The organism is Limnohabitans sp. T6-5 (assembly GCF_003063315.1).
Taxonomy (GTDB): domain Bacteria; phylum Pseudomonadota; class Gammaproteobacteria; order Burkholderiales; family Burkholderiaceae_C; genus Limnohabitans_A.
In genome coordinates this window covers 683,023-737,177 of sequence record NZ_NERV01000002.1, presented here as the reverse complement: position 1 = coordinate 737,177, position 54,155 = coordinate 683,023, and the positions used below count along the sequence as shown (strand labels likewise).

The window sequence follows — 54,155 nt, the reverse complement described above, 5'->3', positions numbered from 1 at the left end:
ACTTTGCCCACCAGTTCGCGCAATGCGGCATTGAGCTCCATGCCTTCGATGTCCACGGCAAGCCGGGGAGGCGAGTCAATGAAGGTTTGTCGGGTTTTGAGGTCCGTGTCGGATTCGAGGGTGACGCGGCTGTAGTCAGGCGCGGGCCAGATGCGCACGGCCAGCATGCTGGCACCCCGTGCCAAGTGGCTCAGGCCCAGGCTCAGTACCACGAACCCGGCCTTGATGAATTGGCGGCGATCAGCAGGCATGAGGTGCACCTGTCGTTGTGCTCGTCCAGGACTGCAGCCAGTCCTGGCCTTGAGGGGTCTGGGCTTGGATGTCCACGCGGCGCTGGTTCTCATCTATCGCCTCTAGGGCGATCACCCAGTCGGGAGGGGGCAGCTGGCCTGTGACTTTGTCTGGCCATTCCATGAGTTTGAGCCCGGGCCCGGCAAAGATGTCCCGAAACCCGGCGTCTTCCCATTCCTGCGGGTCATTAAAGCGGTAAAAGTCGAAGTGCCAGATGGGCCAGGCGGCGTCCCCTGTGCCCGTTTGGTGCGGTTCGACCACGGCGTAAGTGGGGCTTTTGATGCGACCTTGAACCCCTGCGGCACGCAGCAGGTGGCGCACCAGTGTGGTTTTGCCTGCCCCCAAATTGCCACGCAATTCGATGCGTGCATCACGCCCACCGGGCCAGCTTTGCAAAGCTGCAGCGAGCGCGGTGGCAAAGGCCTGCGTGGCGGCTTCGTTGGGCCACAGCGTTGTCCAGCGGGGGGCAGCTGCGGGGCTTCCTACAATCGGCGGGTGACTGCTCAACGTATTCAAATCGACCTTCTTGAACTGTGGCCCCAGATCCAGATCTGGGCGCGTGAGTTGGGATTGTCCCAAATTGGCGTGACAGGCATTGATTTGACCTCGGCCGAGCCAGGCTTACAAGCTTGGCTGGCCGCCGGATTTCACGGCAGCATGGGCTATATGGCCAACCACGGCCTCAAGCGCGCCCGCCCGGCTGAGCTGGTGCCGGGCACGGTGAGCGTGATCACGGCCCGCATGGATTACCTGCCGCCAGGCACACCGCCCGACTGGGTGGCCCGCGAAACCGCCCGCAGTGTGCAGCCGGGCGAGGCGGTGGTGTCGATTTATGCCCGAGGGCGCGATTACCACAAGGTCCTGCGCAGCCGTTTGCAAAAACTGCAGGAGCGCGTTGCGCAAGCCATTGGGCCGTTTGGGCACCGCGTGTTCACCGACTCGGCCCCGGTTCTGGAGGCCGAACTGGCCACCCGCAGCGGCCTGGGCTGGCGCGGCAAGCACACCTTGGTCCTCTCGCGTGAGGCGGGATCGATGTTTTTTCTGGGCGAGTTGTTCGTGGACTTTGCGCTGCCCGAGACAGCTGCCGTGTCTGCCCATTGCGGCCAGTGCACAGCCTGCATGGACCTGTGCCCAACCCAGGCCATCGTCGGCCCCTACAAATTGGATGCGCGGCGTTGCATTTCTTATTTGACGATCGAGCATGCGGGGCCGATCGATGAAGCCCTGCGCCCCTTGATTGGCAACCGCATTTACGGTTGTGACGATTGCCAGCTGGCTTGTCCCTGGAACAAGTTTGCGCAAATCAGCCCCTTGCCGGACTGGCAGCCACGCGAAGGTTTGAGCGCTGGCCGCATCGCTCAGCTCATGGCATGGAGCGAGGAGGAGTTTTTGCGCCGCACCGAAGGCAGCGCCATCCGCCGAATCGGCCACGCCCGTTGGCTGCGCAACCTGGCGCTGGCAGCGGGCAACGCGCTGGCGTCGGCTGCGCTGGATGCCGCAGAGCGGGCCAGCTTGCAACAGGCCTTGTCCGCCCAGGCGACACACCCCGATCCGGTGGTGCAAGAACAGGTGCGGTGGTCGCAGTCAAAGTCGGGGCTGACGCAGCAACCCGTGAATGCCGCCCTGTAGGTCGGTAGCTTCAGCTCCGACATTGCTGGTGTTGGTGCAGATCCAAGTCGGGGCTGAAGCCGCCGACCTACAAATACCGCCCATGTCGGGGCTGAACCTTGCGTTTTGCATGGTCACTTGCACAACCCTCAACCCTCAACCCTCAACCATCAACGCCCAACGCCCAACGCCCAACGCCCAACGCCCAACGCTCAACGCAACACACCCAGCGCAAATGGCAGGCTCAGCATGCCCGACAGGGTGGACAGCGTGACCAAGCCTGCGACATAAGGTCCGTTGTAGCCCATGCGGGCCGCCAGCACGTAGCAAGTCGATGCCGTGGGCAAAGCCGAAAAGGCCAGCAAGACGGTGGTTTGGGTGGCGCCGAGGTGAAAAACATGCGACATGCCCAGCGCGATCAAGGGCAGCAGCAGGTGTTTGATGCTCAACAGGCTCAGGCCCAGCAACTTGCCCTGGCGCAGGGTGCCCAATTGCATGCCTGCACCCGCGGCCATCAGGCCCAGGGCTAGCGAGGCGGCGCCGATGCGACCAAAACTGGGGTCCAACCACTGCGGAATCCGAAAACCCAGCAAATTGCCGATCAGGCCGGAGCAGGTGGCGATGATCAGCGGGTTGCGCAGCAGTTCGCGCAGGAAGCTTGAATTGGCATGCCGGGCCATGGGCCAGACCGCAGCCACATTGAACAGCGGCACGCAAACGCCAATTAGCATCGAGATCATCAACAAGCCTTCTGGGCCCGCCAGCCGGTCGGCCAGTGCCAAGGCGATGAAGGAGTTGAAGCGAAATGCAACCTGCGCGCTGGCGGCATGGTCGCGCTGGTCCAGGCGTTTGCCCAACAGCGGCCAATAAGGCAGGCTGTACGACAGGGCAATGGCACACAGCCCCAAGCTCACCCCTGCGCCAATCAGGCTGGAGGCGGCGTTCAAGTCGATGGGGCTTTTCAAAATCGAATGAAACAGCAGCACCGGGAACAGGAAGAAATACACCAGGGTTTCGACCTGCTGCCACAGTGGACGGTTCAGTGCCGTGAAGCGGCAAATCAAATAGCCGCACAAGATCAGGGAGAAGTCGGGGAAAAGAAGTTGTGCAAAGTTCACGGCTTGAGGATAACCGCCCGCATGGACCGGGTGGCCTGCAGACTGTCACCTCGGCGCCCAACTCAGCTGGGTCTTGTTGAGTTCGTGGGTTTTCCCCTTGTCGATGGGCGAATTTATTGCCTATGATCGAATGATATTTTCGAGGAGTATTTGCATGAAGCGTCGTGATTGGATTTCTGTGGCCGCTTTGGCTGCATCGGCTGTGGCCAGTGGTTCTGTTTGGGCGCAGGCTTATCCCAATCGTGTGATCAAGTTGCAGGTGCCTTTTGCCCCGGGTGGCACGACCGACATCGTGGCCCGGGTCATTTCTGAGCCGCTGGGCAAAGCCCTGGGCCAATCGGTGGTGGTCGAGAACAAGGCGGGTGGTGGTGGTGTGGTCGGGGCCAACGAAACAGCCAAGTCCAGCCCTGATGGCTATTCGCTGGGGGTGGCCACCGTGTCCACCACGGCTGCCAACCCGGCCATCAACCCCAAGATTCCCTACAACCCGATCACTGATTTCACCCCCATTGTCAACATTGCGGCTACGCCCAATGTGATCGCGGTGCATCCGAGCTTTCCGGCCCATGACTACAAGGGCTTTGTGGCGGAACTGAAGAAAAATCCCGGTAAATATTCGTATTCCTCCTCCGGTACGGGTGGCATTGGCCACTTGCAGACCGAGCTGTGGAAGGGTTTGGCGGGGGTGTTCATCACCCACATTCCCTACCGTGGTGCAGGCCCTGCGCTCAACGACACCGTGGCCGGTCAGGTGCCGATTATTTTTGACAACATGCCTTCGGCCATGCCCTTCATCAGTACCGGCAAACTGATCCCCATTGTGGTGGCTGCCCCCCAGCGTTTGCCGCAATTGCCCAATGTGCCGACCTTCAAGGAAGTGGGGCTGGAGCCCGTGAACCGCATGGCCTACTACGGCATTTATGGTCCGAAGAATCTGCCCAAAGAGGTGGTTGACAAGGTCAATGCAGGGGTCAAAAAGGCCTTGCAAGACCCCGCCGTGGTCAAGCGCATCCATGACACCGGCTCCTTGGTGGTCGGGAATTCCCCCGAAGAATTCGCCGCCCAGATCAAGGCCGAATTCGAGGTCTATAAAAAGGTCGTGGACCAGCAAAAACTCAAGCTGGATTGATGCACGTCAGCAGCCAGTCGTCGATTGACCGCTTTGCCGATGCCCTGTGGCTGGAGGATGGACTGGCGGCCAACACCCTGGCCGCCTATCGGCGCGATCTGGCGCTCTTGGCCAGCTGGCTTTTTTTGAAGCACCAGCTGGCGCTGGATGACACGCAAGAACACCATCTGCAGGCCTATTTTGCAGACCGGCATGCACTGAGCAAAGCCACTTCGGCAAACCGGCGGCTGACGGTTTTCAAGCGCTATTTCCGCTGGGCACTGCGCGAACGGCTGGTGCAGCAGGATCCGACGCTGCGCATGCTGGCGGCCAAACAAGCTTTGCGTGTGCCTAAAACTTTGGGGGAAGCCCAGGTCGATGCCTTGCTGTGTGCCCCCGATGTGGCCACCGAGCTGGGCATGCGCGACCGCGCCATGCTGGAGCTGATGTACGCCAGTGGCTTGCGCGTGAGCGAGCTGGTGGGCCTGAAGACGCTGCACGTCTCGCTGAATGAGGGGGTGCTGCGCATCATGGGCAAAGGCAGCAAGGAGCGTCTGGTGCCGTTTGGCGAGGAGGCGCGTGAGCGCTTGCAGCGTTACATGGCACAAGCCCGACCGGCCTTGTTGGGGTCGCGGCAGACCGAAGACCTGTTCATCACCTCCAGCGGCCCCAAGCCTGGCACGGCCATGTCGCGCATCATGTTCTGGAACCTGGTCAAGCGTTACGCCATCCAGGCGGGCATCACCTCGCCGTTGTCACCGCACACCTTGCGCCACGCTTTTGCCACGCACTTGCTCAACCATGGGGCCGATTTGCGGGCAGTGCAAATGCTCTTGGGGCATGCTGACATCTCGACCACCACGATTTATACCCATGTGGCGCGTGAACGGCTCAAAAGCCTGCATGCGCAGCACCACCCGCGCGGCTAATGTGCCCCTTGTAGGCCTGCGGCTTCAGCCCCGACGCGTGTGCTTCTTGTAGGTCGGCGGCTTCAGCCCCGACACATGCCTGCGCCAAAGCCTGCATGTCGTGGCTGAAGCCGCCGACCTGTGGGCCGGGTTGTCAGCTCAGCGCCGCCAATTCCGCCTCTTCAAACCCCGCCAAGCGCCGTGCTTCCATGTTGAAGGGCGGGCGCAATTTCGGGGCGTCGTATTGCGCGATCAGCTCGGCATAGGTGCTGATCGGGTCGAGCCCCCGCTTGGCGCACAGGTAACGGTACCAGCGGTTGCCTGCGGCCACATGGCCGATTTCTTCTTCCAAAATGATGTCCAGAATCTTGCCCGCAGCATGGTCACCGGCACTGACCAGCTTGTTTTTGACACCCGGTGAGGCGTCCAGACCTCGGGCTTCCATGGTGCGGGGTACGATGCCGATGCGGGCCAGCAAGTCGCCACGGGTGCGCTCGGCCATGTCCCACAGGGTGTTGTGGGCCGCAAAGTCACCATAGTCGTAGCCCATGCCCACCAGGTGTGTGCGCAGCAGGCTGAAGTGCTTGGCTTCCTCTTGCGCAATGTGCACCCAGTCGGTGTAGAAGGCGTCGGGCATGCCCGCAAAACGCCAGACCACGTCGAGTGCCAGATCAATGGCGTTGAGTTCAATGTGGGCAATCGAGTGCACCAGCATGGCCCGACCTTCGGTGGTGGCCATTGATTTGGCTTTGAGCTGGGTGTGGGGTACCAGCTCAGGCCGGGCGGATCGGCCAGGGCCAGTATGGGGGGCTGGCAGGGCTTCATCTGCACCCACCGGCAGGCTCAAGTCCAGCGCCAAAGTGGCTTGTGCCTTGAGCACAGGATCGGTTTGTGCCCAAGGGGCCAGGGCGGCAGAGCGCAAAGAGTGCATGGTCAATCAAAATCAAGGGCCACAGCCCGGTTTGGGCTTGCCTACAATTGTAGGTTTTACAGACGAACGACTGGAGACACCCATGGCCCTTTACCAACTTGACTCGCACATCCCCGAAGTGGCCGACAGCGCCTGGGTGGCCGACTCGGCTCAGGTCATGGGATCAGTCAAGATTGCCGCAGATGCCAGCGTCTGGTTTGGCACCACGATCCGCGGTGACACGGAAACCATCGAAATTGGCGAGGGCAGCAACATCCAGGATGGCAGCGTGATGCACGCCGACCACGGCAAACCGATCAAGGTGGGCAAAAATGTGACCGTGGGCCACATGGTCATGCTGCACGGCTGCACCATTGGTGACGAGTCCTTGATTGGCATTGGCGCTGTGGTGCTCAATGGCGCCAAAATTGGCAAAAATTGCCTGGTGGGGGCCGGTTCTCTGGTCACCGAGGGCAAAGAGTTTCCTGATGGCTCCATGATCATGGGCAGTCCCGCCAAAGTGGTGCGCGAATTGAGCCCCGAGCAAATTGAAGGCTTGCGCCAAAGCGCCAGGCACTACACCGAAAACGCCCGCCGCTTCAAGGCAGGGTTGAAGAAAATCGGCTGAGATGTTTCTCGCCAGATTGCACCCATTCACCATTGAGGATCAGCCCCTAGTGGCTGTTGATTGAACTTTGTCCGAACTCCATAAATTCATTTTTGACGGTCTGCCCGTGCGCGGCATGCTGGTGCGCCTGACCGATGCCTGGCAAGACATTCTGGCGCGTCGCGCTGCCAACACCCAAACAGGTGCCTATCCCGCCCCGGTTCGCCAGTTGCTGGGAGAGATGGCCGCCGCCGGGGTGCTGATGCAAGGCAACATCAAGTTCAATGGCGCTTTGGTCTTGCAGATCTTTGGTGACGGCCCGGTCAAGCTGGGGGTGGTCGAGGTGCAGCCCGATTTCAGCTTGCGGGCCACATGCACCCAGGTGGGCGAAGTGGCCAGTGACGCCAGCCTGAGCCAGATGGTGAACGTGAACAATGAAGGGCGTTGCGCCATCACGCTCGACCCGCAAGACCGCTTGCCCGGCCAGCAGCCCTACCAGGGGGTGGTGCCGCTGTTTGGTGACCGGGGTGAAAAACTCGAGAACATCAGCGAAGTGCTGGAGCACTACATGCTCCAGTCCGAGCAACTGGACACCGTGCTGGTGTTGGCGGCCGATGACCAGGTTGCAGCGGGCTTGCTGATCCAGCGTTTGCCCATTGAAGGCGAGGGCAACCTGGCCGGACAAGTCGATTCCGTGGAGCGCGAAGCGGCTTTGGGACAGAGCGAGGATTTCAGTCGCATTGCCATTTTGACCAAGAGCCTCAAGCGCGAAGAGCTGTTGACGCTGGATTCAGAAACCATCTTGCACCGCTTGTATTGGGAAGAGCCTCTGGCCCGTTTTGAACCGCTCAAGGGTGAGTCCGGTCCCCGTTTTGCATGTCGCTGCAACCGCGAACGGGTGGGCAACATGATCCGTAGCCTGGGCACAGAAGAGGTTGAGGGCATCCTCGCCGAGCAAGGCCAGGTGGAAGTGGGTTGCGATTTTTGCGGCGCCGAGTACCGCTTCGACCCGGTCGACGCCGCAGGCCTGTTCACCGGCTTGCCAGCCGATGTGTCGGGCGGCTCGTTGCACTGAAAACGTCGGACTCTGCGAGTGCCGACCTGCGGACTGCCAGGCTTTGGTAGGTCGATGGTCAAAGACGCCGACATGGTGCCTGCGAAATGCAAGCCATGTTGGACACTTCGCGTGACCTGAATGTCAATGGGTACGGCGTTCCATCAGTCCAGTGAACAGCTTGTGTTCGCAATCGGGGTCACTGCATTCGTTGCACTGCCACACGGTGCGGCCCTGGTTGATGGCAAATTGAGCGTTTTCGCGGGTCATCCGGGCAGCATCGTCTTCGCCAGTCCAACCCAAGGCCAGCAAGGCGTTGTTCAGGCGCTGGTGGCCTTGCCCGTAAACCACGCGGTAAGCAATGCCCGCACGGTCAAGCGCCTGGCGCAAGAGCGTGTCCACCGGGCCGCCAAGTGGCATCCCATCGACCGCCCCAGGCAAGTCCAAGCCCATGAACAGGGTGTTGTCGTACATGGCTTGATGCGTCAGCGCCATCGGATACAGGCGCTCATCTGCCCACTGCATGTGCTGCTGCACCGCCGTCATGAGGGGCGTGCTGTCAGAAATCAACCAAGCTGTCTGGCTGCGCTTCGCTGCCTGAGTGAGCCTTTTGCTGAGTTGTTCATCGGCTTGCAGCGTTCGGCCTTCAACCTCGAATCCCGGTAGCGGGCATTCCTTCACCATCTGCACCCCATGGCCGCGCGACTGAAGCACTTTGGCCAGGCTGTGGGTCAGCCATGTTTTGCCGGTGCGCGGTGCACCCACGATGGCAATGCGCCTTGCACTCATGCGCAGGCTTGAGGCAGCGGTGTCTGCGACTTGACCCCATTCCCATGCCACTTGCGCAGCTTGTGCACATGGCCCGCACAAGTCCGCGCAAAAACTGCGTTCTCTGTGGGGGGCATCATTTGGCGATCTGGACGAAGATTTCGTTGGGTTTGACCATGCCCAGCTCATGGCGCGCCCGTTCTTCCACCATGTTCAGCCCCTCTTTGAGGTCATTGACCTCTGCGCTGAGCTGCTCGTTGGTGCGGCGGGTTTCTTCATTGGCCGCCTTTTGGCGCTTGACCTGGCGCTCCAGGTCTGCAGCGTTGGGCAAGCTGCCCCGTCCGAACCACAATTGGGCCTGGATGATTGTCAGCAAGACAACCAGCACGATCGGAACAAGGCGATTGCCCATCTGGCTTTAACGCAGGTTGTAGAAGGCCGAGCGGCCAGGGTACACGGCCACGTCGCCCAGGTCTTCTTCGATGCGCAGCAGCTGGTTGTACTTGGCCATGCGGTCCGAGCGGCTCATCGAACCGGTCTTGATTTGACCTGCGTTCAGACCCACGGCGATGTCGGCGATGGTGCTGTCTTCGGTCTCGCCTGAGCGGTGGCTGATGACGGCGGTGTAACCGGCACGCTTGGCCATTTCGATGGCTTCAAACGTTTCGGTCAGGGTGCCGATCTGGTTGATCTTGATCAGGATCGAATTGGCGATGCCCTTGTCGATGCCTTCTTTGAAGATCTTGGTGTTGGTCACGAACAGGTCGTCACCCACGATTTGCACGTTCTTGGCCAAGCGGTCGGTCAGCACTTTCCAGCCGTCCCAGTCGCCTTCGGCCATGCCGTCTTCGATGCTGATGATGGGGTACTTGTCGCACCAGGTGGCCAGCATGTCGGTCCACTGCTCGGACGTCAGGCTGATGCCGCCTTCGCCGGCCAACACGTACTTGCCGTCTTTGTAGAACTCGCTGGCGGCGCAATCCAGGCCGATGGCGATTTGTTCACCGGCGGTGTAGCCGGCAGCGGTGATGGCATCCAGCACCATCTGGATGGCCGCTTCGTGGCTGTCCACGTTGGGAGCAAAGCCGCCTTCGTCGCCCACGGCAATGCTCATGCCCTTGTCGTGGATGATTTTCTTGAGCGCGTGGAACACTTCAGCGCCCCAACGCACCGCTTCGCGGAACGAAGGTGCGCCCACGGGGATGATCATGAACTCTTGCAGGTCCAAGTTGTTGTTGGCGTGCGCGCCGCCGTTGATGACGTTCATCATGGGCACGGGCAACTGGTTGCCGTTCATGCCGCCAAAGTAGCGGTACAGCGGCAGGCCAGACTCTTCGGCCGCAGCGCGGGCCACGGCCATGGACACCGCCAGCATGGCGTTGGCACCCAGGCGGCTCTTGTTGTCGGTGCCGTCCAGGTCGATCAGGGTGCGGTCCAAAAAGGCCTGCTCGGAGGCGTCGAGCCCCAGCACGGCTTCAGAGATTTCGGTGTTGATGTGCTCCACAGCCTTGAGCACGCCTTTGCCCAAGTAACGGCTCTTGTCGCCGTCACGCAGCTCAATGGCTTCGCGGCTGCCGGTGGATGCGCCGGACGGCACAGCGGCGCGGCCCATGACGCCCGATTCCAGCAGCACGTCGCATTCGACGGTGGGGTTGCCACGGCTGTCGAGGATTTCACGGCCGACGATATCAACGATTGCACTCATTTTTGAACTCTCTCAATTTAAAAATAAAAGGGGTTAAAGACCTTCGACCACGACCATGCGCATGATGGCCGCACCGGCTCGGGCTTCGCGGGCTTTGAGGTATTCAGGCGTATCGTAAAACGCCTTGGCGGCTTCGAAGGTGGGGAATTTCAAAATCACAATGCGCTCAGGCGACCAGTCGCCTTCAAGCACTTGGACTTGGCCTCCGCGAACGCAGACCTCGGCGTTGTGCGCCTGCATGGCCGCCGACGACCACTTTTTGTACTCTTCGTACTGGGCCGGGTGGGTCACCTGGACGTTGGCGATGATATAGCCGCTCATGCGAAGTTGTCCTCGAGGAAGGGGTTCTTTTTGGTGACGGAATCGAGCTGCACCAGCGTCTCGAGCAGGGCCTTCATCTGGCCCAGCGGCACGGCGTTGGGGCCGTCGGACCAGGCCTCAGCGGGCTTGGGGTGGGTTTCCATGAAGAGGCCCGCCACGCCCACGGCCACGCCTGCGCGGGCCAGCACGGGCACCATCTCGCGTGCGCCGCCACTGCTGGTGCCTTGGCCGCCCGGCTTTTGCACCGAGTGGGTCACGTCAAACACCACGGGTGCGCCGGTCTTGCGCATTTCGGCCAGGCTCGTCATGTCGGCCACGAGGTTGTTGTAGCCAAAGCTCACACCGCGCTCGCAGGCCAAGAAGTTGTCTTCGGGCAAGCCGACTTCGCGTGCAGCGCTGCGGGCCTTGTCGATGACGTTTTTCATGTCCCAAGGCGCCAAAAATTGGCCCTTCTTGATGTTGACCGGCTTGCCCGACTGGGCCACGGCGCGGATGAAATCGGTCTGGCGGCACAAAAAGGCGGGGGTCTGCAGCACGTCGACCACGCTGGCCACGGTTTTGACCTGAGACTCGTCGTGCACATCGGTGAGGATGGGCACGCCGATCTGGCGGCGCACTTCGTCGAGGATCTTCAGACCAGCATCGATGCCCACGCCGCGTTGGGTGCTGCCAGACGAGCGGTTGGCCTTGTCGAACGAGCCTTTGTAGATGAGCGGAATGCCCAGCGCGGAGCAGGCCTCTTTGAGGCGACCGGCCACCTCGATGGACATCTCCAGGCCTTCGATGGAGCAGGTGCCCGCGATCAAAAAGAAGGGCTGGTGCAGGCCAACGTCAAATCCGCAAAGTTTCATGGAGGCTCCTGTAGGGGAAATCAGGCCTTGGCCTTGTGCTCAACCGCCGCCTTGACGAAGGCATTGAACAGCGGGTGGCCGTCCCAAGGCGTGGACTTGAATTCGGGGTGGAACTGCACGCCCACATACCAAGGGTGCACGGTTTGCGGCAGTTCCACGATTTCGGTCAGCTGCTCGCGCTGGGTCAACGCCGAAATCACCAGACCCGCTTTGCGCAAGTCATCAAGGTAGTTGACATTGGCCTCGTAGCGGTGGCGGTGGCGCTCGGTGACCACATCGCCGTAGATCTGGTGCGCCAGCGTGCCCTTGGCCACGTCGGAGCTTTGCGCACCCAGACGCATGGTGCCGCCGAGGTCAGAGTTTTCATCGCGCTTTTGGATCGAGCCGTCCGCGTCTTTCCACTCGTTGATCAAGGCGATCACGGGGAAGGGCGTTTCGGGCTCGAACTCGGTGCTGTTGGCATCTTTCATGCCGGCCACATGGCGCGCATATTCAATGGTGGCCACTTGCATGCCCAGGCAGATGCCCAGGTAAGGCACTTTGTGGGTACGGGCGTATTGGGCCGTTTCGATCTTGCCCTCGACGCCGCGCTTGCCAAAGCCACCGGGCACCAGCACGCCGTCAAAGTTGGCCAGGCTGGCCACGGTTTCGGGGGTGATGGTTTCGGAGTCGATGTGCTCGATTTTCACGCGCACATGGTTGCGCATGCCCGCGTGGCGCAGCGCTTCGTTGACCGATTTGTAGCTGTCCGACAGCTCGACGTATTTGCCGACCATGGCGATCGTGACTTCGCCCTGCGGGTGCTCGGTTTCGTGCACCAGGTCGTCCCAGCGCTTGAGGTTGGCGGGCGGGGTGTTCAGGCGCAGCTTGTCGCAGATCAGGCCGTCCAGGCCCTGTTCGTGCAGCACGCGGGGCACTTTGTAGATGGTGTCCACGTCGGGCATGGAGATCACGCCCCAGCCTTGCACGTTGGTGAAGAGCGAGATTTTGTCGCGTTCGTCGTCCGGGATGTACCGGTCGGCACGGCACAACAGCGCATCGGGCTGGATGCCGATTTCGCGCAGTTTTTGCACCGTGTGCTGGGTGGGCTTGGTCTTGAGCTCACCTGCGGTGGCAATCCAGGGCAAGTAAGTCAGGTGCACAAAGGCCGCGTTGTTGGGCCCCAGGCGCAGGCTGAGTTGGCGCACGGCTTCCAGAAAGGGCAGCGACTCGATGTCGCCCACGGTGCCGCCGATCTCGACGATGGCCACATCGACCGCCTCGGGCGTGCCATAGCCCGCACCGCGCTTGACGAAGTCCTGGATCTCGTTGGTGACATGGGGGATGACCTGCACGGTCTTGCCCAGGTAGTCGCCGCGGCGCTCTTTTTCGAGCACGCTTTTATAAATCTGGCCTGTGGTGAAGTTGTTGGCCTTCTTCATCCGGGTGTTGATGAAGCGCTCGTAGTGGCCCAAATCCAGGTCGGTTTCTGCGCCGTCGTCGGTCACAAACACCTCGCCGTGCTGGATGGGCGACATGGTGCCGGGGTCGACGTTGAGGTAGGGGTCGAGCTTGATGAGGGTGACAGAAAGGCCGCGCGATTCAAGGATGGCGGCGAGCGATGCGGAGGCGATTCCCTTGCCCAGGGAAGACACCACACCGCCGGTGACGAAGACGAATTTGGTCATGTCCAAGACGGGAACCATGGGCTCCCGGAAGGTGGAAATCGTGATTATAGACAGTCGGGTTTCGGGTTTTCCCTGTTCGGGGCCTGTTTGTGCGCTCAGTTGGGGTCTTCATTGCGCGCTCGCCCAAGCGCCTGAGGGGCCAAGTGAGCTTCTTCGTGCTGAGTGGCTCCTCGTAGGTCGTCCGCGTCAGCTCTGAACTTGTGTGCTTCGGCGCCCATCTTCGGGTTTGTTGCATGCTCTCTGCTACATTCCCCGCCATGAGCACATTGGCTGGAAAACACATCGTTCTGGGCTTGTCGGGCGGCATTGCGGCCTTCAAGTCGGCTGAACTCTGCCGCGCCTTGGTCAAGGCGGGCGTCACCGTGCAGGTCGTGATGACCGAGGCGGCCGAGCAATTCATGACGGCCGTGACCATGCAAGCACTGTCGGGCAGGCCCGTTTACACCTCGCAGTGGGACCCGCGTGAGGCGAACAACATGGCCCACATCAATTTGAGTCGTGACGCCGATGCCATCGTGGTGGCGCCTGCCAGTGCCGACTTCATGTCCAAGTTGTTGCATGGCGGTGCCGATGAATTGCTCAGTCTGATGTGCTTGGCCCGGCCGCTGGACAAAGTGCCGCTGATCGTGGCCCCGGCCATGAACCGCGAAATGTGGGCCAATCCCGCCACCCAGCGTAACGTCGCACAGCTCAAGGCCGATGGCATTCATGTGCTCGATGTGGGGCAGGGCTATCAGGCCTGTGGCGAAACCGGTGATGGTCGCATGCTCGAGGCCGAAGAAATTCTGGAAGACCTGGAGGCGTTTTTTGCGCCCAAAACCTTGGCCGGGCAGCATGTGCTGGTCACTGCGGGGCCAACTTATGAAGCCATTGACCCGGTGCGAGGCATCACCAATTTGTCGAGCGGCAAGATGGGCTTTGCCATTGCCCGCGCTGCCCGCATGGCCGGTGCCAAGGTGCAATTGATTGCCGGACCGGTGCATTTGTCCACGCCCCGAGGTGTTCAGCGTGTCGATGTGCGTTCTGCGCTTCAGATGCTCGATGCTGTGCAGCAGCAGGTGGGGGGGGCGGATGTGTTCATTTCAACCGCTGCCGTGGCCGATTGGCGCCCTGCGAATTCAGCCGATCAAAAAATCAAGAAAGACGGCTCGGGGCAAACGCCTCAGCTGAGTTTTGTTGAAAACCCGGACATCCTGGCCACGGTGGCGCAATCGCCTCGTGCCCAATCGGGTGAATTGTTTTGCGTGGGTTTTGCCGCCGAAAGCCATGATTTGCTGGCGCATGCCACGGCCAAACGCATCCGCAAGGGTGTGCCGCTTTTGGTGGGCAACATCGGCCCCGCCACCTTTGGTCAGGACGACAATGCCTTGCTGTTGGTAGACGAGGCCGGTGCGCGCGAATTGCCGCATGGCCCCAAGCAAGAGCTGGCGGTGCAACTGATTGCCGACGTCGCCAGCCGTTTAACCAAGCATGCGGGTTCGTTGGGCGTTCAGCGTTGAGTGTTGAGCGAGAAACCCCATTGCTGACGCTCAACGCCCAACGCCCAACGCCCAACGCCCAACGCCCAACGCCCAACGCCCAACGCCCAACGCCCAACGCTCAACGCCCAACCTCACATGAACATCGACCTCAAAATCATCGACCCCCGCATGGCCGAGCAACTGCCCGCCTATGCCACGACGGGCAGCGCTGGACTGGATTTGCGCGCCTGTTTGGATGCCCCCCTGACCTTGCAGCCCAATGCCTGGCAATTGGTGCCCACGGGCATTGCGGTGCATCTGAAAGACCCCGGTTACGCCGCCATGCTGCTGCCGCGCTCGGGTCTGGGGCACAAGCACGGCATTGTGCTGGGCAATTTGGTGGGCTTGATTGACAGCGATTATCAAGGCCAGCTCATGGTCAGCGCCTGGAACCGCAGCGATGTGGCTTTCACCATCGAGCCGATGGAGCGCATCGCGCAGATGGTGATCGTGCCCGTGGTGCAAGCCACTTTCAATGTGGTGAATGAGTTTGATGCGCCCAGCGAACGGGGCGAGGGCGGTTACGGCTCAACCGGCAAAAAATAAGCCGACAGTGTTTTTCCGAATACAGGCGTTGGTGGCTTTGGCGCAGGCCCATGTCGGGGCTGAAGCCACCGACCTACAAATACCTCTCCCGCAGGTCACTAGCTTCAGCTCCGACGCTGTGGGTTCAGGGTCGTGCCTATCTCGAGGCTGAAGTCGACAACTGACCGCAGGCAGGGTAACTTGCGAGAATCTCAATGCAAGCTTGGCCCGACGGGCATGCCTTCATCGCCCACTTCAATCTTGAAAAAGCCCGTGCCGCAGCTGCCGCTGCCGACTTCGGCCTCTGTAGGCACGCGCACGGATTCCACCTTCAAGCTCAAGCGCAGCGCAATGCCCGACAGCGGGTGATTGCCATCCAGCACCACATGCTCAGGATAGATTTCGGTCACGGTGTAGAGCACGTTGCGCGGCGCATCGGGGTGACAGCCTTCGGGCAAGGCGGTGCCTTCGATGGTCAGGCCTTCTTCCAGGCCGGCCGGGAACAGGGCGAGTGGTTCGAGAAACAGCAGCTGGTCATCGAAGTCGCCAAAGGCGTCTTCAGGCTCCAGGTGCAGCTCCACTTTGGCGCCTTTTTCATGGCCATGCAGGGCTTCTTCGATTTTGGGCAGCAAATCCTTGCCGCCAATGAAAAATTCAACGGGCTCTTCCAGTGTGTCCAGAATTTCGCCCAGCGTGTCTTTGAGTGTCCAGGTCAGTGCGACCACGGAAGGTGTCTTGATTTCCATAGGACAATTGTCGCAGTTTGGCGGCCGGTTTTGGCCGCTTGCGCTTTGAAGAGGCTGCTTCCTTGTGGTCTCAAAGGAATACACACATGAACACAGAACAACCCTTGGCCCTGTTGGGCGGCCTGACACCCAGCCAATTCATGAAACGCCATTGGCAGAAAAAGCCTTTGCTGGTGCGCAACGCCATTCCCGGTTTTGTGCCCTGTGTAGGGCGATCCGACTTGGTGGCCTTGGCGGCTGAAGAAGGCGTTGAATCCCGCCTGATCATCGACTCGGACAAAGGCTGGAAGATGAAGCACGGCCCATTGACCAAGCGCAGCTTGCCGCCTTTCAGTCAAAAAAAATGGACATTTTTGGTGCAGGGCGTGGACTTGCACCACGACGGCGTGCACGCACTGATGCAGCAGTTTCGTTTTGTGCCCGATGCTCGGCTGGATGATCTGATGATCAGCTACGCCACCGATGGCGGTGGGGTGGGTCCGCACTTTGACAGTTATGACGTGTTCCTGCTTCAGGCCCATGGTCAGCGCCGCTGGCGCATTGGACGCCAAAAAGACTTGAGTCTGCAACCGGGTGTGCCGCTGAAAATTTTGCAAAATTTCGAGGCTGAGGAAGAGTTTGTGCTCAACCCGGGTGACATGCTGTACCTGCCGCCCAAGTATGCGCACGATGGCATTGCCGAAGGCGAATGCATGACCTGGTCGATTGGCTTTCGCGCTCCACAAGAAGGGGAGTTGGCCCGTGAGTTGTTGCTGGGCTTGGCCGATGAAGCGTTTGAAGGGCTTGGCGATGCCCTGTACCGTGACCCAAAGCAGCCTGCTGTGAGCGAGCCTGCCGCCGTGCCAGCCGAGTTGGGTGATTTCGCCAGAAACGCCATTGCCAAGGCCCTGCAGGATGCGCATTTGATGGACAGCTTGCTGGGTGAGTATTTGACTGAGCCGAAGTCGAACGTCTGGTTTGACCCTGTGGACGATGAGCCAGACTTGTCGACAGGCGTTCAACTCGATCGGCGTACCAAGATGATGTATGACGATCGGCATCTGTTCATCAATGGTGAGAGCTTCAGGGTGGGGGGGCGGGACGCCCGATATTTGCGTCAATTGGCCAACGATCGCACGCTTTCAGGCAAGGCGGTGGCTGCATTGAGCGAGGCTGCACAAGAAGCTTTGCGTGATTGGATGTGTGCGGCCTGGATGAAAACCCTTTGAGTAATGACCCTATGAATACCGCTGACTGAAGGCTTGGAGTCAGTTTTCTATTTTTGTTTAGGGAAAACGCTATAATTTGAGGCTGAGTACAAAAGAGCTCGAGTGCTTTTGCCTCAGTCCAGACAATCTGTGAAGATTGTCTGACAATTTCCGGAAATTGTTTTTAACCCCCCCATTAAGGAAAATTATCATGAACAAATCCCTCGTTCTGGCCGTCGTGATCGCTGCTGCTGCTTTGGCCGCTTGTGGTAAAAAAGAAGAAGCCGCTGCTCCTGCTGCACCCGTGGCTGCTCCTGCTGCTGAAGCTTCGGCTCCTGCTGCTGACGCTTCTGCAGCCGCTCCCGCTGCTGACGCTTCTGCTGCTAAGTAATTGGCCAGAGCTGTCCCGGCGCGAGTCGGGCACGCATGAAAAAACCCCGCATTGCGGGGTTTTTTTATGGGACGTCAGGCCTCAAGGGCCTGACCGCATTAACGCAATTCATTGGCGATGAGCTTCAGAATTGTTGTCGCATTGGCGGTGCTTTCTGCTTGTCCATCGGCGTTCAGAACCCGGATTTGGCAATTGCCGTTGCCCTGATCAGTCAGGGCAATGCGATAGCGCGACAGGGCTGATACTTCCTTGGTACTGCTGAACAGACGGGCAAAGAAGCCGGGCTCCTTGTCAGCCGAGCCTGGGGCCACGTAGCGAACAAAATAAATGCCTTTGCTGCGATCGCGGTCTTCAACGGTGAAACCGCTGCGATCCAAAGCCACGCCCGTGCGGCGCCATGCACGGTCCAGGGTGTCGTTCAGTGAAATGGCGGGTTGACCATTGACGTTGGTGACTTCGGTGCCTTTGACTGTCGTAACGGTCAGCGTTTCGGCTTTGGCCTTTTCAGGGGAAGCCCCCAACTTGACCATCAAACGCCGCAGAAATTCAATTTCCAGCTCTGGATCTGTGGCGCGTGGCATCCAGACGGTCTGGGTTTTTTGGCCGTCCGCATAGTTTTCGATCATGCCGCGGTGCGTGATGTAAATCTCGACCTCACCTTTCGAATTGCGTTCAATGCGGGTTCGGAATTTATCGCGCTCACCGGTTGAATACAAGGAGTCCAGCACTTTGCCCAGTGTTTTGCGAATGAAGTCCTGCGGCAGTTTGGCGCGGTTTTCAGCCCATTCGGTTTCCATGATGCCCACATCGGGGGAATCGGTCACCAAGCTGAAACCATTGCTGGTCCAGAATTCGCGCAAAGGCTCCCAGAGTTTGTCAGCAGAGCGTGAAACCACCAGCCAACGCTGGTTGCCCTGGCGTTCCATGCGCACATCGCCCAGGGTATTCGCTGCTGTGCCTGAATCGGTCACTTTGCCTGCAGCACTTTGGAAGCCCGACGCTGTGGCCGATGTGCTTTCCAGCGCATAGCGTGATTCCTTGCGCAGTTGTGTCAGGTCGGGCGGAATCTCCAGGGTCGGGGCTTTGGCAGCGCTTTTGTAATTGATCTTGTCTTCTTCGAGAACAGAGCAGGCACTGAGCAAAATCGCCAGGCCCAACACCGTCAAAGTGCGTGGCGTAGGCAATTGCGAGGCAGTGCGATGGGTTGAAAATTTCACAGGCATCCTTGGGTGGAAATCAAATCAGGCCGCTGGCCTTGAGCGCGGCTTCGACCACGGGGTGTTGAGATTCAGACAATTCGGTCATGGGCAAACGCAAAGTAGGGCCGCACAGCCCCATGCGGTTCATGGCCCATTTCACGGGGATAGGGTTGGCCTCGACGAACAGGTTTTTGTGCATCGGCATCAACTGGAACTGAATGCGCATGGCTTCTTGGATGTCGCCACGGATGGCGGCCATGCACAACTCGTGCATCAGGCGTGGGGCCACGTTGGCGGTCACGCTCACGTTGCCCGCGCCGCCGCACAGCATCAAGGCCACGGCTGTCGGGTCATCTCCCGAATACACCGCAAATTCTTTGGGCAGATCGCGGATCAGCCACTGGGCGCGTTCGATGTTGCCTGTGGCTTCCTTGATGCCGACAATTCCAGGCACCTGGGCCAGACGCAACACGGTGTCGTGCTGCAAATCGGCCACGGAGCGACCGGGGACGTTGTACAAAATCACGGGCAGATCCGGAGTGGCTTCGGCAATGGCGCGAAAGTGCTGGTACTGGCCTTCTTGTGTGGGTTTGTTGTAGTAGGGCACCACCTGCAACTGGCAGTCGGCGCCGACCTTTTTGGCGAACTTGGCCAATTCGATGGCTTCTGCCGTGGAGTTGGCACCGCAGCCGGCCATGATCGGCACGCGGCCTGCAGCTTGTTCGACCGAGACGCGAATGATTTCGCAATGCTCATCCACGGTGACGGTGGGCGACTCGCCCGTGGTGCCGACCACACCAATGCAGTCGGTGCCTTCGGCAACATGCCAGTCGATGAGTTTTCGCAAGGTGGGGTAATCCACTTTGCCGTCTTCCAGCATGGGAGTGATCAGGGCAGGAATACTGCCTTTGATGGGGCGAAATTCGGAGGTCATGTCAGGGTTTTCTGAACGAAAAAAGACATTCTAACGATTGCAGCCTGATTTTTTTGAGGGCAACACACGAGCTTGTCACCGGAAGTGACAAGTTCTCACGCGCCAAAATCAGACAGGACGCAAATCAAAGCGCTTGGGCAAGACTTCAGCGGTCTGGCGAACAGACACGATGCGCTGCACAAAGCGATCCGGGGGTGTTTCAAAACCATCTTCATAAGCCACGGTGCGCAAACCGGCGGTGACGTGCAGCAACTCGCCCGTTTGCAGCAAAAAATCGGGCCGGGAGGGTTTGCCCACGCTCTCGTTGCCTGCGGCAAAAGTTTCGTAAATCAGCACGCCCCCTTCGGCCACGCTGCGGATGATGTCAGGCCATAACGGGCGCCACAGGTAATGGGTCACGATGACTGCATCAAAAGTCTGACCTGCAAAAGGCCAGGGGCCATTTTCAATGTCTGCCAAAACAGTGTCGCCGCAGTCACCAACCAGCGCCAAGGCTTCCGGGTTGCGATCCACGCCCGTGACGTGGTGCCCTTGCTCAGCGAGCCAGCGCATGTGTCGGCCAGCGCCGCAGGCCACATCCAGCACCCGGCTGCCGGGGTGGATGAGGTGAGTCCACCTCTGGACCCAGGCAGAAGGATTTTCGGTACCGTGCATGGAGAACCACTCAAAAACAGGCCCAAAGCTGATCCGACAACTGGATCAACATTTCTGGGCGTTGGTAAAGAAACACCACGCCCGCTGACACCATTGCCAACAGGCTCCAGGCCAAGGCATGTCGCCAGAGCCTGTGGCGCCAATTAAAGCGAGTGAAATGTCCTGGCATGGCGCTCATCAAGTCGCCTGAGGTTTCAGTCGGGCAATGGGGCTTTCGCGCACGGGCAAATTCACCAGTGCGGCAAACACGCCCAAGACGATGGCCAGATACCAGACGATGTCGTAACTGCCCGTCTTGTCGTACAGATAGCCGCCCAGCCACACGCCCATGAATGAGCCGATCTGGTGGCTGAAAAAGATGAATCCACTGAGCATGGACAAATGAGAGACGCCAAAAATTTGGGCCACAGCGGCATTGGTGGGGGGCACCGTGGACAACCACAGCAAGCCCATCACTGCAGAAAACAGGTACACACTTGCAGGTGTGAGTGGCGCCAGCAAGAACAGCACAATGGCCACCGAGCGCATGAAATAGATCGCAGCCAGGATCTTCTTTTTGGCCATTTTTTGACCCAGCGTTCCCGCCGCATAAGTGCCAAACACGTTGAACAAGCCGATCAAGGCCAAGGCGTAACTGGCCACCTGAGGGGGCAGACCGTGGTCTTTGAGATAACTGGGCATGTGCACGCCAATGAACACCACTTGAAAGCCGCACACAAAGTAACCGGCCATCAGCAGCTGAAAACTGGGGTATTTGAAAGCTTCCTTCAGTGCTTGGCCAATGGTTTGTTCACGTTTGGCTTGGCCGGGTGCATGCAAAGCGGGCTCACGCAGACCCCACGCCAGAGGGATGATGAGCGCCGTGGCAGCGGCCAAAATCATCAAAGCGTTTTGCCAGCCTGCGTGGCTGATCAACAGACCTTCGACGGGCACCATCAAAAATTGCCCAAAACTGCCCGCCGCTGCGGCGATGCCCATGGCCCAAGAGCGGCGCTCGGCAGGCACATTGCGCCCGATCACCCCATAAATCACGGCGTAAGTCGTTCCGGCCTGCGCAGTTCCAATGACCACCCCGGAGAACAAGGCAAAAAGCCAAGGCGTGTTGGCTGAAGCCATGCCCACCAGACCCAAGGCATAAAGCAATGCACCTGCAGTGATCACCCGAAAGGCGCCAAACCGATCGGCCAGCATGCCCGCAAAAATGCCCATGAAGCCCCAGGACAAGTTTTGAATGGCCATGGCCATGGCAAATTCCTGCCGTCCCCAGCCCTGAGCCTGTGTGATCGGCTGCAGCCACAGGCCAAAGCCGTGACGGATGCCCATGGAAAGCGTGACGATGGCGGCGCCGCAAGCCAGCACCTGGAATAAGGAAAGGGGTTTGTGTTGCATCCTTGGACTTTAACCAATCTCAGACGCGCTCGTGACCACTTGAAAGAAGACAGCTCGCAGGACCTGGGCGTCCCAAGTTATGAAACAGCTGTCCAGCTGCAAAAGATGTCGGACTCTTCGAGTGCCGACCTACCAGAAGCCCCTGCCTGGATGCAGGGTTTTTACAGTTCGGCACTCGAAGAGTCCGACATGAGGCATTTTTTTCCCAGCTCTGCCAGTTCATTGGCACTGTTTTTGTATCCAGTATTCCGCGCAAAATCCCACTACAATCCGCCACCATGGCTACCCAATCAACTGTCAAAACCTCGAACGAGTACTCCGAAGGCTCGATCCGCGTCCTCAAGGGCCTGGAGCCCGTCAAGCAACGCCCGGGCATGTACACCCGCACCGACAACCCCCTGCACATCATCCAGGAAGTGCTTGACAACGCCGCCGACGAAGCGCTGGCGGGTTACGGCAAAAAGATCAAAGTGGTTCTGCATGCCGACGGCTCGGTGAGCATCGAAGACGATGGCCGGGGCATTCCATTTGGCATGCACCCCGAAGAAAACGCCCCGGTGATCGAGCTGGTGTTCACCCGCCTGCACGCGGGCGGCAAGTTCGACAAGGGCAAGGGCGGGGCCTACAGCTTCTCGGGCGGTTTGCACGGCGTGGGCGTTTCGGTGACCAATGCGCTTTCCAAGCGCCTCGAAGCCACCAGCTACCGTGAAGGCAAAGTGGCCACCTTGGTGTTCTCCGGCGGCGACGTGACCGAGCCGCTGGTGGCCCGCGCCTCAGCTGACGGCGACCGCAAGCAAGGCACCACGGTGCGTGCCTGGCCCGACGCCAAATATTTTGAATCCAGCAACCTGCCCATGAACGAGCTGACGCACCTGCTGCGCAGCAAGGCGGTGCTGATGCCCGGCGTGACGGTGACTTTGGTGAATGAGAAAACCAAAGAAACCCAGCAGTGGCAATACAAAGCCGGTCTGCGCGACTACCTGACGCAAACCCTGAATGGCGACCCGGTCATCCCCTTGTTTGAAGGCGAAGGCTTTGCCGACGGTAACAACGACAGCTTTGCCGAAGGCGAGGGCGCTTCGTGGGCCGTGGCCTTCACCGAAGACGGTGCGCCGGTGCGCGAGAGCTACGTCAACCTGATCCCCACCAGCGCAGGCGGCACACACGACAGCGGCTTGCGCGACGGCCTGTTCACCGCCGTTAAAAGCTTCATTGAACTGCATGGCTTGCTGCCCAAAGGCGTCAAGCTCATGCCCGAAGACGTGTTCGCCCGCGCCAGCTATGTGTTGAGCGCCAAGGTGCTCGACCCGCAGTTTCAGGGCCAGATCAAGGAACGCCTGAACTCACGCGATGCGGTGCGTCTGGTGTCCAGCTTTGTGCGCCCGGCGCTGGAGCTGTGGCTCAACGAGCATGTGGACTACGGCAAAAAGCTGGCCGAGCTGGCCATCAAGGCCGCGCAAACCCGCCAAAAGGCCGGTCAAAAGGTGGAAAAGCGCAAGAGCTCCGGCGTGGCCGTGCTGCCCGGCAAGTTGACCGATTGCGAGAGCAAAGACATCCTGCACAACGAGGTGTTTTTGGTAGAGGGTGACTCGGCCGGCGGCAGCGCCAAAATGGGCCGCAACAAAGAGTGCCAAGCCATCTTGCCCCTGCGCGGCAAGGTGCTCAACACCTGGGAAGTGGACCGCGACCGCTTGTTTGCCAACAACGAAATCCACGACATTTCGGTGGCCATTGGTGTCGACCCACACGGACCGAATGACTCGCCTGACATGAGCAACCTGCGCTACGGCAAGGTGTGCATCTTGAGCGACGCGGACGTGGACGGATCGCACATTCAGGTGTTGCTGCTGACCTTGTTCTTCCGCCATTTCCCCAAGTTGATCGAAGCCGGGCATTTGTATGTGGCGAGGCCGCCGCTGTTTCGTGTCGATGCGCCTGCACGCGGGAAAAAGCCTGCATCTAAAGCCTATGCGCTGGACGACGGCGAACTGACGGCCATCATCGACAAACTGCGCAAAGACGGCGTGAAAGAAGGCGGCTGGAGCATCAGCCGCTTCAAGGGCTTGGGCGAGATGAGCGCCGAGCAGCTGTGGGACACCACGCTCAACCCCGACACCCGCCGCCTCTTGCCCATCGAGCTGGGCCCGCTGGACAACGCCGGCACCGAAAGCCTGATGACCCAACTCATGGGCAAAGGCGAAGCCGCCGCCCGGCGTGAGTTGATGGAACTGCACGGCGACAGCATCGAAATCGATGTGTGATGGGCGCACTGGTTCTGTTGTGCCAGTTTTGTCACGCCGCTACTTATCAAGATGCACAAGGCAGGCGGTTCTGTGAAGTGATAGGGCGCTGAATCCATGAAGACACTGCTCAAAAAAATTCAAAACAACGCGCTGGACCTGGCCAGCAAAGACCGTGTGACCACACCCACGGCGTTGAACTTATTGGCATCGGTGGGGTGCAGTGTGCTTGTGTTGGCGTGGGCCTACTGGGTGGGCCATGTCGGGCTAGGCATTTGGGAGGGGCATTCGTTTTTCTACAAAGGTCACGAATACACCGCAGATCAAGCGCCTTTGAGGGCTTGGCTGATGTTGGTGGGCAGCGTGGCTCTGTCGGCGTTTTCTGTCTGGGCTGCGCTGCAATATGCACTGGAAGCTTGGTGGCGTGTGCGCCGCTGGCATGGGGCTCCCGCATGGCCGCTGGGCAGCACCTGCCTTTTATCGTCACGCCCTGTGCTCGATGCGGTGCGACAGCCACTCGGTTGATTTGAACTGCACACGGGTTTTTCCGCTGCCCGGCATCTTGCGCTTGAGTCGTTCGCTTGCAACGAAATGCTGCTCTATCACGGCCACAAACGCCAGTGGCTCAGGTTCTTCGATCCGCAAAATCCAGTCAAGGTTTGGCGCTGGGGCGCTCGTGTTGTGCTGCGGCCCGATGACGGCCAGATGGACCTCGTGCCCGCCGTACGCAAATGCCCAGTAGCGGGTGTTGGTTCCCGAACATGAAACAGGCGTCAATCCCATGTCGGTCCTCAACCAGTTCAAAAGACCATTTTCAAAACGCTCCGCCGAAGATGCGTCTAAGTTGGAGCTTTGAAAGGCCGAGCCGTGGCCTGTATGGCTGAAGGTGGTCACCTCAGTTGGCGACAACTTGGGGGTAGACGGCATCGGCATGCCCGGTGTGCTGCTGGCATGACCCGTGAATAGCTTGCGGAGTTGTTTGAACATATTGACAGTCAATTTTTGATTATTTTGTACGTGTTATTCTGGCTGATAGTTTTCTTTTTTACCTATGACTTCAGCCAGTAACTTGTCGCCAGCGCCCAACCCAGTCACCAGCGTGATGACCGTGGCCCAATTTCAAGTGCTGGCTAATTTGGGGCGTTGGTCCGATGTTTTGGCCCATGGCGCGGCTTGGTTAGCGCGTGGCGACGAGCCCGTGGCCTTTGCATTGGTGTTGCAGGCGCATTACATGCAAGACACGCTGGCCACGCCCGCGGCGCAAAGCGCCTTGCAGCGTGCGCGTCAAATCTGGCCGGGCGATGAGCGCTGGCCCTTTTTTGCAGCGCACCAAGCGCTGGCTTTGGGTTTGCTGGCGCAGGCCGAACGCGAAGCGCGGGCAGGTTTGGCCCTGCGACCCGATGCCGCGCATTTGCACACCTGTTTGGCCCAAGTGCTGGCCGCTGGCCAAAACTGGGCCAACGCCGCCCATGCGCTGGATGTGGCCATCGGCCTTGAGCCCGACGAGGCCAATTACCATGCCGAGCGCGCCCGCATGGCCCACAACCTGCAACAGCGCCAAGTCGCCTTAAAGCATGTGCACGAAGCCCTGCGGCTCGCGCCGGGCCATGCGCACGCATTGGCCTTGCTCGCCCTGATGCAAAGTCCCACCCAAAGCCTGACCCGTTGGGGGCGGTCCCGCCAACTGCTGGGCCAGGCCTTGCGGGTCAGCCCCACACAAACCGAATGGCAAAAACAGTGGCGCGACCTTGGCTGGCGCTGGTGGCTCGATGTGGCCTTGGCTGTGCTGGGTTGTGTGCTGACGCTCTCGTGCCAAAGCTGGGCTTGGGTGCAGCTGGTGGCGTCAGAAGGCATCCCCGTCTGGTGGCCGCAAGCGGTGTTGGTGTTCAACGCGGTGCTGGCGTTTTCGTGGCTGGGGCGGGTGCAGCGCACCGCCTTGCTGTGGCTTTTTCTGTATGCCCAGGCCCTGTGCTGGAATGCTGAGGCACCCACCAGTGTGCCCATGCGCATGCTGCAAAGCGGCCCCATTGCGCTGTGGGATTGGGCAACGCTGGCCTATCTGGTCGGTTCTTTGGTCGTGGCCTTCATCGGCGTGGCCGGTTTGGGCCTGTTGCGGGTGGCGGGCACCGAGCCTTTGCGCTTGGCTTGGGTCTTTGGCCGAGAGGGGTTCCAAGCGCACCGCGAAGGCCGTGCGCGAGTTTGGTTGGGCGATGTCTGCAGCCGCCCCGCCACGCACTTCAATGCGCTGGTGGGCTTGTTGGCGCTGGCTGTCAGTGGCCCGTGGATAGTGCTGGCCATGGTCACCTTCTGGTGGATTTTTGCCGTACCTCTGGGCGTGTGGCTGCTGGCGCTTTGGCGCTTGCCCAAGGGGCAGCGGCCCAACGGCTATTTGACGATTTGGCTGCTGGGCATGGTGCCCGCTTTGGGCACGTTCATCTGGGCCAGCGGCCTTCAGCTTGATGTTGGCCATGGTGCTGGTGGTTTGCAGTGGCTCTGGGCCTTGGGCCTGGCCCTGTACGCCATGCTGCAAGCCAACAACCTGCGGCAGGCGTGAAACCCTGTTCATTTTAAAAAGCATCCTCTGACCATGAGCCAACCCCAAGATCACGACCCCGAACTGGCCTTGCTGGAGCAAGCCTTTGAAGCCAGCCCGGGCAATTTGGCCCTGGCCCAATTGCTGGCCCCGCGCTGGCAGCGGGCAGGGCGGTGGGCCAGCATTCTTGAATGGCTCGCCCCACTGGCCCGCAGCGCCGACGCCCCGGCTGAATTGCGAGCCTGTGTGCAACAAGCACGGCAGGCCCTGGGCGGTCATACAGGCCACCCGGGCAATCAGGGCCAAAGCTGCGATGCTGCCCAAAATCCAGCTCAAAACCCCGACCCCAAAGCAAGCCATGAGGCGCACGAGTCGCACGAGTCGCACGAAACCCGCGCCAGAACCAGTGCAACTTCCCAAGCCCCAGCGTTCTTGCCCGAACCGCTCCCCCAGCAAGACGACTTGCAAGCCCTCAGCCAGTTTGCGCCCTGGACCGCCGAGCACAGCAGCGTGCGCCTGGCCGATGTCGGCGGCATGGACGCGCTCAAAACCTCGGCACGCATGCGCATCGTCGAGCCCTTTGCGCGGCCCGAACTGTTTCGCAAATACCGCCAAAAAGCCGGAGGCGGCATGCTGCTTTATGGCCCGCCGGGCTGCGGCAAAACCTACTTTGCGCGGGCGATTGCAGGCGAGTGTGGGGCGGCGTTTTTCCATGTGGGCATTCACGACATCCTCAACATGTACGTGGGCAACAGCGAGCGCAACATCCACCGCCTGTTTGAAACCGCCCGCGCCCACCGGCCCGCCATCGTTTTCATTGACGAACTGGACGCGCTGTGCAAACGCCGTGACCAGTTGCGCCACAGCGCCATGGCCACCACCGTCAACACTTTTTTGGCCGAACTCGACGGTTTGGGCGCCGACAACGAACAATTGCTGGTGCTGGGTGCCACCAACGTGCCTTGGGACATTGACCCCGCTTTCAAACGCCCCGGCCGCTTTGACCAGCGCCTGTTTGTGCCCCCGCCCGATGCAGCCGCCCGCGCCGCCATCTTGCAGCTGTGGCTGGCCCAGCGCCCGCTGGCTACCGATGTGAACGACACCGCCATTGAAGCCCTGGCCGCAGACACGCCCGACTTTTCTGGGGCCGACCTCAAAGCCCTGGTGGAAGACGCCGTGTCTGCCCTGCTGCAGGGCGTGTTGCAAGGCGAGAGTGAGCGCCCCGTGTGCCTTGCCGACTTGCAGATGAGCCGCCGCCGCATGAAGGCCAGCACCACTGAATGGCTGGCCATGGCCAAAAACTATGTGGAATACGCCAATGAAGGCGGCGACTATGCCGACATCGCCAGCTATCTGGAAAGCAGCGCGGCGGTGACGAGCAAAAAACGGTTTGGGTTTTTGTGAACTTGGCAAAGATTTGACATGCCACACACACCACAACCGCATCGGCTTCTTGTCGTTTTCTCTCACGGCAAAGAATCTGGCCCGCTGGGCACCAAAATTCGCGCCCTGATGCAGGTCGCCGAGCGCTTGGGCGCTGCCACCTTGTCCGTCAACTACCGCGAGCATCCAGCAGGCGTGGTGCATGACCAAGACGCCCCCGGTGAGTCAGACCGACGGGTGGCACAGCTTTGCGCCACCGCGCTGCCTGTTCACGATCAACTGGTTTTGGTGGGCTCCAGCATGGGGGGCTATGTGTCCACAGTGGCCAGCCAAAACCTGCCAACCAGCGCCTTGTTTTTGCTGGCCCCTGCCTTTTTCATTCCCGGCTATGCGGTGCAGCAGCCCCAGCCGGGCACGCAGCGGGTGCACATCGTGCATGGCTGGGGCGACGCGGTGGTGCCCGTTGCGCACAGCATCCGGTTTGCTCAGCAACACGGCTGTCAGCTGCACCTGCTGGAGGGTGACCACCGCCTTAACGCCGCAATGCCAACCATTGAGCACCTGTTTGCTCAGTTTTTGACTCGGGTCTTTGCCGGCACGGGCCCAGTGCCACCCTTTGCCAACAGGAGCGCGCCATGACGAACCAGCCGCAACTCAAACTGTTTGAGTCCGTGCAAGTGCGCTCGCACTGGGACGAGGTGGAAGAGAAATGGTTTTTATCTGTGGTGGATGTGGGGCAGGTGCTCAACGAATCTGCCCGACCCAGCAAGTTTTTTCCACAAAGTTATTGCCGCAAATAAACGTTCAAATTAATCATTTTTGAATGAATCAGGCAACAAAAAATTACCAATCAGAAGGCGCAAATCATGAAAACCCAATGGCGTTTATCTCTCAACCACATCGGCCACGCCACGCTGCTGGCAGCGGCCTTCGCAACAGGCAGCGCGTGGGCGCAGTCAATAGAAGACTTGCGCAAGCAACTTGACGCGCCTTGGAATGCCAAAGACTGGCCTTCTGCAGAAGCCGTTGCACAAAAAATCGCTTCGCTGCCCCAAAGCACAGCCTCCGATTGGCGCAATTTGGTTAATGTGCTGCGCAACCAAAACAAATCAGACCAAGCCTATGCTGCCAGTTTGGAGTTGGTCAAACGCCCTTTGACCCGAAGCGGCGACCACCACTACATCTGCTGGTATTTGTTAGAGCGCAATCGGGCCATGCAAGCCCGCCCCGATTGCCAAAAAGCGGTAGATTTGCCCGGTAGTGATTACTCTGCACTGGTTAATCTGGGGCACACTTTTTTGCTGGTGGGCGACAAAACGCAAGCCCAGTCTTGGTATCAAAAAACACTGCAGGCCATCGACAAAGAAGAACAATTGCAAGGGCCGATAGGCGACTTCAATCTCTTTATCCAAAACAACTGGGCAGTGGCCGATGCACGGGCGGCCAAGCAGTGGTTTGAGCAAACCTGGCCCAAAATGCAAGCACTGCGAAGCGTGCGAGAACAGGCCCGAGAGCTCGCAAAAAAAAGGCAAATCAACCCTGCACTTGCCCTCTTGGTGGGGGCGCACCAGCAAGCCATCGCCTTGATGGGTGAAGGCAGCTTTGCCAACGGCTTTTGGCGGACATGGGGCACGCTGGCAAGCGAAGAAATAGTGGATTTGGTGGTCGAAAAACACCCACATGCACAAGCCATCGCATGGGTTGACCAAGCCATTCAGAGCGCTGGGCCGCACCTGCCTCTGGCTTCGCGCCTGAGGCTGCTAGAAGATTTGGCCATCAACTTGCAAGCAGACGAGCAAAACGCCCTGGCCCTGCAAGTGCGCGAACGCATGCTTGCCGAAGAGACCGCCAAGCTGGGGGCAGACCACCCGGATACGCTTTCGAGCGCAAATGGACTGGTTGTTAAATATTACGCCGCAGGGCAAATGGCCAAAGCATCTGAGCTGGGCGAAAGAGTTGTCGCTGCCCGCACCAGCAAGCTGGGGGCTGACCACCCGGACACGCTCACCAGCATGAGCAACTTGGCCGTTACTTACAGCGCCCTGGGCCAAAACGACAAAGCGCTGGCCTTGCAAGAAAAAGTGCTGGCCGCCCGCACCAGCAAGCTGGGGGCTGACCACCCGGACACGCTCACCAGCATGGGCAACTTGGCCCTCACCTACAGCGCCCTGGGCCAAAACGACAAAGCGCTGGCCTTGAAAGAAAAAGTGCTGGCCGCCCGTACCAGCAAGCTGGGGGCTGACCACCCGGACACGCTCACCAGCATGAACAACTTGGCAGTCACCTACAGCGCCCTGGGTCAAAACGACAAAGCGCTGGCCTTGGAAGAAAAAGTGCTGGCCGCCCGCACCACCAAGCTGGGGGCAGACCACCCGGACACGCTTTCGAGCGCAAATGGACTGGTTGTTAAATACTACGCCGCAGGGCAAATGGCCAAAGCATCTGAGCTGGGCGAAAGAGTTGTCGCCGCCCGCACCAGCAAGCTGGGGGCCGAGCATCCGGACACGCTCACCAGCATGGGCAACTTGGCCCTCACCTACAGCGCACTGGGCCAAAACGACAAAGCGCTAGCCTTGGAAGAAAAAGTGCTGGCTGCCCGCACCACCAAGCTGGGGGCTGACCATCCGGACACGCTCACCAGCATGGGCAACTTGGCCAGTACCTACAGCGCCCTGGGCCAAAACGACAAAGCGCTGGCCTTGGAAGAAAAAGTGCTGGCTGCCCGCACCAGCAAGCTGGGGGCAGACCACCCGGACACGCTCACCAGCATGGGCAACTTGGCCAGTACCTACAGCGCCCTAGGCCAAAACGACAAAGCGCTGGCCTTGAAAGAAAAAGTGCTGGCTGCCCGTACCAGCAAGCTGGGGGCTGACCACCCGGACACGCTCACCAGCATGGGCAACTTGGCCAGTACCTACAGCGCCCTAGGCCAAAACGACAAAGCGCTGGCCTTGAAAGAAAAAGTGCTGGCTGCCCGTACCAGCAAGCTGGGGGCAGACCACCCGGACACGATGATTGCTGTGGCAAATTTAGCGTTGACTTATGCCCAAATGAAAATGTTTACCAAAGCCATCCCATTGTTTGAAAAGTTCATTCCATATGAAGTTCGAATGAATGGCGAAGAGAGCAGCGTGCAGGCGGCTATGGCTGCATTGGTGGTATGCATGGAGGGCGTTGGAAAGTCGCCTGATTTCTTGCGTGTTTACAAGGCTGGCACACAAGCAAATGTGCGGTTAAAGGCAAGCCTTTTGAAAAACATGTGGAAGTGAATAGTCGGGGCGCACTGGACTGCCGTCCAGATTTTGTAACGGAGTCAAGTCTTGCCTTTTTCTTTCATGGCAACCAAACAAGCTATTGCAAAAGCCCTTAATAAAGTGGCCCGCCCATGACCCGCAGCCCCACGCGCTCTGACGCATCCACCACCACCCAGCCGCCCTTGCTGCAAGACATCCGCAGCCTGATCGTTTCCGCCTGCACGCGCGTGGCGGCGCGGGTGAATGCGGAGATCACCGCACTGCATGGGCCGATGCTGCGGCATCCATGACCTTCCTCGAAGTGCTTCAAGGTTTGGGCAGTTTGCTCGTCCTTTTTGTGGGCGTGGCGCTTGTCTATGCGTTGGTCAAAGGCGGCTGGCTGGTGCTGGTGCGTGCCGTGCAGGCCACGGGGCGGTTCATCGCCAGTGCGGTGGCTGAAAAGGTGTCTGCCCTGGCCACCGAGAGCTATCTGCGCGAACGCGCTGAACGGGGTAGCGCCAGCAAGTTTCAGGCGGCGCTGGAGGCCGTGCCAGCACAAAAGCCGCAAGACTTCGACCGCCTTTGAGTCCATGCGGTCATTGGTTGCGGTGGTGGGGCGTTCCTCACCAAGCCCTTTCAGGGCGCTACTTGGCTTTGAATAAACGCAGTTCGTGCTAACATTGTGCTAACTTTTTTGAGGAGTCTTAATGCAAGTTTCTATTCGCAAAATGGGCAATTCGCACGGCATTTTGATTCCCAAACCCATTCTTCTCGAAACCGGTTTGACCGATGTGGCTGAGCTGGTCTTGAATAAGGGCGTGATAGAAATTCGCCCCATCAAAACCCATCCCCGAGCCGGTTGGGCCGAAGATGCGCAACGCATTACCGCGCAAGCGGACGATGCTTTGGTTTGGCCCGCCTTGGCCAATGAGGGCGATGAGGCTTTGCAGTGGTGAGCCCCCTATTGCAAACCGGGGACATTTGGCTGGCCGCGCTCGACCCGACCGTGGGCAGCGAGATTCAAAAAACATGGCCTTGTGTGGTGATTTCGCCCAACGAAATGCACCAACACCTGCGCACCGTGAGCGTGGCCCCCATGACCACGGGTTCGCGCTCAGCGGTTTTCAGAATACCGCTCACATTTCAAGGCAAACAAGGCCTGATCTTGCTGGACCAAATTCGCACACTGGACAAACAGCGGCTGATTCAGCGGGTGGGTGCGGTGCAAGCGAGCACTTTGACGCGCACCCTGAAGACCCTGCAAGACATGTTTGAACCTGCCCCGGTTAAGCCTGCATTGGCCATTGAGTGAAAGCGAGCACCGCCATGAGTGACATCACCATTTACCAATCTGAGAGCGGCACCGTCGAAGTGCGGCTGGACAAAACCCATGAGACCGTTTGGCTGTCACAGCGCCAGATGGCTGAGGTTTTCGACACTAGCCCAGAAAACGTGTTGATGCACTTGAAGAACATCTTCAAAGAAGGTGAATTGGCCGAGGCGGCAACTGCTAAGGATTTCTTAGCAGTTCAAACCGAAGGCAAACGGCAGGTCAAGCGCAGCATCAAGCACTACAACCTGGATGCGATCATTTCTGTCGGGTATCGGGTCAATTCCAAGCGTGCTGTGGGCTTTCGCCAATGGGCCACCCAAATCCTGCGGCAGCACCTCACGCAGGGCTATACCCTGAACCGCCAGCGTTTTGAGGCCAACGCCCGCGAACTTGAGGCCGCCTTGCTTCTGGTCAAAAAAGCCGCGCTATCGCCCGAGTTGCTGGCCGACACGGGCCGGGGTTTGGTGGACATTGTTTCGCGCTACGCCCACACCTTTTTGCTGCTGCAACGCTACGACGAAGGCCTGCTGACCGAGCCGCCGCAGCAAAGCGGCGGGCGGCTGCCCATCGTGCAAGAGGCTCGGCAGTCGCTGGCGCAGCTCAAGCGCGATTTGCTGCAAAAAGGCGAGGCGACCGACTTGTTTGCCAAAGAGCGTGGAGATGGGTTGGCGGCGTTGCTGGGCAACCTCGACCAATCTGTGTTTGGCGAACCTGCTTACCCGAGTGTCGAATCCAAAGCCGCGCACCTTTTGTATTTCGTCATCAAGAATCATCCGTTTGCCGACGGAAACAAGCGCAGCGGGGCTTTTCTGTTCGTTGACTTTTTGCACCGCAATGGCCGTTTATTTGACGCGGTGGGCGTGCCGGTGATCAACGACATTGGCCTGGCAGCGCTAGCGCTGCTGGTGGCCGAGTCTGACCCGGCGCACAAAGACACGCTGATACGCTTGGTGATGAACATGTTGGCCTCAGGCCCTACCTCCACTTTTTCCACTTTTGCAAAACCTGAACCCGAACCCCAATGACTGACCTGCTGACCCCTGATCCTGTCTCTGCCCCTGAAAACCCCAACATGGGCGACCACCTGGGCGCCTACGCCCAGCGTGCCTACCTGGAATACGCGCTGTCCGTTGTCAAAGGCCGCGCCTTGCCCGATGTGTGCGACGGCCAAAAGCCGGTGCAGCGGCGCATTTTGTATTCGATGGACCGCATGGGTTTGTCGTACAGCGGCCCGAACAACAACACCGCCGCCAAGCCGGTCAAAAGCGCCCGCGTGGTGGGCGATGTGCTCGGCCGCTACCACCCGCACGGTGACACGGCGGCGTACGACGCGCTGGTGCGCATGGCGCAAGACTTTTCGCAGCGCTACCCGCTGATCGACGGTCAAGGCAACTTTGGCTCGCGTGACGGCGACGGCGCTGCCGCCATGCGCTACACCGAGGCGCGCTTGTCGCGCATCACCAGCTTGCTGCTCGACGAGATCGACATGGGCACGGTGGACTTCATCCCCAACTACGACGGCTCCACCGAAGAGCCGCGCCAGCTGCCCGCACGCTTGCCCTTCAGCTTGCTCAACGGCGCCAGCGGCATCGCCGTGGGCCTGGCCACCGAAATCCCCAGCCACAACCTGCGCGAAGTGGCCGACGCCTGCGTGGCCTTGATCAAAAACGACAAGCTGAGCGACAGCGAACTGCTGGCCATCATCCCCGGCCCCGACTACCCCGGCGGCGGCCAGATCATCAGTCCGGCCAGCGACATCGCCGATGCTTACCGCACCGGGCGCGGCAGCCTCAAGGTGCGTGCCCGCTGGAAGATCGAAGAACTTGCCCGGGGCCAATGGCAACTGGTGGTGACCGAGTTGCCGCAAGGCGTCAGCTCGCAGCGCGTGCTCGAAGAGATCGAAGAGCTCACCAACCCCAAAGTCAAAGCCGGTAAAAAAGCGCTCAGCACCGACCAGATGCAGCTCAAAGCCAGCATGCTGGCCGTGCTCGACGTGGTGCGCGACGAATCGAGCAAAGACGCCGCTGTCCGCCTGGTGTTCGAGCCTAAAACCAGCCGCATCGAACAGCAAGAACTCATCACCGCCTTGCTGGCGCACACCAGCCTGGAAACTTCGGCCCCAATCAACATGACGTCCGTGGGCATCGACGGCAAGCCGATTCAAAAATCGCTGCGCCAGATGCTGGTGGAGTGGATCAGCTTCCGCCAGACCACCATCACCCGCCGCAGCCAGCACCGCCTGAACAAAGTGCTGGACCGCATCCACATTCTGGAAGGCCGTCAGCTGGTCTTGCTCAACATCGACGAGGTGATCCGCATCATTCGCCACAGCGATGAGCCCAAGCCCGCGCTGATCGAAGCCTTCAAGCTCAGCGACCGTCAGGCTGAAGACATTCTTGAGATTCGCCTGCGCCAACTGGCCCGTCTTGAAGCCATCAAAATCGAGCAAGAACTGAGCGAACTGCGAGGTGAGCAGGGCAAACTCGAAGAGATTCTGGGCAGCCCCGCCGCACTGCGCCGCCTGATGGTCAAAGAGATCGAGGCCGATGCCAAGACCTTTGCCGACCCGCGCCGCACGCTGATCCAGGAAGAGAAAAAAGCCATCGCCGAAGTCAAGGTGGTAGACGAACCCGTGACGGTGGTCGTGTCGGAAAAAGGCTGGGTGCGTGCCCGCACCGGCCATGGCCACGATGCCACCAGCTTCGCTTTCAAGGCCGGCGACGGCCTGTATGGCACCTTTGAATGCCGCACGGTGGACACGCTGCTGATCTTTGGCAGCAACGGAAGAATTTACAGCGTGCCGGTGGCCACCTTGCCCGGCGCACGCGGTGACGGCCAACCGGTGACCACGTTGATCGAGCTGGAAGCCACCACGCAAATTGCCCATTACTTTGCTGGCCCGGCCAACGCCACGCTGCTGCTCAGCGGCTCGGGCGGCTACGGTTTCATGGCCTCGGTCGAGAACATGATCTCGCGCAACAAAGCGGGCAAGGCTTTCATCAGCCTGGGCGACGGCGAAACCGTCTGCGCCCCCAGCCATGTGAGCGGCTCCAGCGCCACCGTGCCCGCCGACAAGCAGCCTATGCTCGCAGCCACCAGCGTCTGCTGCGCCAGCACCGGCGGTCGCGTGCTGACCTTTGAGATCAGCGAACTCAAGACCATGGAGAAAGGCGGCCGGGGCCTGATGCTCATTGACCTTGAAGCTAAAGACACCTTGGCCGGTGCTGCGGCTTACACCCGCAGCGTGAAGATCGAAGGCATCGGCCGGGGCGGCAAAGAGCGCGAAGAAACGCTTGAAATCCGCAGCCTGAACAATGCCAAAACCGCCCGCGCCAAAAAAGGCAAAGTGGCCGATCTGGGCTTCAAACCCAATCGGGTGACGCGGGTGGAGTGAGGGTTTGAAGTAGAGCCCCTTGCTGCACATTTTTTAAGCACGCCCCGCCAGCCCAAGCGGGGCGTTGTTTTTGGGGCTTATCCCTGCACTTGTCCACACCTTTGGGCACGGTCTGTGGGGACAGCTCAGGTGTGTGATTCGTCGTTCAGATCACGTCATGAGCATTGGGAGCCCGTGCAGGAACAGCGTCCAATGCGGCGTTGAGTTTGTCTTGGCTGGCGTGTTTGGCCTGTCTGACAGCAGCCGAGACTTTGATTTTTTCTGGCTGTGACCTCCAAATCTTGCTCAGCATCCAAGTGCTGATGCCAAGAGCGAATGTGTTGGAGACTAATGCTGCTGTTGATGCGATGAGCAGGTTGTGCGTGATCAAAGCGAAGATGGCTGTGATGAGCCATAGCCTTTGTCGAAGTGGTGACAACTGAAAGTTGGCCACGCACACTAAAGCCAATGCCAATGATGAAAAAATGGATTGAGGGCCTTGCCAGGTCAAGGCACAGATGAGGGGTGTCAAGGGCAAGCTCAGTAAATACAGAATTTTGAATCGAGGACTTTGTCCCAACGGAATGGCCAGAAGTGCTTGCAAACCCGCAGTGCCCATGATCCACGCACCGGAATGTGCGTTGAGCAATGCGAAGTGCGTCAGCATGAGCCCGCAGGCGATGACTTGACCCATCAGCAGGTGTGAACGGCGGGTCAAGGTGGGCCAGATCAAGTTGGCGACGACACCCGCATAGCCAAATGCGCTAGAGATTGTGGTGCTCATCTTGATGGGATTTTTACGGCCACCACCACCCCACTGGCCCAATCCATCTTGGTCACATGCCAACCTGGCAATGCATGCAGGGTGCGCAGCAGGGTTTCGACCTTGTCGGCATGACCCTCTGGCCAGTTGGGCTGCGGCAGCATGTCATCGATGACATACAAACCGCCGGGCTTCACCAGAGCCAGGGCTTCGTCCAGCAGGCGGTACTTGCCAGACCAGGTGTCGGCAAAGACGTAATCATATTGCTGGCCTTGTGCATGCTGCAGGAATTCATCGCCATCGGCACAAACCACCTTCAGGCGCGAATCGTGTCCCAACTGCCGGTTGAGTATTTCCAACAGGCTGGCATCGTTGTCCACGGTGGTCAGCGTGGCGCGGGCGTCCATTCCGTCAAGCAGCCAAGCGGTGGACAAACCCGTGCCCGAGCCCAGCTCCAGAAACTGGCCCCCCGGCTTGCTGGCTGCCAGCGTGCGCAGCAGCGTGCAGGTCAGCGGGTCAGACGGCATCGTGAAGCCTGCGGCTTGGGTGTCTGCCCAAAGGGATGAAATCACGGCTGGGGCGGTGTATGGGGTGGTCAATGTTATTCCTTGATGAAGCGGGTATCGGATTGAATCGTTGAGGGGCCTACTCCACGGGAAGGGCCAAGGTGTATGAATGTGCCGTCAATCTAAAGCTTTGCGCCATTGGTGCGCTGCCATCACGCCCGCCACCGCCAGCAGGTGGTGCGTCACATCCAGCACGGTGTGCAGGCCCAGCGCTTCGCCGCCCGCCACATGCACCACTTGGTGGATCAGAAAGAACAAGCCGTAAAGCGCGGTGATGACCAGCACAAAGCTGCGCCAAGCAGGGCCGCCAAACATTTGGATGCCCACTTGCATGAGCGTATTCGCGCACAGCATGCCGATCAGCACGCGCAGGCCTAAGGTGCCGGGGTCGTGTTGCAGGGTGTGGGTAAGTGCTTCGTATTGCCCGGCCATGGCGTGCTGGAGCGGATCGATCAGCAGCATGGCCAGCAAAACGGCCAGCATGCCCGCCCATGCGGTAGTCAGGATGTTGCGAGGGTTGGTGACGGTGTTTATGGTGATTTGTACTTTTAAAGTATTCAAATGTATCACCGCCATTTGCGTCAACGGTGGGTGAGGCGGCGTATGCCGCTCAGCTTGCCCGCTTTTTAAGCATCCCTCGTCAGCCCATGCCTGGCGTGCCTTTCGCGGCTTATCCCTGCACTTGTCCACAAGTTTGGGCACGGGCTTTGGGGACAGTTCGGCAGAGGAACGCGGCGCAAACCCGTGTGTCGATATCTCCGCGCTGATGAGAGCTGTGGGGGGCTGATGGTTTGATCCGGGATCAGCAATCCAAAGGTGCTGTGCAGGTGTGTGCAGTGTGGGTGATCAATTGGCTCAGCAAGTCGTCTTGTTCCAGCAGTCGTTGCCTTGCAGCGACTGCACATGCTTGCCATTCCGTCCATGTTGGCGCATTCAATGCAGGCAGCTCCCCACCCCCAATCCCATTCCATACCCAATGAAACTGTCGCAGGCTTTCAGGCGCCTGCAGCCAGTCCAGAAAGGCTTCGAGCTTGGCGTGGTGGGCGTTGTCGCTCTGCGGGTAGATGTGCCAGATGAAGGGTTTGCCTGCCCACAGGGCGCGCACCAGGGAGTCTTCGCCGCGCACGAAATTCAGGTCGCAGGCCCAGAGCATGTCGTCAAAGCCGTTTTGGTCGGTGTAGGGCAGGGCGCTCCAGCGCGGTTGTGCGGACAGCCGGGGCAGCGCTTGTTGCACCGCCGCCAGTGGACGCCCGGGGGTGACGAGCAGGTGGTGAGGTGTGCCTGTCAGTTGCGCCAGCAGTGGGCGCAAGCCTGCGGGTTCGTAACAAAACAGGCTGATCAGCAGGGCATCAGGCACCAGATCTTGCGCCAGAGCAGGCGCGTGTTGCTGACGCCAGGCGGTGCGGTGGCCATCTTTGACAAAGCGCTCTTGGCGCTGTAGCAAGCCAGCTTCGCGCAGCAGGCCGCCCGTGTCGGGGGTGAAGCCGGGATAGAAAAAGTGTTTGGTCCAGCCCTTGGCGGGGCCGCTCATCACGGGCGAGGGCAGGCGGTGCATGCGGGGCACCCAGTCTTCGGCGCTCAGGTATTCGAGGTTGACCCAGGCGGGTGGCTGTGCGTGCGTGGTCGCGGTACGTTCTACAAAATGGGCGACAAAGGCTTCGGGCAGGGGGCAGCCAAAGGCTTCGATCCAGACATCGGCGGGGGGCAAGCTGGCCAATAACGGGGTATGGCTGGCATCGGCCCAGGGCAGCACCTGGATATTGGCAAAAGCACCTTGCTGTACGCCCGGGGCCATCCAGCTCAGGGCTGAAGCGTCGTCCACCCACAGGCGCACCGATTGCCCCGCATCGGCCAACTGCCGCGTCAGGCGCCAGCACACGCCCAGGTCACCGTGGTTGTCGATGACGGTGCAGAAGATGTCCCAGAGGCGGTGCGTGTTCATGGTGGGGGATTGTCGCTTGGCTGGGGCGCATGCATTTGGGCATGCATGTGGGCATGCATTGGGCACATGGCGCTTCGACAAGGGACATTGTTTTGCCGCGACAATACGCGCCATGACAGCGGCACACGACGAATCTTTGCTGGCCCAGGTGGCGGCGCTCCCGGCTTTGCCTGGGGTTTATCGCTACTTTGATGCGCAGGGCAACGTGCTGTATGTGGGCAAGGCCAAGCAGCTCAAAAAGCGGGTGTCGAGCTATTTTCAGAAGGATCACGGCGGCACGCGCATTGGCCACATGGTCAGCAAAATCGCTCGGATGGAGACCACGGTGGTGCGCTCCGAGGCCGAGGCGCTGCTGCTCGAAAACAACCTGATCAAGACGCTGAGCCCGCGTTTCAACATCCTGTTTCGGGATGACAAGACTTACCCTTACCTCAAGCTCACGGGCAATGGCACGCTGTATTTGAAGGCGGTGGACGGTGCACCCGAGCCGCAAACCTTTCCCCGAGTGGCGTATTACCGGGGCTCGGTCGAGAAAAAGCACCGGTACTTCGGGCCCTTTCCCAGTGCGTGGGCGGTCAAGGAAACGATTCAGCTGCTGCAAAAGGTGTTTCGCCTGCGCACTTGTGAGGACACGGTGTTTGCCAACCGCACTCGGCCGTGCCTGCTGTACCAGATCAAGCGTTGCTCAGGCCCGTGTGTGAATCTCATCAGCCCGCAGGCCTATGCCGACGATGTGAAGCATGCCGAGCGGTTTTTGCGGGGCGAGACGCAGGCGCTGCTGCAAGAAATGGAAGCGCGCATGATGGCGCACGCCGAGCGGCTGGAGTTTGAGCTGGCCGCCGAGGTGCGCAACCAGATGTCGGCGTTGTCGCGGGTGCTGCACCAACAGGCGGTGGACACGGGCACCGACACTGACGTGGATATTTTGGCGGTGCGGGTGCTGGGCGGACGCGCTTGTGTGAACCTGGCTATGGTGCGCGGTGGGCGGCATTTGGGGGATCGGGCGTATTTCCCGGCGCATGTGGAGGACGCCCATGCTTTGCAGGCCGTGGAAGAGGACGGCCAACCGCCAATCCCGGTGGAGGTGCAGGTGCTGGAAGCGTTCATGGCGCAGCACTACATCGGCATCCCGGTGCCCGCAGCGCTGATCACCAGCGTGGCGGTGGACAAGGCTTTGGTCGATGCCTTGTCGCAGCAAGCCGGTTACAAGGTTTCGGCGGTGCACAACCCGCGTGAACAGCGCCGCGTGTGGCTGGAGATGAGCGAGAAAAACGCCGACATCCAGCTGGCCCGTTTGCTGGCCGAAGAGGGTTCACAGCAGGCCCGCACGCGGGCGCTGGCCGAGGCGCTGGACCTGGCGCCAGACGATCTGGACGCTTTGCATGTGGAGTGTTTTGACATCTCGCACACAGCAGGTGAGAACACGCAGGCCTCGTGTGTGGTGTTTCGCCAGCACAAGATGCAAAGCAGCGAATACCGCCGCTACAACATCGAGGGCATCACGCCGGGCGACGATTACGCGGCCATGCACCAGGTGCTGATGCGCCGCTACAGCAAGCTGGCCGAGGCTTTGCGCAGCGCTGAGGGCACGGCGCGCCTGCCCGACATCGTGCTGATCGACGGTGGCAAGGGGCAGGTGTCCATGGCGCGTGAGGTGTTCACCCAGCTGGGGCTGGACTTGTCGCGCATTGTGGGCGTTGAAAAAGGCGAGGGTCGCAAGGTGGGCTTGGAGGAGCTGGTGTTTGCCGATGGCCGCGAGAAAGTTTATTTGGGCAAAGATTCCGCCGCGCTGATGCTGGTAGCTCAAATCCGTGACGAGGCGCACCGTTTTGCCATCACCGGCATGCGGGCGCAGCGTGCCAAGGTGCGCATGGGGGGGAGCAAGATTGAGGAAATCCCGGGCATCGGGCCGCGCAAACGGGCCCGCCTGTTGCAGCGGTTTGGCGGGGTTCGTGGGGTGGAGAGTGCCAGTGTCGAGGATCTGGCTGGCGTGGAAGGCATTTCGCGAGAGTTGGCAGAGACCATCTATCAGGCGTTGCATTGAGCTGAGGCACTGTCAAAGAAATGACGCTCAGGCGTGCCACAATGGCGGTCATGTTTTTCACGATTCCAACCCTCATGACCTGGACGCGCATTGTCGCGATTCCGCTGATCGTCGGGGTGTATTACTGGCCTGGCTTGCCCATGGTTTCGCAAAACCTGATTGCTACATCAATGTTTGTGGTGTTCGCCATCACCGACTGGCTCGATGGTTATTTGGCTCGCAAGCTCAACCAGGCATCGGCCTTCGGCGCCTTTTTGGACCCGGTGGCCGACAAGTTTCTGGTGTGTGCCGCACTGCTGGTGCTGGTGCACATGCACCGGGTGCATGTGCTGGTGGCGCTGATCATCATTGGCCGCGAGATCGCGATTTCGTCGTTGCGCGAGTGGATGGCCCAGATTGGTGCCAGCAAGAGCGTGGCTGTGCACATGGTGGGCAAGCTCAAGACCACGGTGCAGATGGTCGCCATTCCTTTCTTGTTGTATGACGGCATGCTGTTCGGAGTGATCGACACCCGCGATTGGGGGGCTGTGCTGATCCTGATTGCCGCTGTGCTGACCATTTGGTCCATGGTTTATTACATGCAAAAGGCTTTGCCTGAAATTCGTGCACGGGTCAAATGAGCGATTCGCAAGAAACAACGGCCTGGGTTAGGGCCATGCCGGTGGTGTTTGTGCTGATCTGGAGCACCGGCTTCATCGTCGCCCGTTATGGCATGCCTTACGCGCCGCCATTCAGCTTTTTGCTGGTGCGCTACATCTGCTCGATTCTGTGTTTCTTGCCCTGGATTTTGCTGGCCCGCGTGGCTTGGCCGCGTGACCGGGCGCAGTGGCTGCACCTGTCTGTCACGGGCATCCTGATGCATGCGGGTTATCTGGGCGGCGTGTGGGCGGCCGTCAAGTCGGGCATGGGTTCAGGCCTGTCGGCGCTGATCGTGGGCATCCAGCCGGTGCTCACGGCCATTTGGTTGTCTTGGAGCCTGCGTGGCTCGGGCCAGCCTGGCGTGACGCCGCGCCAGTGGGGTGGCTTGCTCTTGGGCTTTGCGGGCCTGCTCATGGTGGTCTGGCGCAAGCTGACCATGGGCTCGCCGCTGGACCATGTGACGCCAGTGAACATGGCTTTTGCCATCGGTGCCTTGTTCAGCATCACGGTGGGCACGCTCTACCAAAAACGGTTTGTGCAGCCTTGCGATGTGCGCTCGGCCAACACGGTGCAGTTGCTGGCAGCCGCCGTGGTGACTCTGCCGCTGGCCTGGCTGGAGCCCGAAAGCATGCAGTGGAACCCGCAGCTGGTGGGTGCTATGGCCTGGTCGGTGCTCGGGCTCACGCTGGGCGGCAGTTCGTTGCTGTACATCCTCATTCAGCGCGGTGCTGCTGCGTCTGTCACCAGCATGATGTACATGGTGCCACCGACGACTGCCATCATCGCCTGGCTGCTGTTTGGTGAAACCATTACCGCAGCCACATTGGTCGGCACGGCCTTGACCGCGTTGGGCGTGAGCCTGGTGGTGCGGCCGTCGCGTTCGTAAACGCCTGCTGGCATATTTGCCGGTAAGCTACCGCCATGACCCGGGCTGAGCCGGGTTTTCAACATTTGAACAACAAGGATTCCCCATGACCAAGCACCGCATTGCAGTGATCGCCGGTGACGGCATTGGCAAGGAAGTCATGCCCGAGGGCCTGCGCGTAATGGACGCAGCCGCCCGCAAGTTCGGTATCGATTTGCAATTTGACCACTTCGACTTTTCAAGCTGGGACTATTGCGAGAAGCACGGCAAGATGTTGCCCGACGACTGGAAAGATCAGATCGGTGGTCACGACGCTATTTATTTTGGTGCGGTGGGCTGGCCCGAAAAAATTGCGGACCATGTGTCGCTGTGGGGCTCTTTGCTGTTGTTTCGCCGCGAGTTTGACCAGTACATCAACCTGCGCCCCGCACGGCTGATGCCCGGCATCATCGCCCCCGTGGTGCGCAAGGACGGCAGTCGCCGTGAGCCTGGCGAGATCGACATGTACATCGTGCGAGAAAACACCGAGGGTGAATACTCCAGCGTCGGTGGACGCATGTTCCCCGGCACCGAGCGCGAAATCGTGATGCAGGAATCCATCATGACCCGCATCGGCGTGGACCGCGTGCTGAAGTTTGCATTTGAATTGGCGCAGACTCGCCCCAAAAAGCACCTGACCAGCGCCACCAAATCCAACGGCATTGCGATCACCATGCCGTATTGGGACGAGCGCGTGGCCGAGATGGCCAAGTCTTATCCGGGCATCAACGTGGACAAGTTCCACATCGACATCCTGACGGCGCACTTTGTGCAGCGTCCTGACTTTTTTGATGTGGTGGTGGCCAGCAATCTGTTTGGCGACATTCTGAGTGATCTGGGGCCTGCATGCACAGGCACCATCGGCATCGCGCCCAGCGCCAACCTCAACCCGGACCGTTTGTTCCCCTCGCTGTTCGAGCCGGTGCATGGTTCGGCGCCAGATATTGCAGGCAAAGGCATTGCCAATCCGATTGGGCAGATTTGGTGTGGCGCCATGATGCTGGAGTTTTTGGGCCACAAAGCGGCACACGATGCCGTGCTGGCAGCCATCGAAAAGGTGCTGGCACCCGGAAGCGGTGCGCCACGTACACCAGATCTGGGTGGAAATGCTCAAACGTCGGATGTCGGCAAGGCCATTGCCCAAGCATTGGGTTAATGGCCTGGAAACGGTGCGTGATTGTCAAACCAAAGAGCGTAGAAAAAACCCGGATTGGAATGCGTAGCCTGCATTTTCGCGGCTAGAATCCGTGCCGCAACGCGGTTTTTACTCGTGATTCCCGATTGACAGTCTTGAGATGGCTGGCTTTAATGGGATCAGGCATGACTGCCGGAGACAACCGATTCCAGACCATGTGCTGCTGAATCCAATTTCAGACTCAACGCCGGTTTGACCGGCGTTTCACTTATTCAAAGGTTTCTTGTGAACAAAACTGAACTGATCGAACACATTGCGAAACACGCTGACCTGTCCAAAGCTGCTGCTGGCCGCGCTTTGGAAGCGACCATCGGTGCTGTGCGGACGACCCTGAAAAAAGGTGGCACCGTTTCTTTGGTGGGTTTTGGCACTTTCGCGGTTGGTAAGCGTGCTGCCCGTACAGGCCGCAATCCACGCACTGGCGCAGCGATTAAAATCAAGTCAGCTAAGGTTCCAAAGTTCCGTCCAGGCAAAGGCCTCAAGGATGCTTTGAACTGATTAAACTTTTTTCAGGTGGGGCGCTTAGCTCAGTTGGTAGAGCGGCTCCTTTACACGGAGTAGGTCGGCGGTTCGAGACCGTCAGCGCCCACCACCACAAAAGTAAAGGCGAACAAGTTGTTCGCCTTTTTTCTTGTTAACCCGAGACTTCGATCATGTTTGATTCCATCCGCAACCACTCCAAAATCCTGATGGGGTTGTTGTTCTTGCTGGTGATTCCTTCTTTCGTGCTGTTCGGCATCGACAGCTACAGCCGGTTTGAGGACAAGGGCGCGGTGGTGGCCCGAGTGGATGGTCAAAAAATCACCCAAGCTGAGTGGGATGCCGCACACCAGCGTGAGGTCGAGCGCATTCGCGCATCAATGCCCAATCTGGACGCCAAGCTGCTTGATTCCGCAGAGGCACGTTATGCCACGCTGGAGCGCTTGGTCAATGATCGACTGATTTCAGTGGCATCAGAAAAGCAGTTGCTGGTGACCAGCGATCAGCGCTTGGCGCGCTATCTGCAGCAAGAACCTTCGATCGCCAGTTTGCGCGGTGCCGACGGCAAGCTGGACATGGAGCGTTATCGCCAACTGGCCGCCAGTCAGGGCATGACGCCAGAAATGCTTGAAGCCAGAGTTCGCCGCGATTTGTCCAACCAGCAAGTGATTTCAGGCTTGCAAGCTTCTGTGATTGCGTCGCAAAGCCAAACAGATATGGCCTTGCAGGCTTATTTGCAACGCCGTGAAGTTCAGGTGCAACGCTGGCTGCCCGCTGACTTTGCCTCCAAAGTGCAAGTCAGCGATCAGGATCTGGAAAAGTTTTACCAAGCCCAGGCTGAACGGTTCCGCTCTGCAGAGTCGGCTGATGTGGAATACCTTGTGCTCGATAGCGCTGCTTTGCAAAAAAGCATCACCCTGGCTGAACAGGACATCAAAACGTATTACGAGCAAAACCTTCAACGCTTGGCAGGTCAGGAGCAACGCCGCGCCAGCCACATCTTGATCAATGCAGCAAAAGATGCACCTGCAGCTGATCGGCAAAAAGCACGCGCCAAGGCCGACGATCTGCTGGCAGCGCTGCGCAAAAATCCCAAAAGCTTTGCCGAGTTGGCACGCAAGAACTCTCAAGACCCAGGCTCCTCCAGCAAAGGTGGTGATCTGGATTTCTTCGCTCGTGGCGCCATGGTCAAACCTTTTGAAGATGCGGCCTTCGCACTCGAAAAAGGCGCGATCAGTGACGTGGTGGAGTCTGACTTTGGCTTTCACATCATTCAGCTGACAGACATCAAGGCCGCCAAAGCCCCCAGCTTTGAGACGATGCGTCCCCAACTCGAAGCCGATCTGCGCAAGCAGCAGGCGCAGCGCCAGTTTGCCGAGCTGGCTGAAACCTTCAGCAATAGCGTTTATGAGCAAGCAGACAGCCTCAAACCGATTGCTGATCGCATGAAGTTGACCGTTCAGCAGGCCCAAGGCTTGACCCGCACCCCAGCGGCAGGCGCACCCGGTGTGTTGGCGAACCCCAAATTGTTGCAAGCCTTGTTTGCCGAAGATTCAGTGACCAAGCACCGCAACACAGCCGCCGTCGAAGTGGCTGCCAATACGCTGGTGTCGGCGCGCATATTGAATTACCGCCCCGCAGCCATTCGGCCCTACGCCGAAGTCAAGGATGAAGTGCGCAACTTGTTTGTTCTGGACAAATCGGCCGAGTTGGCCAAGACAGAAGGTCAGGCCCGTTTGGCGCAATGGAAAGACCAGGCTGCCCAGGCTCAAGTGGGGGCAGCAGTGGTCGTGTCTCGCGAGCAGATTGCCGGCCAGCCTGCTGCGCTGGTAGACGCTGTACTGCGCGCTGATCCTGCGCGCATGCCAACTTTGGTCGGGGTGGATCTGGGATCGCAAGGTTATGCCTTGGCCCGGGTCAATAAAGTGGTACCTCGCGATGCGCCCAGCCCACAGCAACAAGAGCAAAGTCGCCAACAATTCACGCAGTTGTGGGGACAGGCCGAAGCACAGGCGTATTTGACTCAGCTCAAGTCACAATTCAAAGCCCAAATTTTGGTTGAAAAACCTGTTGCAAAAATCGACGCATCTGCGAAAAAGCAGTGAAGTTCAGGCTATAATTTCACCTCTACGGTGGCTGTAGCTCAGTTGGTAGAGTCCAGGATTGTGATTCCTGTTGTCGTGGGTTCGAGCCCCATCAGCCACCCCAAAACACCCAAAATAAACCCCTCCGAGTTGCACAATTCGGCGGGGTTTTTCCATTTTCGGATACAAAATCAAGGGGTTACGGGCGATACCCTGCAAACGACTCAATCTGAGTTGCACACAAAAACACTTTTGTGCACGTCAAGTTGATGGCATTTTTGTTGGTACTGCCCACATACCAACGATCCGATACCAACAATGGCCGCTACCAACAAGCTGACAGACCACAAGGTCAAGGCGATCAAGCCCGCTGAGAAAGTCACCAAGCACGCTGACGGTGGGGGGATGTACCTGCATGTCACGCCCGCTGGCGCCAAGCTGTGGCGCATGGCTTACCGAATGGACGGCAAACAGCAGACGGCCAGTTTTGGCGCTTACCCCGCTGTCGGCTTGGCCGATGCGCGGGTGCTGCGTGACCAGCTGCGTCACAAGCTGGCCATGGGTGAACCGCTCAAAACGCCAGAACAGTTGCAGTCGTTGCAAAAAAACATCACATTGACGGATGCCTGCGCGACCTATTGGGGGGCACGCCAGGATGTGACCGAGGGTTACAGGACCAAGGCTGTCAACTGTCTTGCAAGGCACATTGAGCCAATCCTTGGCAAGCGCATGATGCGCGAGCTGACGCGCACCGATGTGTTGGACGCGCTCAAGCCGATGGATGCCAAAGGCCTGCATGACTTTGTGCGCAAGGCGCGCATGTGGCTATCTGAGGTTTTTGAGTGGGCCACGGAACACGAATACTGTGAAATCAACCCATGCAAGCTGATCCGCCCAGAAAAGGCTTTTGGCAAGACACCCACGCAGTCGTATGCGTCACTGGAAATCACGGAGGTGCCCGCTTTCATGCAGCGCCTGGACGTGGAGGCCGAGTTGCAATCTGTGTTGGCGTGCAGGCTCTTGGCCTTGACCTGGACCCGAACGGGTGAGCTGAGAAAGATGAAGTGGGCAGAGATTGAGGGCGATGTCTGGCGCATTCCTGCCGCCAACATGAAGTTGCGTCGCGATCACATCGTGCCGCTATCTCGCCAGGCGATGGCGATCATTGAAACGCTGCGCGAGAGAAGCCGGGGAGGGGAGTATGTTTTCCCGAATGATCGGCGCGATGATCGGCCGATGTCTGAAAATTCGGTGCTCTATCTGATCCACCGGATGGGCTACAAGGGAAAGATGACCGGGCACGGCATGCGATCGGTCGGCAGCACCTGGGCGAATGAGCGCGGATTCAGCCCAGATGCAATTGAACGCCAGTTGGCGCATGTGCCTGCCGACAAGGTGCGCGGGGCCTACAACCGCGCTGAGTTTTTGCCTGAGCGCCGGGCTATGTTGCAGGCGTTTGCGGACTGGTTGATGCCGGGGTGACGACGCTTATTTCTTTCACAGCCTTGTCGTAGTCCCCCACGGTGTCGGCTGCAAGATAGGCCAGTTGGTGTGCGCGTCTGAATGCTTCGTCCAGTGCGTTGTAGGCCTCTCTCTTGAGTGCCCTCACTTGATGCCGCATTGGGTGCATGTCTGGCATACCCTCCCCGATGCGCTGCATCATTGCCAGAGCGGCCACGGCGCGTGTCTCAATGCTTTCTGTTGTCATGGCATTGCCTTTCCAATTTCGACGGCTACCCGGAAGATGGCCAGGCGGGCGGCGGCGTAAGTGTCGCCATTGCAGAATTCTTGCGCCAGACTGCAACCCGCTTGCGCAACTGCCGCATGCCTCCCGGAAAGAGTGAAATCCATGTGCAGCATCACTGACAGCCGAAACGCATCCCCATCGTCTTCTTTTGGACGCCACGGCTGATCACCGACAAAAGCGGCTTCAAATTCCCCACCCTTGCAGCTACCCGTTTTCCAAAGCAAGAGCAGGCCAGCGGCGCGGGCCGCGAGTTCGTGTTGTTCTCGGTTGGTGGTCATGCTGGTTGCTCCAGTCGTTTGAACTCGACCACCCAAACCCACGGGTTTGCAGCCCATGAATCTGCGCCATTGATGGATTTCCACAAGCCAGCAAACAGATTGCGGTGGACATGGCTTTCTTGAGGCGTGAGGCCTGGTCCGAGAAAGTGGTCAGGGTACGGAGTTCGAGTTACGCCCTCCGCCTTTGCGTCTGCTTCGCTGATGTCGATCAGCCGCTCCACGCGCACCCCGGTGATTTCCAGCGTAATTCGGCTGGCAGCACGGGGCATGTGAATGCTGGGCTTCCACTTCACGCCAAATTCTTTGCGGGCTTCGTCTCCATTTGAGCCCGGTGGGTGATCCGCTGCAAACGCGAAGCGCTTGAGTGGGCCTGATGGGTCGGGCCTGTGCTCAATCCCTGTGCCGCGAAGGTCTGCAAACGTCTCCCGCACCCAAAGCCGGTCGCCGGGCTTGCCGTAGGGGCAAAGCACACGGCCGGTGCGGCTGCTCGGTAGCGGCGAAGCGATTGCCTGAATGTGCGGGCCGCTGAAGTCCTGACCGTAGTTCCACCCGTTCCAGCAAAAGTTGCCATGGGGGTCGATATAAGGCTGCGGCTTCACCACCCGCCGCGTCTCCGTCTTCGTGCCGCAAAGGAGCGCCCGGACCATCGGGCCACTGAACAAAATTGGACGTTCTTTCACGCTGCACCGCCTTCAGTCACTGTGTAGCCGTTCTTTTTGAGCAGCTTGATGGCCGCACGAATTGCGGTTTTCTCTGCCGAATCGAATTCAGCGTTCCATGCATACATGCCATCAGAAAACAGCACCCGGCCTTTTTTGATGTCGTACTTGAGCAGCAGCCAGACTAGGTTTTGGGTATGACTGGGCAGGTCGACGTCATAGGCGATTTCGGCTGCGGTCATGGGCCGTGCCGTGCTTTTAAGCAAGTCTCGAATGGCCCCTGTACGGCTTTGAGACTTGGGCCCTAAGTCTGATTGCCAAAATGATTTGGTGGTCTGCTTGCGCGCCAGTGCCTTCGACAACTGCTCAAAGGGGTTCACGCTGCACCGCCTTGCTGCGGCAACAAGCCCTGGTTGCGAAGCGTGGAGCGGTGCCAGTAGCGCACGCGCTGGCTGATCTTCACGTCTGGAGCGGGCACCCGGCCCGCCTTGATCAGGCGGTTCATGCTGAACGTGCGGGTGACGCCCAGCAACTCCATCATTTCCTTCGGATAGACGGGCGTTTCTTCGGTGGTTGTTTTGACGGGTTGCATTTGTGTCCTCAGAACGGAATGTCGTCGTCCATGTCGTCAAAGCCTGACGGTGCTGGCTTTGCTGCTGTTGGGCGTTGGTTGCGCTGGTACTGCTGATCACGCTGTAGCCCGGCTGCCGATGCTGCCGATGCTGGCGCTGCCTGGCGCTGTTCGCCGCCTTCGCGGCTGCCCAGCATCTTCATGTCCTGCATGCGTATTTCGTGGGAGACTTTTTCAGAACCGTCCTTGTCCTGGTACTTGCGCTGGGTCATCTTGCCTTCGATGAACACCAGCGAGCCTCGTTTCAAGTACTCGCCCACAATCTCGGCCTGCCGACCGAATGCGGTGATCCGGTGCCAGGTGGTTTCTTCCTTGACTTCGTTGGTCTGCTTGTCCTTCCACTTCTCGCTGGTGGCGATTGAGAAGTTGCAGACCGCATCCCCGGAGGGTGTGAATCGAACCTCCGGGTCTTTGCCGAGTCGGCCGATGATTTGGGCGCGGTTCAGCATGACACCCCCGCTTTCAGGACCTCGTTCGCTATATCGAAAGAAGTTTGGGCCAGTTCGATCTGGGAGACCAAGCCATCAGCCCGCCCGTGATGCAACAGGGCTTGCATCGCCTTGGCCGCCAGCTCATTGCGCTGAGCCGTGCGGATCATGGCGTCAAGCAAATCGTTGCCGCTGTCAGCCACTTTGAGCATGATGGCGGCGTATTCGCGCTTGGTCATGCCGTGGCTAAGTTTGGCAACGGCGTCGATGTAGGCGGCTTCGTCTGCACTGCCCACTTCGTGGATTGCAATTCCGTGGGCCGTTTGGCGGTCAACCGGAAACGCTGGCCCGCCCATGTTGATGGCTTGGTCGACCATGCTTATGCCCCTTTGGCGTACGAGCCAATGAGGACGGGGTAGCCGGTCATTTCCAGCGACTTGGCCACGATGCCCGCAAATTCTTCGGCCATTTCCTGCTGGTGCTCTTCCATCTTGACGGGGCGCAGCACGATGCTGGTTTTGTCGCCACCGGTCAGGATGCCCAGGCGCAAGACGAAAACGCGTTCGGCCAGGCCGACATAGGGCACGGTCTTGAAATAGATGTGAGTTGGCAGGGTGTGCTTGCTGCTGGCTTTGACCGATTCAAATGCACTGCGGCTGGCGCTCAACTGGCCTTCTTCGCTTTCTACCTTGCGGGCGGCTTCGATGGTGATGGCGCGCACGGCCGCGATGCATTTGGCCGTGGTGATGCCCCGGCTGATGCCTTCGTCAATCTCGCCGCCTTCGTGAAAGCACTTGATCAGGTCTTGCCAGTCTTCCATCCATTCAGCAATGGTGGCTTGTGTTTGGGCTTGGCCGTTGGCGACTTTGCGCAAGGCGTCATAGGCCGCGAGCGATTTAAGGGACAGCACAGCCTTGTTGTCGGCGTGGCCGGGGCCATTGTCTGGGTCGCCCAGGTTGAGGATGCCCACGGCTTTCATGGCGTCCTTGTCCACGAACACGGTGCCTTGCTCCACATGGTCTTGGAAATACTTGGCAAAGTCGTTGACCGATTCGGTGGTCATGGTGCCACGGGCACGGCGGCGCGTGGGCAGGTACTGCTCCAGGTCGTGCGTCTTGAAATTCTCGGGCAGGGCGACGACTTTTTGAGATTCAAATGCGTGCGATACCGCATTGCTGGCTTGGCTGATGGACGCACCCTCTTGGAGGTATTGGATTGCTTCTTGGTCGAACATGGTTTTTCCTAAGTGGTTGAGGTGAATTGGTGGGCCTACTCGCTGCACCGTTTTTCAACATCCCCAAACGGCTTTACTGACGGCATCTGCTTTGGGCCCGTAATTGGTCAGGTGTTGGGCAGGGACTGCTGGCGGTTTTCCTTGTCCAGGAGGCTGGGCTGGGCCAGCGTCAAGCGGCCGTATTTGCCAACGTGCAGGACGGTGGCGCCGCTGGTTTCTTCGCTCTTTTTGCCCATGGATGTGGGGCGCGTGAATTTGGTGTCGTGCTGGATGCGCACTTGGTGGGTGCCCATGATCTGCTCGATCTTGAATTTCACGGTGACTTCGGACATGCGGCCAAAGTCCACAGTGGCGGCGGCGGATTCGCTCAGGGCTTGCGACATGAGCAGTTCAAATTGACCGCCGTCGAGGTCGGTGACGAATTCAGACACGTCAGTCGGGGCGGTGGTGGGGCGGTTGGTGGTTTCGTGCATGGTGATTCCTGGTGATGCTTAAAAAACGATGGCCTATTCGCTGCGTCTGGTCGGGTTGGCGTTGCTCACGACCCCGAGAGACCAGCATCCGCTTTCGGCCAATTCGTTACGCTGCCTCTTCGGCCTGCTGCGCGGTTTCGGCCACTGGCTCCGGCGCGTACTTGGTGAACGGCAGGGGCTTGATGTGCTTGCCGAAGAACTTGCCGATGGATTCAGCGGCCATAAGGGCTTCGTGCAGCTCCTTGGTCACGCCGGGGTAGTGGTAGATCGCGCCCGCGCCGTGCTTGAATTGCATGGCCAGGGTTTCGGTGGCCGAGTCGTAGCCGATGGCCTTGACCTGGTTGGACTCGACGGGGAAGAGGGCGATATCGGGGCGCGCCGGGGTTTGGCCTTCTGGGGCCCGGGTGTTTTCGTCGTTCACGGTGGTTTCCTTTCGGTGGTTGAGGGGGAATCGGTCAGGCTGCAACTGCGGCCGGGTATTTGGCGTTGGCGATCACCTTGATCAGGGCATCGCAAATGGCGGGGATGTCGCACTCGCGGTAAAGCTTGGCGGACTTGTCAGTGGCGACGTGCACAAAACCCAACTGGGCCAGGCCATCGGCTGTGATGCTCAAGGGCGCGATGCGGGCATTGACGTCGCCCAGCTTGATGCGTTCGCCGTTGTCCAGCGCGATGCGCTTGCCTTGATCAACGATGTGGACCGCACTGTCAACTACGCCAAGGTAGCCGCGCAAAGTGCCACCGGTCCCACGTTGAACCGGCGTTGCGAGCTCTTGTGCCATCGTGCTTTCCGGCTCAATGACCACTGCCGAGGCTTGCGCTGCCGCCTGGCGCGCCTTTTCCTCGCGTTCCTTGCGCTCGTCTTCCAGCTGCTGCTCACGGCGGCGGGCGTCTTCCTGGTCTTGCTTGTACTTGCCCACGCGCTGGGCGATCACGGCAGCCAGGTCGTCGGGGTTCTTGAGCGTCAGGCCTGCAAGGTCGGGGAACAGGTGCGCGTGCTCTGCGGCCTGGATGGCGCGCAGGTTCAGCGTGATGCGGTCGGCGATTTCGTTGGCCGCGATCTTGACCCGGGCGAGTTCTGTGTCCACGGCATCGCGGATGCTGGTGATGGAGCGTTTGCCCTTGATGACGCCCGCATAGTCGCCGGGCACTTGCGGCATGAGGGCTGCGCCCATGCGATCGTTCAGGGTGCAGATGTGGTCGCGGTGCTTGGCGATGGCCTCGTTCACGATGTCAGTGCGGATTTGGTCTTTGCGAGCCTTGACCAGTTTTTCCAGGTCAAGGCGCACTTTGCGCGCTTCGGCGCTGATGTCGTCGATGGCTTTGAACAGAGCGTCGATGCTGGCCGTTTGGCTCAAGGCGTGTTCTTTGGCTGCGGCCAGGCGGCTTTCCACATCGGTGCACCATTTCACACTGGCGTCAGCGTCTGCAAAGTCCTGGTCGGTCTTCAGCTCGCGGTTGACGGCGCGGATGGCGGTGAGCGCGGTTTGCTTGAATGCGGCCAGGTTGGATGCCGTGACAGCGCCAGTCACTTCGATGCGCAGGGCGGGCAGGGTTTCGGGGGCCTTGCCGGTGGGCGCTGGCTCGGCCACGGGGGCGGGCGAGTAGGCCTTGAGGTCTTCGGCCAGCTGGGCCCAGCCCGCGACGATCTTGGCGCGCAGTTCTGGGTTGGGGTAGTACCAGCAGTGGCGTTCTTCGATCAGCTGGTTTTTGTCGTCCCACTCGCTGGCCATGAACAGGATGCAGTTGCAGCCCGACACCATGGCTTGGTGTTCCATTTGCACCTGGTACATCAGGCCCAGCAAGGCGCCAGATTGTGTGTCGCGGTATTTGGGCGGCAGGGTTTCCATGTCGTTGAAGACGGCGCGCAAGTCGTCGTTGAGGCGTTTGTGCTCAAAGCCCACGTCCTCAAACATCGTCAGGCCGTCGAAGCTGGCGCTGTATTGGCCGTTGACGCCGGTCACGGCATAAAGCTCTTGGCCGATGATCTTTTCGGCCAGGGGGCGGGCCAGGGCCTCAAAGCGGTGGCCGGGATCAAACACGCGCTCTTGCACGTATTGGCTGACTTCGGGCTTGATGGCGGTGTGCAACTCGGCCAGGAGTTCGGTGCGCGATTTCAGGCCGCACCCCATCATGGCGGGGGCATCGCTGGCGTTGAAGTGGGTGGCGCGGTGGACGTGCCATTCGGGCGTGCCCTGGATCAGGTCAATGGTTTTCATGTGGGTTACTCCATGTCTTTCACGAATTGGTCAACGTCACCTTGTTCGGCATTCGCGGCCGGGTTGGCGGTGGTGGTTTGCGCCTCGATGGGGGCGAGGTTTTGGATGGCCGTCTTCTGCGCATCGGACAACACGCCCTTTGTGCTGACCATGGCGATCAGGTCGGCGGGCGTCTTGCGGCCGGACTCCACGACCTTGCGCCAACTGGCCAAGTTGGCGTTGAAGTCGGCTTCGGGGTAGGCCTGCAGTTCTTGGCGCGCTGGTGTTTGTGCCGGGTTGATTTCGCCGGTCGATGGGTCGATGACGTTTTCCG

At 59.6% G+C, this 54,155-nt stretch carries 60 protein-coding genes and 2 tRNA genes (2 of these 62 only partly in view); 31 read left to right on the top strand and 31 right to left on the bottom strand.

Annotation, left to right across the window (positions count from 1 at the left end; genetic code table 11):
- On the bottom strand, positions 1–251 hold the start of the coding sequence (locus B9Z51_RS09175) for an N-acetylmuramoyl-L-alanine amidase (protein ID WP_108373868.1). 1,180 nt of this gene lie to the left of the window's left edge; the window shows 251 of its 1,431 coding nt (coding positions 1–251); it begins with the start codon at positions 249–251; the stop codon falls past the left edge of the window.
- Positions 241–741 (bottom strand): tRNA (adenosine(37)-N6)-threonylcarbamoyltransferase complex ATPase subunit type 1 TsaE, encoded by a 501-nt coding sequence (gene tsaE / locus B9Z51_RS09170; protein WP_369959057.1) that lies wholly within the window; start codon positions 739–741, stop codon positions 241–243. The genes B9Z51_RS09175 and tsaE overlap by 11 nt, the downstream gene beginning before the upstream one ends.
- Positions 742–834: 93 nt before the next feature.
- Here tsaE and queG point away from each other — a divergent pair, with 93 nt between their 5' ends.
- Positions 835–1,920, top strand: a complete 1,086-nt coding sequence (gene queG, locus B9Z51_RS09165; protein WP_108374903.1) for a tRNA epoxyqueuosine(34) reductase QueG — start codon at positions 835–837, stop codon at positions 1,918–1,920.
- A 191-nt stretch (positions 1,921–2,111) separates the two neighbouring features.
- Here queG and B9Z51_RS09155 read toward each other — a convergent pair whose 3' ends face one another.
- A complete protein-coding gene (locus B9Z51_RS09155) occupies positions 2,112–3,017 on the bottom strand; it encodes an AEC family transporter (RefSeq protein ID WP_108373862.1) in 906 nt (301 codons plus the stop codon).
- Between the two features lie 154 nt (positions 3,018–3,171).
- Between B9Z51_RS09155 and B9Z51_RS09150 the strand changes: the two genes are divergently transcribed.
- Positions 3,172–4,146, top strand: a complete 975-nt coding sequence (locus B9Z51_RS09150; protein WP_108373860.1) for a tripartite tricarboxylate transporter substrate binding protein BugE — start codon at positions 3,172–3,174, stop codon at positions 4,144–4,146.
- Positions 4,146–5,054 carry a site-specific tyrosine recombinase XerD gene (gene xerD, locus B9Z51_RS09145; RefSeq protein WP_108373858.1) on the top strand — a complete coding sequence of 303 codons (909 nt, stop codon included), beginning with the start codon at positions 4,146–4,148 and terminating at the stop codon, positions 5,052–5,054. The genes B9Z51_RS09150 and xerD overlap by 1 nt, the downstream gene beginning before the upstream one ends.
- Positions 5,055–5,187: 133 nt before the next feature.
- Here xerD and B9Z51_RS09140 read toward each other — a convergent pair whose 3' ends face one another.
- Complete coding sequence (locus B9Z51_RS09140) at positions 5,188–5,964, bottom strand: ferritin-like domain-containing protein (protein WP_108373856.1); 777 nt, start codon at positions 5,962–5,964, stop codon at positions 5,188–5,190.
- Between the two features lie 82 nt (positions 5,965–6,046).
- Here B9Z51_RS09140 and B9Z51_RS09135 point away from each other — a divergent pair, with 82 nt between their 5' ends.
- Positions 6,047–6,571: a gamma carbonic anhydrase family protein gene (locus B9Z51_RS09135; RefSeq protein WP_108373854.1), complete on the top strand. Its 525-nt coding sequence runs from the start codon at positions 6,047–6,049 to the stop codon at positions 6,569–6,571.
- A 67-nt stretch (positions 6,572–6,638) separates the two neighbouring features.
- Entirely contained in the window at positions 6,639–7,625 is a 987-nt protein-coding gene (locus B9Z51_RS09130) for an Hsp33 family molecular chaperone HslO (protein WP_108373852.1), read from the top strand.
- 123 nt (positions 7,626–7,748) lie between these two features.
- Here the strand turns inward: B9Z51_RS09130 and B9Z51_RS09125 are convergent, their stop codons facing one another.
- The 6 genes from B9Z51_RS09125 to B9Z51_RS09100 form a co-directional block, all read right to left on the bottom strand.
- Complete coding sequence (locus tag B9Z51_RS09125; protein ID WP_146187737.1) at positions 7,749–8,393, bottom strand: ATPase; 645 nt, start codon at positions 8,391–8,393, stop codon at positions 7,749–7,751.
- 115 nt (positions 8,394–8,508) lie between these two features.
- Positions 8,509–8,784, bottom strand: coding sequence for a cell division protein FtsB (ftsB, locus tag B9Z51_RS09120; protein ID WP_108373848.1), 276 nt, complete (start codon positions 8,782–8,784; stop codon positions 8,509–8,511).
- Between the two features lie 6 nt (positions 8,785–8,790).
- Entirely contained in the window at positions 8,791–10,077 is a 1,287-nt protein-coding gene (eno, locus tag B9Z51_RS09115) for a phosphopyruvate hydratase (protein WP_108373846.1), read from the bottom strand.
- A 33-nt stretch (positions 10,078–10,110) separates the two neighbouring features.
- Entirely contained in the window at positions 10,111–10,398 is a 288-nt protein-coding gene (locus B9Z51_RS09110) for a DUF1330 domain-containing protein (RefSeq protein WP_108373844.1), read from the bottom strand.
- Positions 10,395–11,249: a 3-deoxy-8-phosphooctulonate synthase gene (gene kdsA, locus B9Z51_RS09105; protein WP_108373842.1), complete on the bottom strand. Its 855-nt coding sequence runs from the start codon at positions 11,247–11,249 to the stop codon at positions 10,395–10,397. Before kdsA ends, B9Z51_RS09110 begins: the two co-directional genes overlap by 4 nt.
- A gap of 20 nt (positions 11,250–11,269) precedes the next feature.
- Complete coding sequence (locus B9Z51_RS09100; RefSeq protein ID WP_108374901.1) at positions 11,270–12,916, bottom strand: CTP synthase; 1,647 nt, start codon at positions 12,914–12,916, stop codon at positions 11,270–11,272.
- 257 nt (positions 12,917–13,173) lie between these two features.
- Here B9Z51_RS09100 and coaBC point away from each other — a divergent pair, with 257 nt between their 5' ends.
- Together coaBC and dut are read left to right on the top strand one after the other, a co-directional pair.
- Complete coding sequence (gene coaBC / locus B9Z51_RS09095) at positions 13,174–14,415, top strand: bifunctional phosphopantothenoylcysteine decarboxylase/phosphopantothenate--cysteine ligase CoaBC (protein ID WP_108373840.1); 1,242 nt, start codon at positions 13,174–13,176, stop codon at positions 14,413–14,415.
- Positions 14,416–14,532: 117 nt separating this feature from the next.
- Positions 14,533–14,982, top strand: coding sequence for a dUTP diphosphatase (gene dut / locus B9Z51_RS09090; RefSeq protein WP_108373838.1), 450 nt, complete (start codon positions 14,533–14,535; stop codon positions 14,980–14,982).
- A gap of 191 nt (positions 14,983–15,173) precedes the next feature.
- Here dut and B9Z51_RS09085 read toward each other — a convergent pair whose 3' ends face one another.
- On the bottom strand, positions 15,174–15,707 hold the full coding sequence (locus B9Z51_RS09085; protein WP_108373836.1) for a peptidylprolyl isomerase: 534 nt from the start codon (positions 15,705–15,707) through the stop codon (positions 15,174–15,176).
- 86 nt (positions 15,708–15,793) lie between these two features.
- Here B9Z51_RS09085 and B9Z51_RS09080 point away from each other — a divergent pair, with 86 nt between their 5' ends.
- The gene (locus tag B9Z51_RS09080) at positions 15,794–16,915 is read left to right on the top strand and encodes a cupin domain-containing protein (protein ID WP_108374899.1); all 1,122 of its coding nucleotides are present in this window, start codon (positions 15,794–15,796) and stop codon (positions 16,913–16,915) included.
- Between the two features lie 190 nt (positions 16,916–17,105).
- Entirely contained in the window at positions 17,106–17,285 is a 180-nt protein-coding gene (locus B9Z51_RS09075; RefSeq protein WP_108373834.1) for a hypothetical protein, read from the top strand.
- A 98-nt stretch (positions 17,286–17,383) separates the two neighbouring features.
- On the opposite strand, the gene bamC is transcribed toward B9Z51_RS09075, so the two are convergent.
- The 4 genes from bamC to B9Z51_RS09055 all read right to left on the bottom strand — a co-directional run bounded on the left by bamC (position 17,384) and on the right by B9Z51_RS09055 (position 21,461).
- Entirely contained in the window at positions 17,384–18,508 is a 1,125-nt protein-coding gene (gene bamC, locus B9Z51_RS09070) for an outer membrane protein assembly factor BamC (protein WP_108373832.1), read from the bottom strand.
- Between the two features lie 13 nt (positions 18,509–18,521).
- Positions 18,522–19,418: a 4-hydroxy-tetrahydrodipicolinate synthase gene (dapA, locus tag B9Z51_RS09065; protein WP_108373830.1), complete on the bottom strand. Its 897-nt coding sequence runs from the start codon at positions 19,416–19,418 to the stop codon at positions 18,522–18,524.
- Between the two features lie 108 nt (positions 19,419–19,526).
- Positions 19,527–20,072 carry a bifunctional 2-polyprenyl-6-hydroxyphenol methylase/3-demethylubiquinol 3-O-methyltransferase UbiG gene (locus tag B9Z51_RS09060; RefSeq protein WP_108373828.1) on the bottom strand — a complete coding sequence of 182 codons (546 nt, stop codon included), beginning with the start codon at positions 20,070–20,072 and terminating at the stop codon, positions 19,527–19,529.
- A 177-nt stretch (positions 20,073–20,249) separates the two neighbouring features.
- The gene (locus B9Z51_RS09055) at positions 20,250–21,461 is read right to left on the bottom strand and encodes an MFS transporter (RefSeq protein WP_108373826.1); all 1,212 of its coding nucleotides are present in this window, start codon (positions 21,459–21,461) and stop codon (positions 20,250–20,252) included.
- A 278-nt stretch (positions 21,462–21,739) separates the two neighbouring features.
- Between B9Z51_RS09055 and B9Z51_RS09050 the strand changes: the two genes are divergently transcribed.
- Both B9Z51_RS09050 and B9Z51_RS09045 read left to right on the top strand, forming a co-directional pair.
- Complete coding sequence (locus B9Z51_RS09050; protein WP_108373824.1) at positions 21,740–23,722, top strand: DNA topoisomerase IV subunit B; 1,983 nt, start codon at positions 21,740–21,742, stop codon at positions 23,720–23,722.
- Between the two features lie 96 nt (positions 23,723–23,818).
- Positions 23,819–24,226 carry a hypothetical protein gene (locus B9Z51_RS09045; protein ID WP_108373822.1) on the top strand — a complete coding sequence of 136 codons (408 nt, stop codon included), beginning with the start codon at positions 23,819–23,821 and terminating at the stop codon, positions 24,224–24,226.
- On the opposite strand, the gene B9Z51_RS09040 is transcribed toward B9Z51_RS09045, so the two are convergent.
- Positions 24,185–24,688, bottom strand: coding sequence for a hypothetical protein (locus B9Z51_RS09040; RefSeq protein WP_108373820.1), 504 nt, complete (start codon positions 24,686–24,688; stop codon positions 24,185–24,187). The genes B9Z51_RS09045 and B9Z51_RS09040 overlap by 42 nt on opposite strands.
- A 64-nt stretch (positions 24,689–24,752) precedes the next feature.
- Between B9Z51_RS09040 and B9Z51_RS09035 the strand changes: the two genes are divergently transcribed.
- The 11 genes from B9Z51_RS09035 to parC all read left to right on the top strand — a co-directional run bounded on the left by B9Z51_RS09035 (position 24,753) and on the right by parC (position 35,577).
- The gene (locus B9Z51_RS09035) at positions 24,753–26,255 is read left to right on the top strand and encodes a tetratricopeptide repeat protein (protein ID WP_108373818.1); all 1,503 of its coding nucleotides are present in this window, start codon (positions 24,753–24,755) and stop codon (positions 26,253–26,255) included.
- A gap of 33 nt (positions 26,256–26,288) precedes the next feature.
- Complete coding sequence (locus B9Z51_RS18545; RefSeq protein ID WP_199227494.1) at positions 26,289–27,638, top strand: 26S protease regulatory subunit; 1,350 nt, start codon at positions 26,289–26,291, stop codon at positions 27,636–27,638.
- An 18-nt stretch (positions 27,639–27,656) separates the two neighbouring features.
- Positions 27,657–28,256: a YqiA/YcfP family alpha/beta fold hydrolase gene (locus B9Z51_RS09025; RefSeq protein WP_108373816.1), complete on the top strand. Its 600-nt coding sequence runs from the start codon at positions 27,657–27,659 to the stop codon at positions 28,254–28,256.
- A complete protein-coding gene (locus B9Z51_RS18415; RefSeq protein WP_158272857.1) occupies positions 28,253–28,417 on the top strand; it encodes a hypothetical protein in 165 nt (54 codons plus the stop codon). The genes B9Z51_RS09025 and B9Z51_RS18415 overlap by 4 nt, the downstream gene beginning before the upstream one ends.
- A 66-nt stretch (positions 28,418–28,483) precedes the next feature.
- On the top strand, positions 28,484–30,886 hold the full coding sequence (locus B9Z51_RS09020; RefSeq protein ID WP_108373814.1) for a tetratricopeptide repeat protein: 2,403 nt from the start codon (positions 28,484–28,486) through the stop codon (positions 30,884–30,886).
- 116 nt (positions 30,887–31,002) lie between these two features.
- Positions 31,003–31,161, top strand: a complete 159-nt coding sequence (locus B9Z51_RS18410; RefSeq protein ID WP_158272856.1) for a hypothetical protein — start codon at positions 31,003–31,005, stop codon at positions 31,159–31,161.
- A complete protein-coding gene (locus B9Z51_RS18540; RefSeq protein ID WP_199227493.1) occupies positions 31,158–31,436 on the top strand; it encodes a hypothetical protein in 279 nt (92 codons plus the stop codon). Before B9Z51_RS18410 ends, B9Z51_RS18540 begins: the two co-directional genes overlap by 4 nt.
- Before the next feature lie 121 nt (positions 31,437–31,557).
- Complete coding sequence (locus B9Z51_RS09010; protein WP_199227492.1) at positions 31,558–31,806, top strand: AbrB/MazE/SpoVT family DNA-binding domain-containing protein; 249 nt, start codon at positions 31,558–31,560, stop codon at positions 31,804–31,806.
- On the top strand, positions 31,803–32,162 hold the full coding sequence (locus B9Z51_RS09005) for a type II toxin-antitoxin system PemK/MazF family toxin (RefSeq protein WP_233254888.1): 360 nt from the start codon (positions 31,803–31,805) through the stop codon (positions 32,160–32,162). The genes B9Z51_RS09010 and B9Z51_RS09005 overlap by 4 nt, the downstream gene beginning before the upstream one ends.
- Before the next feature lie 14 nt (positions 32,163–32,176).
- Complete coding sequence (gene rhuM / locus B9Z51_RS09000; protein WP_108374895.1) at positions 32,177–33,208, top strand: virulence protein RhuM/Fic/DOC family protein; 1,032 nt, start codon at positions 32,177–32,179, stop codon at positions 33,206–33,208.
- 47 nt (positions 33,209–33,255) lie between these two features.
- Positions 33,256–35,577, top strand: coding sequence for a DNA topoisomerase IV subunit A (parC, locus tag B9Z51_RS08995; protein WP_369959055.1), 2,322 nt, complete (start codon positions 33,256–33,258; stop codon positions 35,575–35,577).
- A 145-nt stretch (positions 35,578–35,722) separates the two neighbouring features.
- Here parC and B9Z51_RS08990 read toward each other — a convergent pair whose 3' ends face one another.
- From B9Z51_RS08990 to earP, 4 genes are all read right to left on the bottom strand, one after another.
- Entirely contained in the window at positions 35,723–36,340 is a 618-nt protein-coding gene (locus B9Z51_RS08990) for a YgjV family protein (RefSeq protein WP_108373806.1), read from the bottom strand.
- Positions 36,337–36,918 (bottom strand): O-methyltransferase, encoded by a 582-nt coding sequence (locus B9Z51_RS08985; protein ID WP_199227491.1) that lies wholly within the window; start codon positions 36,916–36,918, stop codon positions 36,337–36,339. Before B9Z51_RS08985 ends, B9Z51_RS08990 begins: the two co-directional genes overlap by 4 nt.
- 84 nt (positions 36,919–37,002) lie before the next feature.
- A complete protein-coding gene (locus B9Z51_RS08980) occupies positions 37,003–37,446 on the bottom strand; it encodes a hypothetical protein (protein ID WP_146187736.1) in 444 nt (147 codons plus the stop codon).
- Between the two features lie 241 nt (positions 37,447–37,687).
- Positions 37,688–38,827 carry an elongation factor P maturation arginine rhamnosyltransferase EarP gene (gene earP / locus B9Z51_RS08975; RefSeq protein ID WP_108373802.1) on the bottom strand — a complete coding sequence of 380 codons (1,140 nt, stop codon included), beginning with the start codon at positions 38,825–38,827 and terminating at the stop codon, positions 37,688–37,690.
- Between the two features lie 112 nt (positions 38,828–38,939).
- On the opposite strand from earP, the gene uvrC reads away from it, so the two are divergent.
- The 9 genes from uvrC to B9Z51_RS08930 all read left to right on the top strand — a co-directional run bounded on the left by uvrC (position 38,940) and on the right by B9Z51_RS08930 (position 47,655).
- Positions 38,940–40,871: an excinuclease ABC subunit UvrC gene (gene uvrC, locus B9Z51_RS08970; protein ID WP_108373800.1), complete on the top strand. Its 1,932-nt coding sequence runs from the start codon at positions 38,940–38,942 to the stop codon at positions 40,869–40,871.
- 50 nt (positions 40,872–40,921) lie between these two features.
- The gene (pgsA, locus tag B9Z51_RS08965; RefSeq protein WP_108374891.1) at positions 40,922–41,491 is read left to right on the top strand and encodes a CDP-diacylglycerol--glycerol-3-phosphate 3-phosphatidyltransferase; all 570 of its coding nucleotides are present in this window, start codon (positions 40,922–40,924) and stop codon (positions 41,489–41,491) included.
- Positions 41,488–42,396: a DMT family transporter gene (locus B9Z51_RS08960; protein ID WP_108373798.1), complete on the top strand. Its 909-nt coding sequence runs from the start codon at positions 41,488–41,490 to the stop codon at positions 42,394–42,396. Before pgsA ends, B9Z51_RS08960 begins: the two co-directional genes overlap by 4 nt.
- Before the next feature lie 85 nt (positions 42,397–42,481).
- Entirely contained in the window at positions 42,482–43,570 is a 1,089-nt protein-coding gene (locus tag B9Z51_RS08955; RefSeq protein ID WP_108373796.1) for a tartrate dehydrogenase, read from the top strand.
- Positions 43,571–43,834: 264 nt separating this feature from the next.
- A complete protein-coding gene (locus B9Z51_RS08950; protein ID WP_053175264.1) occupies positions 43,835–44,107 on the top strand; it encodes an HU family DNA-binding protein in 273 nt (90 codons plus the stop codon).
- Positions 44,108–44,125: 18 nt separating this feature from the next.
- Positions 44,126–44,201 (top strand) — tRNA-Val (locus B9Z51_RS08945).
- A 61-nt stretch (positions 44,202–44,262) separates the two neighbouring features.
- The gene (locus B9Z51_RS08940; protein ID WP_108373794.1) at positions 44,263–46,194 is read left to right on the top strand and encodes a SurA N-terminal domain-containing protein; all 1,932 of its coding nucleotides are present in this window, start codon (positions 44,263–44,265) and stop codon (positions 46,192–46,194) included.
- A 27-nt stretch (positions 46,195–46,221) separates the two neighbouring features.
- Positions 46,222–46,297 (top strand) — tRNA-His (locus B9Z51_RS08935).
- Between the two features lie 194 nt (positions 46,298–46,491).
- A complete protein-coding gene (locus tag B9Z51_RS08930) occupies positions 46,492–47,655 on the top strand; it encodes an integrase arm-type DNA-binding domain-containing protein (protein ID WP_108373792.1) in 1,164 nt (387 codons plus the stop codon).
- A 222-nt stretch (positions 47,656–47,877) separates the two neighbouring features.
- Here B9Z51_RS08930 and B9Z51_RS08920 read toward each other — a convergent pair whose 3' ends face one another.
- From B9Z51_RS08920 to B9Z51_RS18535, 11 genes are all read right to left on the bottom strand, one after another.
- Positions 47,878–48,198, bottom strand: a complete 321-nt coding sequence (locus tag B9Z51_RS08920) for a hypothetical protein (RefSeq protein WP_108373786.1) — start codon at positions 48,196–48,198, stop codon at positions 47,878–47,880.
- Positions 48,195–48,878 carry a hypothetical protein gene (locus B9Z51_RS08915; protein WP_199227490.1) on the bottom strand — a complete coding sequence of 228 codons (684 nt, stop codon included), beginning with the start codon at positions 48,876–48,878 and terminating at the stop codon, positions 48,195–48,197. Before B9Z51_RS08915 ends, B9Z51_RS08920 begins: the two co-directional genes overlap by 4 nt.
- Positions 48,875–49,099 carry a hypothetical protein gene (locus B9Z51_RS18240; RefSeq protein WP_146187735.1) on the bottom strand — a complete coding sequence of 75 codons (225 nt, stop codon included), beginning with the start codon at positions 49,097–49,099 and terminating at the stop codon, positions 48,875–48,877. The genes B9Z51_RS08915 and B9Z51_RS18240 overlap by 4 nt, the downstream gene beginning before the upstream one ends.
- Positions 49,100–49,233: 134 nt before the next feature.
- Positions 49,234–49,449 (bottom strand): AlpA family transcriptional regulator, encoded by a 216-nt coding sequence (locus B9Z51_RS08905; protein WP_108373780.1) that lies wholly within the window; start codon positions 49,447–49,449, stop codon positions 49,234–49,236.
- Positions 49,450–49,457: 8 nt separating this feature from the next.
- The gene (locus B9Z51_RS08900; RefSeq protein WP_108373778.1) at positions 49,458–49,937 is read right to left on the bottom strand and encodes a single-stranded DNA-binding protein; all 480 of its coding nucleotides are present in this window, start codon (positions 49,935–49,937) and stop codon (positions 49,458–49,460) included.
- Entirely contained in the window at positions 49,931–50,293 is a 363-nt protein-coding gene (locus tag B9Z51_RS08895) for a hypothetical protein (RefSeq protein WP_108373776.1), read from the bottom strand. Before B9Z51_RS08895 ends, B9Z51_RS08900 begins: the two co-directional genes overlap by 7 nt.
- Positions 50,294–50,295: 2 nt before the next feature.
- The gene (locus tag B9Z51_RS08890) at positions 50,296–51,150 is read right to left on the bottom strand and encodes a DUF2303 family protein (RefSeq protein WP_108373774.1); all 855 of its coding nucleotides are present in this window, start codon (positions 51,148–51,150) and stop codon (positions 50,296–50,298) included.
- Positions 51,151–51,257: 107 nt separating this feature from the next.
- Positions 51,258–51,623: a hypothetical protein gene (locus tag B9Z51_RS08885; RefSeq protein WP_108373772.1), complete on the bottom strand. Its 366-nt coding sequence runs from the start codon at positions 51,621–51,623 to the stop codon at positions 51,258–51,260.
- Between the two features lie 106 nt (positions 51,624–51,729).
- Positions 51,730–52,044, bottom strand: a complete 315-nt coding sequence (locus B9Z51_RS08880; protein WP_108373770.1) for a KTSC domain-containing protein — start codon at positions 52,042–52,044, stop codon at positions 51,730–51,732.
- 34 nt (positions 52,045–52,078) lie between these two features.
- Positions 52,079–53,842, bottom strand: a complete 1,764-nt coding sequence (locus B9Z51_RS08875; RefSeq protein WP_108373768.1) for a YqaJ viral recombinase family protein — start codon at positions 53,840–53,842, stop codon at positions 52,079–52,081.
- A 5-nt stretch (positions 53,843–53,847) separates the two neighbouring features.
- Positions 53,848–54,155 carry the 3' end of a hypothetical protein gene (locus tag B9Z51_RS18535; protein ID WP_199227489.1) on the bottom strand. The gene runs 532 nt beyond the window's last position, so 308 of the gene's 840 nt are visible here — the last part of the coding sequence; the start codon falls outside the window, past its right edge; the stop codon is at positions 53,848–53,850.

What these genes read in the sequence shown, in the direction of transcription:
- B9Z51_RS09150 (WP_108373860.1), top strand. Translation starts at nt 3,172, where the DNA reads ATGAAGCGTCGTGATTGGATTTCTGTGGCCGCTTTGGCTGCATCGGCT.
- xerD (WP_108373858.1), top strand. Translation starts at nt 4,146, where the DNA reads ATGCACGTCAGCAGCCAGTCGTCGATTGACCGCTTTGCCGATGCCCTG.
- B9Z51_RS09140 (WP_108373856.1), bottom strand. Translation starts at nt 5,964, where the DNA reads ATGCACTCTTTGCGCTCTGCCGCCCTGGCCCCTTGGGCACAAACCGAT.
- B9Z51_RS09135 (WP_108373854.1), top strand. Translation starts at nt 6,047, where the DNA reads ATGGCCCTTTACCAACTTGACTCGCACATCCCCGAAGTGGCCGACAGC.
- B9Z51_RS09125 (WP_146187737.1), bottom strand. Translation starts at nt 8,393, where the DNA reads ATGAGTGCAAGGCGCATTGCCATCGTGGGTGCACCGCGCACCGGCAAA.
- ftsB (WP_108373848.1), bottom strand. Translation starts at nt 8,784, where the DNA reads ATGGGCAATCGCCTTGTTCCGATCGTGCTGGTTGTCTTGCTGACAATC.
- eno (WP_108373846.1), bottom strand. Translation starts at nt 10,077, where the DNA reads ATGAGTGCAATCGTTGATATCGTCGGCCGTGAAATCCTCGACAGCCGT.
- B9Z51_RS09110 (WP_108373844.1), bottom strand. Translation starts at nt 10,398, where the DNA reads ATGAGCGGCTATATCATCGCCAACGTCCAGGTGACCCACCCGGCCCAG.
- kdsA (WP_108373842.1), bottom strand. Translation starts at nt 11,249, where the DNA reads ATGAAACTTTGCGGATTTGACGTTGGCCTGCACCAGCCCTTCTTTTTG.
- B9Z51_RS09100 (WP_108374901.1), bottom strand. Translation starts at nt 12,916, where the DNA reads ATGACCAAATTCGTCTTCGTCACCGGCGGTGTGGTGTCTTCCCTGGGC.
- coaBC (WP_108373840.1), top strand. Translation starts at nt 13,174, where the DNA reads ATGAGCACATTGGCTGGAAAACACATCGTTCTGGGCTTGTCGGGCGGC.
- dut (WP_108373838.1), top strand. Translation starts at nt 14,533, where the DNA reads ATGAACATCGACCTCAAAATCATCGACCCCCGCATGGCCGAGCAACTG.
- B9Z51_RS09085 (WP_108373836.1), bottom strand. Translation starts at nt 15,707, where the DNA reads ATGGAAATCAAGACACCTTCCGTGGTCGCACTGACCTGGACACTCAAA.
- B9Z51_RS09080 (WP_108374899.1), top strand. Translation starts at nt 15,794, where the DNA reads ATGAACACAGAACAACCCTTGGCCCTGTTGGGCGGCCTGACACCCAGC.
- B9Z51_RS09075 (WP_108373834.1), top strand. Translation starts at nt 17,106, where the DNA reads ATGAACAAATCCCTCGTTCTGGCCGTCGTGATCGCTGCTGCTGCTTTG.
- bamC (WP_108373832.1), bottom strand. Translation starts at nt 18,508, where the DNA reads ATGCCTGTGAAATTTTCAACCCATCGCACTGCCTCGCAATTGCCTACG.
- dapA (WP_108373830.1), bottom strand. Translation starts at nt 19,418, where the DNA reads ATGACCTCCGAATTTCGCCCCATCAAAGGCAGTATTCCTGCCCTGATC.
- B9Z51_RS09060 (WP_108373828.1), bottom strand. Translation starts at nt 20,072, where the DNA reads ATGCACGGTACCGAAAATCCTTCTGCCTGGGTCCAGAGGTGGACTCAC.
- B9Z51_RS09055 (WP_108373826.1), bottom strand. Translation starts at nt 21,461, where the DNA reads ATGCAACACAAACCCCTTTCCTTATTCCAGGTGCTGGCTTGCGGCGCC.
- B9Z51_RS09050 (WP_108373824.1), top strand. Translation starts at nt 21,740, where the DNA reads ATGGCTACCCAATCAACTGTCAAAACCTCGAACGAGTACTCCGAAGGC.
- B9Z51_RS09045 (WP_108373822.1), top strand. Translation starts at nt 23,819, where the DNA reads ATGAAGACACTGCTCAAAAAAATTCAAAACAACGCGCTGGACCTGGCC.
- B9Z51_RS09040 (WP_108373820.1), bottom strand. Translation starts at nt 24,688, where the DNA reads ATGTTCAAACAACTCCGCAAGCTATTCACGGGTCATGCCAGCAGCACA.
- B9Z51_RS09035 (WP_108373818.1), top strand. Translation starts at nt 24,753, where the DNA reads ATGACTTCAGCCAGTAACTTGTCGCCAGCGCCCAACCCAGTCACCAGC.
- B9Z51_RS18545 (WP_199227494.1), top strand. Translation starts at nt 26,289, where the DNA reads ATGAGCCAACCCCAAGATCACGACCCCGAACTGGCCTTGCTGGAGCAA.
- B9Z51_RS09025 (WP_108373816.1), top strand. Translation starts at nt 27,657, where the DNA reads ATGCCACACACACCACAACCGCATCGGCTTCTTGTCGTTTTCTCTCAC.
- B9Z51_RS18415 (WP_158272857.1), top strand. Translation starts at nt 28,253, where the DNA reads ATGACGAACCAGCCGCAACTCAAACTGTTTGAGTCCGTGCAAGTGCGC.
- B9Z51_RS09020 (WP_108373814.1), top strand. Translation starts at nt 28,484, where the DNA reads ATGAAAACCCAATGGCGTTTATCTCTCAACCACATCGGCCACGCCACG.
- B9Z51_RS18410 (WP_158272856.1), top strand. Translation starts at nt 31,003, where the DNA reads ATGACCCGCAGCCCCACGCGCTCTGACGCATCCACCACCACCCAGCCG.
- B9Z51_RS18540 (WP_199227493.1), top strand. Translation starts at nt 31,158, where the DNA reads ATGACCTTCCTCGAAGTGCTTCAAGGTTTGGGCAGTTTGCTCGTCCTT.
- B9Z51_RS09010 (WP_199227492.1), top strand. Translation starts at nt 31,558, where the DNA reads ATGCAAGTTTCTATTCGCAAAATGGGCAATTCGCACGGCATTTTGATT.
- rhuM (WP_108374895.1), top strand. Translation starts at nt 32,177, where the DNA reads ATGAGTGACATCACCATTTACCAATCTGAGAGCGGCACCGTCGAAGTG.
- parC (WP_369959055.1), top strand. Translation starts at nt 33,256, where the DNA reads ATGGGCGACCACCTGGGCGCCTACGCCCAGCGTGCCTACCTGGAATAC.
- B9Z51_RS08990 (WP_108373806.1), bottom strand. Translation starts at nt 36,340, where the DNA reads ATGAGCACCACAATCTCTAGCGCATTTGGCTATGCGGGTGTCGTCGCC.
- earP (WP_108373802.1), bottom strand. Translation starts at nt 38,827, where the DNA reads ATGAACACGCACCGCCTCTGGGACATCTTCTGCACCGTCATCGACAAC.
- uvrC (WP_108373800.1), top strand. Translation starts at nt 38,940, where the DNA reads ATGACAGCGGCACACGACGAATCTTTGCTGGCCCAGGTGGCGGCGCTC.
- pgsA (WP_108374891.1), top strand. Translation starts at nt 40,922, where the DNA reads ATGTTTTTCACGATTCCAACCCTCATGACCTGGACGCGCATTGTCGCG.
- B9Z51_RS08960 (WP_108373798.1), top strand. Translation starts at nt 41,488, where the DNA reads ATGAGCGATTCGCAAGAAACAACGGCCTGGGTTAGGGCCATGCCGGTG.
- B9Z51_RS08955 (WP_108373796.1), top strand. Translation starts at nt 42,482, where the DNA reads ATGACCAAGCACCGCATTGCAGTGATCGCCGGTGACGGCATTGGCAAG.
- B9Z51_RS08940 (WP_108373794.1), top strand. Translation starts at nt 44,263, where the DNA reads ATGTTTGATTCCATCCGCAACCACTCCAAAATCCTGATGGGGTTGTTG.
- B9Z51_RS08930 (WP_108373792.1), top strand. Translation starts at nt 46,492, where the DNA reads ATGGCCGCTACCAACAAGCTGACAGACCACAAGGTCAAGGCGATCAAG.
- B9Z51_RS08920 (WP_108373786.1), bottom strand. Translation starts at nt 48,198, where the DNA reads ATGACCACCAACCGAGAACAACACGAACTCGCGGCCCGCGCCGCTGGC.
- B9Z51_RS18240 (WP_146187735.1), bottom strand. Translation starts at nt 49,099, where the DNA reads ATGACCGCAGCCGAAATCGCCTATGACGTCGACCTGCCCAGTCATACC.
- B9Z51_RS08905 (WP_108373780.1), bottom strand. Translation starts at nt 49,449, where the DNA reads ATGCAACCCGTCAAAACAACCACCGAAGAAACGCCCGTCTATCCGAAG.
- B9Z51_RS08900 (WP_108373778.1), bottom strand. Translation starts at nt 49,937, where the DNA reads ATGCTGAACCGCGCCCAAATCATCGGCCGACTCGGCAAAGACCCGGAG.
- B9Z51_RS08895 (WP_108373776.1), bottom strand. Translation starts at nt 50,293, where the DNA reads ATGGTCGACCAAGCCATCAACATGGGCGGGCCAGCGTTTCCGGTTGAC.
- B9Z51_RS08890 (WP_108373774.1), bottom strand. Translation starts at nt 51,150, where the DNA reads ATGTTCGACCAAGAAGCAATCCAATACCTCCAAGAGGGTGCGTCCATC.
- B9Z51_RS08885 (WP_108373772.1), bottom strand. Translation starts at nt 51,623, where the DNA reads ATGCACGAAACCACCAACCGCCCCACCACCGCCCCGACTGACGTGTCT.
- B9Z51_RS08875 (WP_108373768.1), bottom strand. Translation starts at nt 53,842, where the DNA reads ATGAAAACCATTGACCTGATCCAGGGCACGCCCGAATGGCACGTCCAC.